56 protein-coding genes and 3 tRNA genes (2 of these 59 cut by a window edge) are annotated in these 54,865 nt (G+C 67.6%); 44 read left to right on the plus strand and 15 right to left on the minus strand.

From position 1 onward, the window contains the following. The 3 genes from AACZ75_RS09970 to AACZ75_RS09980 all read left to right on the plus strand — a co-directional run. On the plus strand, positions 1–309 hold the end of the coding sequence (locus AACZ75_RS09970; protein ID WP_339872702.1) for a hypothetical protein. 450 nt of this gene lie to the left of the window's left edge; only the last 309 of its 759 coding nucleotides appear in the window; its start codon lies off the left edge, out of view; the stop codon is at positions 307–309. Between the two features lie 126 nt (positions 310–435). Beyond that, positions 436–1,551: an efflux RND transporter periplasmic adaptor subunit gene (locus AACZ75_RS09975; protein WP_339872703.1), complete on the plus strand. Its 1,116-nt coding sequence runs from the start codon at positions 436–438 to the stop codon at positions 1,549–1,551. Next, complete coding sequence (locus AACZ75_RS09980; protein WP_339872850.1) at positions 1,551–4,781, plus strand: efflux RND transporter permease subunit; 3,231 nt, start codon at positions 1,551–1,553, stop codon at positions 4,779–4,781. Before AACZ75_RS09975 ends, AACZ75_RS09980 begins: the two co-directional genes overlap by 1 nt. On the opposite strand, the gene AACZ75_RS09985 is transcribed toward AACZ75_RS09980, so the two are convergent. Next, on the minus strand, positions 4,765–5,268 hold the full coding sequence (locus AACZ75_RS09985; protein WP_339872704.1) for a cytochrome c family protein: 504 nt from the start codon (positions 5,266–5,268) through the stop codon (positions 4,765–4,767). The two genes, AACZ75_RS09980 and AACZ75_RS09985, sit on opposite strands and share 17 nt — an antisense overlap. Positions 5,269–5,414: 146 nt before the next feature. Between AACZ75_RS09985 and AACZ75_RS09990 the strand changes: the two genes are divergently transcribed. Further along, positions 5,415–5,690 carry a FeoA family protein gene (locus AACZ75_RS09990; RefSeq protein WP_339872705.1) on the plus strand — a complete coding sequence of 92 codons (276 nt, stop codon included), beginning with the start codon at positions 5,415–5,417 and terminating at the stop codon, positions 5,688–5,690. After that, on the plus strand, positions 5,690–7,561 hold the full coding sequence (locus AACZ75_RS09995; protein ID WP_339872706.1) for a ferrous iron transporter B: 1,872 nt from the start codon (positions 5,690–5,692) through the stop codon (positions 7,559–7,561). The genes AACZ75_RS09990 and AACZ75_RS09995 overlap by 1 nt, the downstream gene beginning before the upstream one ends. 32 nt (positions 7,562–7,593) lie before the next feature. Here AACZ75_RS09995 and AACZ75_RS10000 read toward each other — a convergent pair. Further along, a tRNA-Thr gene (locus AACZ75_RS10000) sits at positions 7,594–7,669 on the minus strand. A gap of 59 nt (positions 7,670–7,728) precedes the next feature. Then, entirely contained in the window at positions 7,729–8,172 is a 444-nt protein-coding gene (locus AACZ75_RS10005) for an HIT family protein (RefSeq protein ID WP_339872707.1), read from the minus strand. Positions 8,173–8,273: 101 nt separating this feature from the next. On the opposite strand from AACZ75_RS10005, the gene AACZ75_RS10010 reads away from it, so the two are divergent. After that, positions 8,274–8,639 (plus strand): phage holin family protein, encoded by a 366-nt coding sequence (locus AACZ75_RS10010; RefSeq protein WP_339872708.1) that lies wholly within the window; start codon positions 8,274–8,276, stop codon positions 8,637–8,639. A 756-nt stretch (positions 8,640–9,395) separates the two neighbouring features. Then, a complete protein-coding gene (locus tag AACZ75_RS10015; RefSeq protein ID WP_339872709.1) occupies positions 9,396–9,959 on the plus strand; it encodes a DUF2239 family protein in 564 nt (187 codons plus the stop codon). Positions 9,960–10,041: 82 nt separating this feature from the next. Here AACZ75_RS10015 and AACZ75_RS10020 read toward each other — a convergent pair whose 3' ends face one another. Beyond that, positions 10,042–10,392: a DUF559 domain-containing protein gene (locus AACZ75_RS10020; protein WP_339872710.1), complete on the minus strand. Its 351-nt coding sequence runs from the start codon at positions 10,390–10,392 to the stop codon at positions 10,042–10,044. 173 nt (positions 10,393–10,565) lie between these two features. On the opposite strand from AACZ75_RS10020, the gene AACZ75_RS10025 reads away from it, so the two are divergent. Next, entirely contained in the window at positions 10,566–10,907 is a 342-nt protein-coding gene (locus AACZ75_RS10025; RefSeq protein ID WP_339872711.1) for a HigA family addiction module antitoxin, read from the plus strand. Further along, positions 10,907–11,359 (plus strand): hypothetical protein, encoded by a 453-nt coding sequence (locus AACZ75_RS10030; protein ID WP_339872712.1) that lies wholly within the window; start codon positions 10,907–10,909, stop codon positions 11,357–11,359. The genes AACZ75_RS10025 and AACZ75_RS10030 overlap by 1 nt, the downstream gene beginning before the upstream one ends. Here AACZ75_RS10030 and cobS read toward each other — a convergent pair. Then, a complete protein-coding gene (cobS, locus tag AACZ75_RS10035) occupies positions 11,356–12,360 on the minus strand; it encodes a cobaltochelatase subunit CobS (protein ID WP_339872713.1) in 1,005 nt (334 codons plus the stop codon). The genes AACZ75_RS10030 and cobS overlap by 4 nt on opposite strands. Before the next feature lie 124 nt (positions 12,361–12,484). Here cobS and AACZ75_RS10040 point away from each other — a divergent pair, with 124 nt between their 5' ends. Genes AACZ75_RS10040 through AACZ75_RS10055 form a run of 4 tightly spaced genes read left to right on the plus strand, consistent with a single transcriptional unit; the run spans position 12,485 to position 16,156 of the window. Next, positions 12,485–13,111, plus strand: coding sequence for a TetR/AcrR family transcriptional regulator (locus tag AACZ75_RS10040; RefSeq protein WP_339872714.1), 627 nt, complete (start codon positions 12,485–12,487; stop codon positions 13,109–13,111). After that, positions 13,108–14,088: an HlyD family efflux transporter periplasmic adaptor subunit gene (locus AACZ75_RS10045; RefSeq protein WP_339872715.1), complete on the plus strand. Its 981-nt coding sequence runs from the start codon at positions 13,108–13,110 to the stop codon at positions 14,086–14,088. Before AACZ75_RS10040 ends, AACZ75_RS10045 begins: the two co-directional genes overlap by 4 nt. Beyond that, positions 14,085–15,032: an ABC transporter ATP-binding protein gene (locus tag AACZ75_RS10050; RefSeq protein WP_339872716.1), complete on the plus strand. Its 948-nt coding sequence runs from the start codon at positions 14,085–14,087 to the stop codon at positions 15,030–15,032. The genes AACZ75_RS10045 and AACZ75_RS10050 overlap by 4 nt, the downstream gene beginning before the upstream one ends. Next, positions 15,032–16,156, plus strand: a complete 1,125-nt coding sequence (locus tag AACZ75_RS10055; RefSeq protein WP_339872717.1) for an ABC transporter permease — start codon at positions 15,032–15,034, stop codon at positions 16,154–16,156. Before AACZ75_RS10050 ends, AACZ75_RS10055 begins: the two co-directional genes overlap by 1 nt. Before the next feature lie 35 nt (positions 16,157–16,191). Here AACZ75_RS10055 and AACZ75_RS10060 read toward each other — a convergent pair whose 3' ends face one another. Then, complete coding sequence (locus AACZ75_RS10060) at positions 16,192–16,857, minus strand: J domain-containing protein (protein ID WP_339872718.1); 666 nt, start codon at positions 16,855–16,857, stop codon at positions 16,192–16,194. 45 nt (positions 16,858–16,902) lie between these two features. On the opposite strand from AACZ75_RS10060, the gene AACZ75_RS10065 reads away from it, so the two are divergent. Together AACZ75_RS10065 and AACZ75_RS10070 are read left to right on the plus strand one after the other, a co-directional pair. Next, positions 16,903–17,226, plus strand: coding sequence for a BolA family protein (locus AACZ75_RS10065; RefSeq protein ID WP_339872719.1), 324 nt, complete (start codon positions 16,903–16,905; stop codon positions 17,224–17,226). Between the two features lie 74 nt (positions 17,227–17,300). Continuing rightward, positions 17,301–19,118, plus strand: a complete 1,818-nt coding sequence (locus tag AACZ75_RS10070; RefSeq protein WP_339872720.1) for a response regulator — start codon at positions 17,301–17,303, stop codon at positions 19,116–19,118. 38 nt (positions 19,119–19,156) lie between these two features. On the opposite strand, the gene AACZ75_RS10075 is transcribed toward AACZ75_RS10070, so the two are convergent. Further along, on the minus strand, positions 19,157–19,780 hold the full coding sequence (locus tag AACZ75_RS10075; protein ID WP_339872721.1) for a hypothetical protein: 624 nt from the start codon (positions 19,778–19,780) through the stop codon (positions 19,157–19,159). 104 nt (positions 19,781–19,884) lie between these two features. Here AACZ75_RS10075 and AACZ75_RS10080 point away from each other — a divergent pair, with 104 nt between their 5' ends. The 3 genes from AACZ75_RS10080 to egtB all read left to right on the plus strand — a co-directional run bounded on the left by AACZ75_RS10080 (position 19,885) and on the right by egtB (position 24,160). Continuing rightward, positions 19,885–20,814 (plus strand): mechanosensitive ion channel domain-containing protein, encoded by a 930-nt coding sequence (locus AACZ75_RS10080; RefSeq protein ID WP_339872722.1) that lies wholly within the window; start codon positions 19,885–19,887, stop codon positions 20,812–20,814. 3 nt (positions 20,815–20,817) lie between these two features. Then, positions 20,818–21,834: a beta-eliminating lyase-related protein gene (locus AACZ75_RS10085; RefSeq protein WP_339872723.1), complete on the plus strand. Its 1,017-nt coding sequence runs from the start codon at positions 20,818–20,820 to the stop codon at positions 21,832–21,834. A gap of 151 nt (positions 21,835–21,985) precedes the next feature. Then, positions 21,986–24,160 (plus strand): ergothioneine biosynthesis protein EgtB, encoded by a 2,175-nt coding sequence (gene egtB / locus AACZ75_RS10090; RefSeq protein WP_339872724.1) that lies wholly within the window; start codon positions 21,986–21,988, stop codon positions 24,158–24,160. A 35-nt stretch (positions 24,161–24,195) separates the two neighbouring features. Here the strand turns inward: egtB and AACZ75_RS10095 are convergent, their stop codons facing one another. The 3 genes from AACZ75_RS10095 to AACZ75_RS10105 form a co-directional block, all read right to left on the minus strand. Further along, entirely contained in the window at positions 24,196–24,411 is a 216-nt protein-coding gene (locus AACZ75_RS10095; protein WP_339872725.1) for a general stress protein, read from the minus strand. Positions 24,412–24,521: 110 nt separating this feature from the next. Then, complete coding sequence (locus AACZ75_RS10100; protein WP_339872726.1) at positions 24,522–24,698, minus strand: hypothetical protein; 177 nt, start codon at positions 24,696–24,698, stop codon at positions 24,522–24,524. A gap of 72 nt (positions 24,699–24,770) precedes the next feature. Then, positions 24,771–25,472 carry an MBL fold metallo-hydrolase gene (locus AACZ75_RS10105; protein WP_339872727.1) on the minus strand — a complete coding sequence of 234 codons (702 nt, stop codon included), beginning with the start codon at positions 25,470–25,472 and terminating at the stop codon, positions 24,771–24,773. Between the two features lie 180 nt (positions 25,473–25,652). Here AACZ75_RS10105 and tig point away from each other — a divergent pair, with 180 nt between their 5' ends. The 3 genes from tig to AACZ75_RS10120 all read left to right on the plus strand — a co-directional run bounded on the left by tig (position 25,653) and on the right by AACZ75_RS10120 (position 28,253). Continuing rightward, entirely contained in the window at positions 25,653–26,996 is a 1,344-nt protein-coding gene (gene tig, locus AACZ75_RS10110; RefSeq protein ID WP_339872728.1) for a trigger factor, read from the plus strand. Between the two features lie 182 nt (positions 26,997–27,178). Beyond that, a complete protein-coding gene (locus AACZ75_RS10115) occupies positions 27,179–27,820 on the plus strand; it encodes an ATP-dependent Clp protease proteolytic subunit (protein WP_339872729.1) in 642 nt (213 codons plus the stop codon). Between the two features lie 112 nt (positions 27,821–27,932). After that, positions 27,933–28,253, plus strand: coding sequence for a hypothetical protein (locus AACZ75_RS10120; protein WP_339872730.1), 321 nt, complete (start codon positions 27,933–27,935; stop codon positions 28,251–28,253). A 49-nt stretch (positions 28,254–28,302) separates the two neighbouring features. On the opposite strand, the gene AACZ75_RS10125 is transcribed toward AACZ75_RS10120, so the two are convergent. Next, complete coding sequence (locus tag AACZ75_RS10125; protein ID WP_339872851.1) at positions 28,303–28,953, minus strand: HAD-IB family hydrolase; 651 nt, start codon at positions 28,951–28,953, stop codon at positions 28,303–28,305. A 201-nt stretch (positions 28,954–29,154) separates the two neighbouring features. On the opposite strand from AACZ75_RS10125, the gene clpX reads away from it, so the two are divergent. The 3 genes from clpX (at position 29,155) to AACZ75_RS10140 (ending at position 33,460) form a co-directional block, all read left to right on the plus strand. Beyond that, positions 29,155–30,417 carry an ATP-dependent Clp protease ATP-binding subunit ClpX gene (gene clpX / locus AACZ75_RS10130; protein WP_339872731.1) on the plus strand — a complete coding sequence of 421 codons (1,263 nt, stop codon included), beginning with the start codon at positions 29,155–29,157 and terminating at the stop codon, positions 30,415–30,417. 429 nt (positions 30,418–30,846) lie between these two features. Beyond that, positions 30,847–33,243, plus strand: coding sequence for an endopeptidase La (gene lon / locus AACZ75_RS10135; RefSeq protein WP_339872732.1), 2,397 nt, complete (start codon positions 30,847–30,849; stop codon positions 33,241–33,243). A 140-nt stretch (positions 33,244–33,383) separates the two neighbouring features. Beyond that, positions 33,384–33,460: transfer RNA gene (locus AACZ75_RS10140), tRNA-Val, on the plus strand. 66 nt (positions 33,461–33,526) lie between these two features. Here AACZ75_RS10140 and AACZ75_RS10145 read toward each other — a convergent pair. Beyond that, positions 33,527–36,706 carry an autotransporter domain-containing protein gene (locus AACZ75_RS10145; protein WP_339872733.1) on the minus strand — a complete coding sequence of 1,060 codons (3,180 nt, stop codon included), beginning with the start codon at positions 36,704–36,706 and terminating at the stop codon, positions 33,527–33,529. 196 nt (positions 36,707–36,902) lie between these two features. Between AACZ75_RS10145 and AACZ75_RS10150 the strand changes: the two genes are divergently transcribed. From AACZ75_RS10150 to AACZ75_RS10165, 4 genes are all read left to right on the plus strand, one after another. Continuing rightward, a complete protein-coding gene (locus AACZ75_RS10150) occupies positions 36,903–37,793 on the plus strand; it encodes an SPFH domain-containing protein (protein ID WP_339872734.1) in 891 nt (296 codons plus the stop codon). Between the two features lies 1 nt (position 37,794). Beyond that, the gene (locus AACZ75_RS10155; protein WP_339872735.1) at positions 37,795–37,977 is read left to right on the plus strand and encodes a hypothetical protein; all 183 of its coding nucleotides are present in this window, start codon (positions 37,795–37,797) and stop codon (positions 37,975–37,977) included. 31 nt (positions 37,978–38,008) lie between these two features. Continuing rightward, on the plus strand, positions 38,009–39,355 hold the full coding sequence (locus tag AACZ75_RS10160; protein ID WP_339872736.1) for a glycosyltransferase: 1,347 nt from the start codon (positions 38,009–38,011) through the stop codon (positions 39,353–39,355). A gap of 62 nt (positions 39,356–39,417) precedes the next feature. After that, positions 39,418–39,930 (plus strand): histidine phosphatase family protein, encoded by a 513-nt coding sequence (locus AACZ75_RS10165; RefSeq protein WP_339872737.1) that lies wholly within the window; start codon positions 39,418–39,420, stop codon positions 39,928–39,930. An 82-nt stretch (positions 39,931–40,012) separates the two neighbouring features. Here the strand turns inward: AACZ75_RS10165 and AACZ75_RS10170 are convergent, their stop codons facing one another. The 3 genes from AACZ75_RS10170 to AACZ75_RS10180 all read right to left on the minus strand — a co-directional run bounded on the left by AACZ75_RS10170 (position 40,013) and on the right by AACZ75_RS10180 (position 42,379). Further along, a complete protein-coding gene (locus AACZ75_RS10170; RefSeq protein WP_339872738.1) occupies positions 40,013–41,773 on the minus strand; it encodes a M56 family metallopeptidase in 1,761 nt (586 codons plus the stop codon). Then, entirely contained in the window at positions 41,770–42,144 is a 375-nt protein-coding gene (locus tag AACZ75_RS10175; protein ID WP_339872739.1) for a BlaI/MecI/CopY family transcriptional regulator, read from the minus strand. The genes AACZ75_RS10170 and AACZ75_RS10175 overlap by 4 nt, the downstream gene beginning before the upstream one ends. Before the next feature lie 158 nt (positions 42,145–42,302). Then, positions 42,303–42,379, minus strand: a tRNA-Asp gene (locus AACZ75_RS10180). A gap of 240 nt (positions 42,380–42,619) precedes the next feature. On the opposite strand from AACZ75_RS10180, the gene AACZ75_RS10185 reads away from it, so the two are divergent. The 16 genes from AACZ75_RS10185 to nuoL all read left to right on the plus strand — a co-directional run. Continuing rightward, positions 42,620–42,997, plus strand: a complete 378-nt coding sequence (locus AACZ75_RS10185; protein ID WP_339872740.1) for an NADH-quinone oxidoreductase subunit A — start codon at positions 42,620–42,622, stop codon at positions 42,995–42,997. Beyond that, positions 42,967–43,596: an NADH-quinone oxidoreductase subunit B family protein gene (locus AACZ75_RS10190; protein ID WP_339872741.1), complete on the plus strand. Its 630-nt coding sequence runs from the start codon at positions 42,967–42,969 to the stop codon at positions 43,594–43,596. The genes AACZ75_RS10185 and AACZ75_RS10190 overlap by 31 nt, the downstream gene beginning before the upstream one ends. A gap of 56 nt (positions 43,597–43,652) precedes the next feature. Then, on the plus strand, positions 43,653–44,213 hold the full coding sequence (locus AACZ75_RS10195) for an NADH-quinone oxidoreductase subunit C (RefSeq protein WP_339872852.1): 561 nt from the start codon (positions 43,653–43,655) through the stop codon (positions 44,211–44,213). A gap of 6 nt (positions 44,214–44,219) precedes the next feature. Next, complete coding sequence (locus AACZ75_RS10200) at positions 44,220–44,624, plus strand: hypothetical protein (protein ID WP_339872742.1); 405 nt, start codon at positions 44,220–44,222, stop codon at positions 44,622–44,624. Continuing rightward, the gene (locus tag AACZ75_RS10205; RefSeq protein ID WP_339872743.1) at positions 44,617–45,900 is read left to right on the plus strand and encodes an NADH-quinone oxidoreductase subunit D; all 1,284 of its coding nucleotides are present in this window, start codon (positions 44,617–44,619) and stop codon (positions 45,898–45,900) included. The genes AACZ75_RS10200 and AACZ75_RS10205 overlap by 8 nt, the downstream gene beginning before the upstream one ends. Beyond that, on the plus strand, positions 45,897–46,559 hold the full coding sequence (nuoE, locus tag AACZ75_RS10210) for an NADH-quinone oxidoreductase subunit NuoE (RefSeq protein WP_339872744.1): 663 nt from the start codon (positions 45,897–45,899) through the stop codon (positions 46,557–46,559). The genes AACZ75_RS10205 and nuoE overlap by 4 nt, the downstream gene beginning before the upstream one ends. Next, entirely contained in the window at positions 46,556–46,822 is a 267-nt protein-coding gene (locus AACZ75_RS10215; RefSeq protein ID WP_339872745.1) for a hypothetical protein, read from the plus strand. Before nuoE ends, AACZ75_RS10215 begins: the two co-directional genes overlap by 4 nt. 3 nt (positions 46,823–46,825) lie before the next feature. After that, positions 46,826–48,139, plus strand: a complete 1,314-nt coding sequence (nuoF, locus tag AACZ75_RS10220) for an NADH-quinone oxidoreductase subunit NuoF (protein ID WP_339872746.1) — start codon at positions 46,826–46,828, stop codon at positions 48,137–48,139. 6 nt (positions 48,140–48,145) lie between these two features. Then, on the plus strand, positions 48,146–48,391 hold the full coding sequence (locus AACZ75_RS10225; protein WP_339872747.1) for a hypothetical protein: 246 nt from the start codon (positions 48,146–48,148) through the stop codon (positions 48,389–48,391). Beyond that, complete coding sequence (gene nuoG / locus AACZ75_RS10230; protein ID WP_339872748.1) at positions 48,391–50,436, plus strand: NADH-quinone oxidoreductase subunit NuoG; 2,046 nt, start codon at positions 48,391–48,393, stop codon at positions 50,434–50,436. The genes AACZ75_RS10225 and nuoG overlap by 1 nt, the downstream gene beginning before the upstream one ends. Before the next feature lie 169 nt (positions 50,437–50,605). After that, positions 50,606–51,676, plus strand: a complete 1,071-nt coding sequence (gene nuoH / locus AACZ75_RS10235) for an NADH-quinone oxidoreductase subunit NuoH (RefSeq protein WP_339872749.1) — start codon at positions 50,606–50,608, stop codon at positions 51,674–51,676. After that, complete coding sequence (locus AACZ75_RS10240; protein WP_339872750.1) at positions 51,673–51,891, plus strand: hypothetical protein; 219 nt, start codon at positions 51,673–51,675, stop codon at positions 51,889–51,891. The genes nuoH and AACZ75_RS10240 overlap by 4 nt, the downstream gene beginning before the upstream one ends. After that, positions 51,891–52,382 carry an NADH-quinone oxidoreductase subunit NuoI gene (nuoI, locus tag AACZ75_RS10245; protein ID WP_339872751.1) on the plus strand — a complete coding sequence of 164 codons (492 nt, stop codon included), beginning with the start codon at positions 51,891–51,893 and terminating at the stop codon, positions 52,380–52,382. Before AACZ75_RS10240 ends, nuoI begins: the two co-directional genes overlap by 1 nt. A 63-nt stretch (positions 52,383–52,445) precedes the next feature. Continuing rightward, positions 52,446–53,072, plus strand: coding sequence for an NADH-quinone oxidoreductase subunit J (locus AACZ75_RS10250; protein ID WP_339872752.1), 627 nt, complete (start codon positions 52,446–52,448; stop codon positions 53,070–53,072). After that, the gene (nuoK, locus tag AACZ75_RS10255; protein WP_339872753.1) at positions 53,072–53,380 is read left to right on the plus strand and encodes an NADH-quinone oxidoreductase subunit NuoK; all 309 of its coding nucleotides are present in this window, start codon (positions 53,072–53,074) and stop codon (positions 53,378–53,380) included. The genes AACZ75_RS10250 and nuoK overlap by 1 nt, the downstream gene beginning before the upstream one ends. Before the next feature lie 7 nt (positions 53,381–53,387). After that, positions 53,388–54,865, plus strand: the 5' portion of a protein-coding gene (nuoL, locus tag AACZ75_RS10260) for an NADH-quinone oxidoreductase subunit L (protein ID WP_339872754.1). Its footprint extends 607 nt past the window's final position; 1,478 of the gene's 2,085 nt are visible here — the first part of the coding sequence; its start codon is at positions 53,388–53,390; the stop codon falls past the right edge of the window.

Below are 54,865 nucleotides of genomic sequence, written 5' to 3' on the forward strand. Positions count from 1 at the left end.
GGACGATCCATGGCCAACGGGCGCGGCTTTGTCGACCTGCAGGCCGCCCGACGGATTCGCGACGGCTTGCCGGACGAGGCGCGTGCCGATGCGACCGTCGGTGTTCATCTGAACAAGGACTGGATGGTTCTGGGTCAAATGTTCGGCGGTGTGGCCGATGACTCGGGACCGCGCTGGCTGAATGTCGAGACCTCGGTCGTCCGTCGGCTCGGCTCTTTGAGTGTGCAGGCGGGGTGGCGTCAGACGGTGGCCGGTCGCGAGACCCCGGCGGCCGGCGGCGTGATTCTGGCGCTGTGGCGGCGCTTTTGACGCTTTTTCCACTGCCGCGACGAATTGAGACGACGGAATCAGGAACTGCGTCCGTTACAGGAACGCCAGTTGCGTCGATCGCGTAAGCGGTTAAGCCAGCGACCGCTGTCAGGAGTCCGTGTCCGCGTGATCAAACGCCATTTCTTCATCGTTGCCGCGGCTGTGCTGCTGGGCCTGATGGTTCTTGCCGTCGTGCTGAAATTCGTGCTGGCCGATGATGGGAGTGGCGGTGGTCCCGAGGGGCGTGGGGGGCGCGGTGGTGGCCAGGTCGTTTCCCAGGCTGTCGTCAGCCAGCGCACCTTCTCCGACGAAATCCGCGTTCTGGGTGCCGCGCGCGGCCGCCGCTCCGTGAATGTCACCTCTTCGACCACAGAGCTGATTACCCGGGTCCTGTTCACTGACGGCCAGAGAGTCGCGGCCGGTACCCCGCTGGTGGAGTTGCAGGCGCGGGAGGAGGACGCCGGGATCATCCAGGCCCGCGCCCAGGTGGTCCAGGCCCAACGGGAATTTGATCGCTTTCAGGCCCTGGCGGAGCGCGGCATCGCGCCGCGCGTGACGGCCGAGCAAGCGCAGACGGTACTGGAGACAGCCCGGGCAAATCTTTCGGCGGCCGAGGCCCGTCGGGGCGACCGGGTCATCCGCGCCCCGTTCGCCGGGGTGCTGGGTCTGTCCAGTGTGACGCCCGGAACCTTGATCAATCCGGGGGCGGTGATCACCACGCTCGACGACACCAGCGTGATCCGTATCGATTTTCCGGTGCCTGAGCGCTACGTCGGAGTGCTGCGCACGGGCACCAGCATTGCGGCATCCGCCGATTCCCTGCCGCAGGAGTCGTTCATCGGGCGCATCGCCCTGGTCGATACGCGCATCAATGAGCAAACCCGTGCCGTCACCGTGCGGGCCGAGATTCCCAATCCGGGTGGCCGGATCCGGCCAGGCATGCTGATGCGGGTGATGGTCAGCCATGGCCAGCGCCAGGGGCCGGCGGTGCCGGAAGCCGCGGTCCAGTACGAGGGCGATGGTGCCTTCGTCTATCGCATCGCGCGTGGTGACCGGGGCCTGAGCGCCCAGCGTGTCGAGGTCGGTACCGGGGCGGTCGAGGGTGGCTTCGTCGAAATCCTGTCAGGTCTGAACCCCGGCGACCGGATCGTGGGCTCGGGCCTGAACCGCATTCAACCCGGTGCCCCCGTCACCGTGGAGGGTGATGCGCCGGCAGCCGCCCGCAAGGGCTCCACGCGATGATGCTCTCCGACGTCGCGGTGCGACGCCCGGTCTTCGCGGCCGTCGCGGCCATCGTCCTGTGCGTGATCGGCATTGCCGCCTTCTTCTTCCTGCCCGTTCGCGAACTGCCTGATGTCGATCCGCCGATCGTCTCGGTCAGCACCACCTATGCCGGGGCGTCGGCCGAGGTGATCGAGAACCGGATCACCGAGCCGATCGAGCAACAGATCGCCGGGATACAGGGTGTCGAGCGGATCAACTCGACCAGTCGCGACGGTCGTTCCAACGTCAGCATCGAGTTCTCGCTGGACCGGGACATCGATAGCGCCGCCAACGATGTGCGCGACCGGATATCGCGCGTGGTCGGCCGGCTGCCCGATCAGGCCAACCCGCCCGAGGTGGCCAAGGCTGACACTGACAGTCAGCCGATCATGATCCTGTTCCTGCGCTCCAGCGCCATGAACCGGCTGGAGCTGACCGACTATGCGGATCGCTATCTGATCGACCGTCTGGCCACGGTGCCCGGCGTCGCCCTGGTGCAGATCTACGGCGAGCAGCGCTATGCGATGCGAATCTGGCTGGACGCGGCGGCGCTGAGCGCCCGCGGTCTGACGGTGACCGATGTCGAGGCGGCCCTGACCAGCCAGAATGTCGAACTGCCGGCCGGGGCGCTCGAGTCCGGGCAGAAAAACTACACCGTCCGCGTCGCCCGCACCTATGCCCGGGCCGAGGATTTCCGCGAGCTGCCGATCGGCACGCGCGGGTCGGCGGTCGCCGGTTCGAGCACCGGATCGGCCACGACCGGGGTTTCGAGCGGCGCCACAGGCGCGCTCCAGGTCCAGACGGGCTATGTCACGCGGCTGGGCGATATCGCCCGGGTCGAGGAGGGGGCGGAAGAGGACCGTCGCCTGTTCCGCGGCAACGGCCTGGATCAGATCGGTCTCGCCGTAACCCGTCAGGCCCAGTCGAATGACCTGGCCATTTCGGACGGTGTCCGCACCTTGCTGGACCAGGTTCAGACCTCCCTGCCTGAGGGCACGGAGCTGGTGGTCGGTTCCGACAATTCGGTCTTCACGTCGCACGCGATCGACGAGGTTTGGATCACCATCGGCATCTCTCTGGTGCTGGTGGCCCTGGTCAATTTCGTCTTCCTCGGCAGTATCCGCGCGGCGTTCATCCCGTCGATCGTGGCCCCGATCTGCCTGCTGTCGACCTTCATCATCCTGGCTCCGCTGGGCTTCTCCCTGAACCTGCTGACGCTGCTGGCCCTGGTCCTGTCGATCGGCCTGGTCGTCGATGACGCCATCGTTGTGACCGAGAATATTCAGCGCCGTCTCGATCTCGGCGAGCCGCCGCTGGTGGCGGCGGAACGCGGGACCCGTCAGGTCTTCTTTGCCGTGGTCGCCACGACCATCGTCCTGCTGTCCGTTTTCGCGCCCCTGCTGTTCCTGCCCGGCTATGTCGGTCGGTTGTTCGTCGAACTGGCGGCGGCCATCGCCGGAGCCGTGGCCTTCTCGGCCTTCCTGGCGCTGAGCCTGTCACCGATGCTGGCCTCGAAAATCCTGAAACCCGCCAGGAATTCGGGCTGGCTGGCCCGCAACGTCGACCGGGCCATGGACGGATTGAAGCGCTCCTATCGCAATTCGCTGGAGGCCATGCTGGGTCGACGGCTTGCCGTAGCGGGCGTCAGTGGCCTGATCCTGCTGGTGGCCCTGGGAGCGGTCGGCATGTTCCTGACCCTGCCGAATGAGTTGGTGCCGCCCGAAGACCGGGGGCGCGTGTCGATCCGCGTCAACGGGCCCGAGGGGGCCGGTTTCGACTATACCCGCCGCATCATGCTGGGGCTGGAACCGATCCTGGCCGAGTACAAGGCGGCCGGTGAGGTCGACAGCTACCTGATTTCGGCTCCGGGATTCGGCGGCGGCAGCTTCAACTCCGGCAACGCGGTGATGATCCTCCGGGACTGGTCGGCTCGCACGCGTTCGGCCGATGAAATCGCCCAGGAACTGAACGGCAAATTGCGGGCCCAGACCGACGCCCAGGTCAATGCCAGTGTCCCGGGGGCCTTCCAGCGTGGCAGCAGCAATTCCAATTCGATCGAGATGGTGGTGACCGGCTCCGAATACGATGAGCTGTACCGCTGGCTGCAGCCGGTTCTGGCCCGGGCCCAGGCCAATCCGGGTTTCTCGCGGCCGCGCATGAACTATGAGCCCAATGCCCCGCGCCTGCTGGTCAATGTCGATCCGCAGAAGGCGGCCGCCCTGGGCGTGTCGTCCCAGCAGATCGGGCGGACACTGGAGACGATGTTCGGCTCGCGCCGGGCCACCACCTATATCCGCGGGGGTCAGGAATATGACGTGATCCTGCAGACGGAACGCGACAACCGCCGCTCGGTCGGGGACCTCGAGGCCCTCTATGTGGCCACGGGTGGCGGACAGCTGGTTCCGCTGGCCTCGGTGGTGACGACGCGAACCTCGGGCGACACGCCGGACCGGCGGCGGCTGGATCGCCAGCGTGCCATTACGCTGAGCGCTGACCTGAATCCGGGCATGACCATCGCCGATGCGATCACCTTCCTCGATGATGTCGCGGCCGAGCAGCCCCAGGGCGTGGCCACCGTTCAGTGGGGCGGGGCCGCGCGGGACCAGCAGGAGGCCGGTGGTGCGGTGGCGGCGGCCTTCGGCCTGGCGCTGTTGCTCGTGTTCCTGGTTCTGGCCGCCCAGTTCGAGAGCTGGATCACCCCGGCGGTGATCATGCTGACCGTGCCGCTGGCGGCCGCCGGGGGGCTGTTCGGTCTGGTCATGGCCGGGTCCAGCCTCAACATCTACAGCCAGATCGGCCTGATCATCCTGATCGGGGTGGCGGCCAAGAACGGCATTCTGATCGTGGAATTCGCCAATCAGCTGCGCGATCAGGGGCGGACCATTCACGAAGCCATCGTCGAATCCGCGACCCTGCGGCTGCGGCCGATCATCATGACCTCGATCGCCACCGCCTTCGGGGCCCTGCCGCTGGTGCTGTGGCAGGGGGCGGGGGCCGGCAGCCGCCAGACCATCGGGGTGGTGATCTTCTCCGGGGCCATGTTCGCGACCCTGCTGACCCTGTTCGTGGTGCCGGTCATCTATGGCGCGCTGGCCCGGTTCACCCGGTCGCCGGAATACACCGCCCGCAAGATCGAGGCATGGGAGGCCCAGGAGGCCCGCAGCGGAACCGACCCCGCGGCGGACGACCCGGTCAGGGCACCGGCGTAGCCGGGGCGGCCGGCACATAGCCGGTCTCGACCTTGAGCCAGGCGATCACGTCCCGGCGGTCGGTGGCGTCCGCGAGTCCGGGGAAGGTCATCTTGTTGCCCGGCAGGAAGCTGCGCGGGTTCTGCAGCCAGTGGTCGAGGCGGTCAGCGTCCCAAGTGAAGCCGGCGGTCTTCAGGGCGGTCGTATAGTTGTAGTCGGCATGGCTGCCGGCGGTGCGGCCGAAAATGCCCCAGAGGTTGGGGCCGGTCATATTGGGGCCGCCTTCGGCAATCGTGTGGCACGACCGGCATCGGGCGAAGGCGCGGCGGCCATTGTCGAGGTCTGCGGTATTGTAGGGCGAGGGCAGGGCGGCGAGCAGGATGGCCTTTTCGGCGGCCGTGGCCTCTGGTCGGGCCGGGGCAGCGGGGGCCGCTTCGCTGGATCCGGATTGGCCGCAGCCTGCGAGCCCCAGTCCCAGCAGGGTGACGAGGATGAGGGGGCGGGTCATGGCTTACTCCTGTTTCCGGGGCCCTGTGATACCGCATACGCGGGATGCGGCAACGGGTGCGACGATGGAAGGCTGGACGGCATACGGTCGCACCTGATAATCAGTGTCAGATGCAAAGGTGCGGAATTGAACCGCCGGTGAGCCCCATGACCGATACCATTCAACTGAACCTCGCCCGGCGCGGCGACCGGGGCGTGATCATCCAGGTCGGCGACCATTGTCACCACGATGAGCACGCGATCGAGCTGGAGCGCCGGCTGCTGGAACTGGGGTTCGTCGAGGGCGCGCGGGTCGAGATGCTGCATGAGGGCCTGTTCGGTCGCGACCCGATCGCCCTGAAGGTCGACGACATGCGGGTGGCCCTGCGCCGCCACGAGGCGGCCAGCCTCAGTCTGCGTCTCGAGAGCGTGATCGCCGCCTGATGGACATGGCCACGCGTCTGACCCGGGTCGCCCTGGTCGGCAATCCCAACAGCGGCAAGACCGCCCTGTTCAATGCCCTGACCGGTGCCCACCAGAAGGTGGCCAACTACGCCGGCGTCACCGTCGAGCGCAAGGAGGGCCATGTCCGCACCGCGACCGGCCGGAGTCTGTCGGTGCTGGACCTGCCGGGCACCTATTCGCTGCGGGCGCGCAGCCCGGACGAGGAAGTCACCCGCGACGCGGTACTGGGAAGACTGGCGGGCGAGACGCCGCCGGATGTGATCGTCTGCGTCGCCGACGCGACCAATCTGCGGCTGGTGCTGCGGCTGGTGCTGGAGCTGAAACAGGTCGGCCGGCCGATGCTGCTGGCGCTGAACATGTACGACATCGCCCAGCGCCAGGGCCTGCGCATCGACCTCGACGCGCTCAGCGCCGAGCTGGGCCTGCCGATCGTGACCACGGTGGCCACGCGCAAGCGCGGCATCGACGATCTGGTCGCGGCCGTCGAGGCGCGGATCGAGGAAGGCCTGCCCCTCGGCGACAATGCCTGGCTGGCCCCGGACGCGGCCGGCCTGCGGACCGCGGCGCGCGAGGCCGAGCGGATCATGAAGGCCTGTGTGAAGCCGCCGCTGCGGCCCGACACCCTGACCGGCCGGATCGACACGGTGCTGCTGCATCCGGTCGGCGGTCTGATCATCCTGTTCGCCCTGTTGTTCGTCATGTTCCAGGCCGTGTTCAGCTGGGCCACCCCGGCCATGGACGCGATCGAGGCCGGGTTCGGCCTGCTGGGGGCCGGCGTCGCCACGGTCATTCCGGACGGCCTGATGCAGAGCCTGCTGATCGACGGCATCATCTCGGGCGTCGGCAGCGTGCTGGTCTTCCTGCCGCAGATCGTGATCCTGTTCGCCTTCATCATCATGCTGGAGGACTTCGGCTACATGGCCCGGGCCGCCTTCCTGATGGACCGGATCATGGGTGGGGCCGGGCTGCACGGGCGGGCCTTCATCCCCCTGCTGTCCAGCTTCGCCTGTGCGATTCCCGGCATCATGGCGACCCGGACCATCGACAGCCGTCGCGACCGGCTGACGACCATCCTGGTCGCGCCGCTGATGACCTGTTCGGCGCGGATCCCGGTCTACACCCTGATCATCGCCGCCTTCATTCCGCAGCAGCTGGTCTGGGGCTTCGCCAATCTGCAGGGGCTGGTGATGTTCGGCCTCTATGCCGCGGGCATCATCAGCGCCCTGGCCGTGTCGTTCGTGATCCGGCGCGTCTTCTGGCGCGGCGCGGTCGAACCCTTCATGATGGAGCTGCCGTCCTACAAGCTGCCGGACCTCAAGTCGGTGCTGATGAACCTGTGGATCCGGGCCCGGATCTTCCTGGAGCGGGCCGGGCGGATCATCCTGCCGCTGATGGTGGTGATCTGGGTGCTGTCGACCTTCCCCTACCCGCCCGAGGGCGCGACCGGACCGGCCATCGACTACAGTTTCGCGGGGATCCTCGGTCACTGGCTGGAGCCGATCTTCCGGCCGATCGGCTTCAACTGGGAGATGGTCATCGCCCTGGTGCCCGGCATGGCGGCGCGCGAGGTGGCGGTGGCCGCCCTGGGCACCGTCTATGCCATCGCCGACGCCGAGAGCAACACCGGGGCCCTGTCCACGGTGCTGGCCGCCCACTGGTCGCTGGCCACGGGCCTGTCCTTCCTGGCCTGGTATGTGTTCGCGCCGCAGTGCGTGGCCACCCTGGGCGTGGTCAAGCGCGAGACCAACAGCTGGAAATGGATGTGGATCATGGTCGCCTATATGACGGCCCTGGCCTATCTGGCGTCGCTGGTGACCTATCAGGTGGCGGTGGCCCTGGGCGCGGGCTGACCTGAACACCGGTCCCGTCCGGGGCCGGGACATGGTGCCGGTTGCAGGATTCGAACCCGCGACATCCAGTTTACAAAACTGGCGCTCTACCAACTGAGCTAAACCGGCCCGATGCGCCCGGACGGCGGTCCTTATGCTGAAGCACGGACCGCGATGCAAGATGCCCGTCAGTCGGGATCGAGGGCGGCGGCGATGCGGTCGGCCAGCGGGCGCAGGGCGGCGGGGCCGGCCATCGGGCCGTCGCCGTGACCCTTCAGGGCCCGGTCGGTCCAGCGCGGGATGATGTGGAAATGCAGATGGAAGATGGTCTGGCCCCCGGCCTCGCCGTTGAACTGCTTGATGCTGATCCCGTCGGGCGACAGCGCACGGTCCACGGCGCGGGCGGTGCGCTGCACGGCCGCCGTCAACCGGGCCAGCACCTCGGGCTCGACCTCGAGCAGGTTGCGGGCCTGCGAGGTCTTGGAGATCACCAGCACATGGCCCTCGGACTGGGGAAACACGTCCATGAAGACGAGGACGTGATCGTCTTCCCAGACGGTCACGGCGGGAACCTCGCCGCGCAGGATTCTGGCGAAGATGTTGTCGGGATTGTAGGGGCCGGTCAGACTCATGGGATCTCCTCGTCGGGGACAGGCTATCAAAGCGGAGCGGACAGGGGGAGCCCGAAGGCGCACCCTGCGTTATCGTGGCGCGGCCATCGACAGGAGACGACATGCTGAGATTCCTCGTACAGGCCGTGGTCACCGCCCTGGGGCTGTGGCTGGCGGCGCGTCTGATCCCGGGGGTCGATTTCGCCTCGACCGGGTCGCTGATCGCCGCGGCCCTGCTGCTGGGCATCGTCAATGCCGTGGTGCGGCCGGTCCTGGTGTTCCTGACCTTGCCCATCACCCTGGTGACCTTCGGCCTGTTCCTGCTGGTGGTGAATGCGGCGACGATCGGCATCGTCGCCTGGCTGCTGGGCGGCTTCACCGTGGCGGGGCTGTGGCCGGGCATCGGCACCGCCGTGGTCACCGGTCTGGTCAGCTGGATCGCCGGTTCGATGATCGGCGATGACCGGAGCTATGGCCGGCGCGACTGAGGGCAGGCTGAAACCCCGCACGCCGGTTCGGCGACGGTGAGGGGGCATGGGCGGAGCGCCGGGCGTCCGCCCGGAGACCGTAGGGGTTAGTGTTTCGGCGAACGTCAGACGCTCCGCGCGGACGGGTTTCCACATGCCCGGACCGTGGGCCTCGCTGTTGACGAGGGGTCCTTCTGCACACGGCGGGCAGGGATGGCAGCGACCATCTCCTGGACCGGTGCGGGTCTCCGCCCCGCCCCCTCGGCCGTCCGGCTTTTCACCCGGCTCGACCTCGCATCCCCGCGGCCAGCGACCCCGACAGGGGATCCGGCTCCGGGTTGCGCCCGCTCCATCCGCTCCCGCCGCCGCTGCGGATCGCCGGCCGAGCGAGCCCCCCGGGCGACGGGACCGGGGTATTATCGGCGCGGCTGGAGATGAGGCGGGAAGATTGGCGGAGGAAAAGGCCAGGGGATTGATCGGGCTGGGGTTTGGGCAGCGCCGATAGGAGGATTTTTGGCAAACACCTCGCATCCCCGCTGTCGTCATCCTCCGGCGAGGCGTAGCCGAGACCGGGGGACCCAGCGGCGCCGCAGCGCAGCGAAGGCGAAGGGCCCCGTGCCGACCGTGCCTGAACAGGTCGCGCTCCGCGCGCCGCTGGGTCCCGGGGTCTGCGCGGCTGCGCCGCTTGCCCCGGGATGACGAAAGCATTGGGGGTGAATGAAGTTGTTTCACCCGGGTAATATTGACGCGCCGGATTTACCCGGGTAAATCCGCGTCATGACCCAGGCCCCTGACCTTACCTGTACCGCCTTCGCCGGCCATCGCCTGATCGGACGGGGGACGCCGCAAGACGTTGTGGCGGCGGTCATGGCGGCGGCTGAGGCGGGCGAGGCGGCAGTGCTGGTGTTCGATGACGCCGACGCCCGGCCGCTGGAGTTCGACCTGCGTGGCGACCTGGCGGTGGTGCGGGCGCGGCTGGCCCCGGCGGCGGCTGTGCCCGAGAAGCGCGGACCGGGGCGGCCGAAACTGGGGGTGACGGCGCGCGAGATCACCCTGTTGCCGCGCCACTGGGACTGGTTGGCGACCCAGCCGGGCGGGGCCTCGGTCGCCCTGCGCAAACTGGTCGAGGCGGCGGCGCGGGCGTCTGAGGGGCCGGACCGGGTGCGCAAGGGGCGCGAGGCCGCCTATCGTTTCATGACCGCCGTGGCCGGGGATCTGCCGGGCTATGAGGATGCGACGCGGGCGGTGTTCGCGGGGGATGCGGACGGGTTCGCGGCGGCGACGGCGGGCTGGCCGGAGGCGGTGCGGGACTATGCGGCGGGGTTTGTGGCGGGGGTGTAGGGGCGGACTACCCTTCTCCCCTTGCGGGAGAAGGTGGCCGAGCGGAGCGAGGTCGGATGAGGGGTCGCATCAGCGGCACCGATCAATCCCGGATCAGCCTCGCCTCCGACGCCGCGAGGATCGCCCCGATGACCTCATGCCCCCGGTTCTCAATTTGCGCGTTGGGAAATCTCAGCACCCGGAAACCTTGCCCGGTCAGCCATTCATCCCGCGCGACGTCCTCGGCACGATCTTCATGCTGCGGCCCGTCAGCCTCAACGATCAGCCGGTGTCTGAAGCAGAGAAAATCGACGATGTATCGCCCGATAACCACTTGGCGACGGAATTTCAGCCCGGCTAGTTTCCGATCTCGCAGCAGCTTCCATAACCGGCGTTCGTACAGCACCGGATCATGCCGCATTTCTTTCGCACGTTGTTTCAGCCACGCGTCCATAGATTGCATTCTGGCCAGTCAGAGGGCGGCTGTCGAGAGGCCGGCGCGACCCCTCATCCGACCTCGCTCCGCTCGGCCACCTTCTCCCGCAAGGGGAGAAGGGCGCGGTGGGGCCAGTGGTGTTATGTTGAGCCCCTGGATCTGCTTCCGCTGGCGTGAAGGAGGATGCGAGGATGTCGAAATCTGCGATTACCACTGACCGTTTCGCCAGCATCGGCCATCCCGACGACTGGCTGAAGAACCCGACCCCGGGCGATGTCCTGCTGGAGGACTTTCTCAAACCCCTGGGTATGAGCCAGACCGCCCTGGCCAAGGCCATCGGCGTGCCGCCGCGCCGGATCAACGAGATCGTGCTGGGCAAGCGCGCGGCGACCGCCGACACGGACCTGCGCCTGACCCGCTACTGGGGGCTGAGTGCGGGGTTCTTCCTCGGACTACAGATCGACCACGACCTGCTGGAGCAGCGGCGGAAGATGGGGGCGGCGTTGGAGATGATCACGCCGAGGGCGGCTTAGTGCCGTCAGACGTCGATATCGCGCACGAGATCGCTCAAATCTTCGCCGCGCTGGAAAGCCTCCACGAGAAAGGCCTGCCGGGAGCACGCGCAAACAAGGTGCGGCGGGAGGTCATCCACTTTCTTTGGGAGATTCGCGCAGAAGCGAAATTTTCGCAAAGTCGTCCACATTCACTGCTGGCGCGCGCTTATCGCGAGTCCGGCGCGAAGGACGAATTGACCTACGAGCATTCCATCCCGCTTGCCACGATCATGCCGCGCCTACGTAGTGCGGCCGGAGATGGAGCCGCTATGCTCGATCTGCTGAAGCGATACGTTCAGCCAGTCATTGTTCTCAAGAGCGAAAGCAAATTGTTGGCCAGCGCGGGACTGAACGCGAGTTTGCCGCTGGATGCACTCGATGACGATCGCCGCTCGCGATACCTTGCCTGCGGAATAGCGATCGAAACCTAACCCACCTTCACCCTTGTTGCCGCCTCCGGCAGGTCCTCCCCGAACGCGCGCTGGTAGAATTCGGCGATCGTCGGCCGTTCCAGCTCATCGCACTTGTTCAGGAAGGTCAGGCGGAAGGCGAGGCCGACGTCGCCTTCGAAGATGATGGCGTTCTGGGCCCAGGTGATGACGGTGCGGGGGCTCATGACGGTGGAGATGTCGCCGTTCATGAAGGCGTTGCGGGTCATGTCGGCGACGCGGACCATGGCGGCGATGCGGCGTCGGCCCTCGGCGTCATTCCACTCGGGCACCTTGGCGGCGACGATCTCGCCCTCGACGTCATGGTCGAGGTAGTTGAGCGTAGTGACGATACTCCAGCGGTCCATCTGGCCCTGATTGATCTGCTGGGTGCCGTGGTACAGGCCCGAGGTGTCGCCCAGGCCGATGGTGTTGGTGGTGCTGAACAGGCGGAACCATTTGTTCGGGCGGATGACGCGGTTCTGGTCCAGCAGGGTCAGACGGCCCTGGGCCTCGAGCACGCGCTGGATCACGAACATCACATCGGGGCGGCCGGCGTCATATTCGTCGAACACCAGGGCGACCGGGCGCTGGATGGCCCAGGGCAGCATGCCCTCGCGGAATTCGGTGATCTGCTTGCCGTCCTTGAGGACGATGGCGTCCTTGCCGACCAGGTCGATGCGGCTGACGTGGGCGTCCAGATTGACGCGGACCATCGGCCAGTTCAGCCGGGCCGCGACCTGCTCGATATGGGTCGACTTGCCGGTGCCGTGATAGCCCTGGACCATCACCCGACGGTCGAAGGCGAAGCCGGCGCAGATGGCCAGGGTGGTCTGCGGGTCGAAGCGATAGGCGTCGTCGACGTCGGGCACATGGCTGTCGCGCGTCTCGAACATCGGCACGATCATGTCGGAATCGACCCCGAAGGCCTCGCGGACCGTCACCCTGCGGTGCGGTTCCAGCGTCAGCAGGGGATCGGGCGTGGCGTCGAGGGGAGAGGTCATGGACAGACACTTATGAAACCGCAGGGGCGGGGTCCAGCGTCGCGGGCGCGGAATTCGCCGGGACCCTTTACGAAACGCGGCCGCAGGATTAATAACTGACTGGTCAGTTATTAAAAGGACGCCCATGCTGCCGCCCGGCGAACCGAAATTCCGCCGTCGTCCCGCCGAGCGGCCGGCCGAGATCCTGGCGGCGGCGCTGGAGGTGTTCGCGGCGCGGGGCTATGCGGCGACCCGGCTCGAGGACGTGGCGCGGCGGGCCGGCGTGTCCAAGGGCGCGCTGTATCTGTATTTCGAGACCAAGGAAGACCTGTTCCGGGCCGTGGTCGAAACCGCCGTCGGCGGCAATCTGGCGCACCTGAAGGACCTGGCCGGAACCGGGGTGGCGTTCGAGACGGCGGTGCGGGCCGGGGTGGGTCTGCTGGCGCAGACCGTGGCGAGCGACCGGCGGGTGTCGGGCGTGGTGCGGCTGGTCATCGTCGAGGGGCGCAACCTGCCGGAACTGGCGACCATCTGGCACGAGACGGTGGTCGTGCCGGCCCTGGGCGTGATCACCGGCCTGATCCGCGCGGGCCAGGCCCGGGGCGAGGTCCGTTGCGGCGATCCGCGTCTGTTCGCCATGGGCCTCATGGGGCCGATGCTGCTGGGCGTGCTGTGGCGCGAGACCTTCGAGCCGATCGGGGCCGAGCCGGTGGATATCGAGGCGCTGGCGGCGCAACATCTGGACACGGTGCTGGGAGGCATGCGGCCATGAGGCGGATTCGACCGGTTGCGGGGATCGTCGCGGTGCTGGCGCTGGCGGCGCTGCTGGTCTGGGGCCTGGTCCTGCGCGGCGGCGAGCCACGCACCCTGTCGGGCTATGTCGAGGGCGATCTGATCTATCTGGCGGCCCCGGTCCCGGGCGCGGTCGAGGCCCTGTATGTGCGCGAGGGCGAGCGGGTCGCGGCGGGCGGCCGCACCTTCCTGATCGATCCGCAGGTGTCGCAGGCCCAGGCCGAGTCGGCGGCGGCGGCCCTGGCGGCGGCCGAGGCCCGTGCCGAGGACCTGCGCAAGGGCCAGAGGGCCCAGGAACAGGCGGTCTATGACGCCCAGCTGGCGGCGGCCGAGGCACAGCTGCGACAGGCGGAGGCCAGCTACAACCGTATCGCCCCGCTGGTGGCGCGCGGCATTTACGCCCCGGCGCGGCTGGATCAGGAGCGGGCGGCGCGCGACACGGCCCGGGCCCAGGTCGAGACGGTGCGCCGCCAGCGCGCGGTCGGGGCGCTGAGCGCCCGCGCCGACGCCATCCGGGCCGCCGACCAGCAGGCGGCCCAGGCGCGGGGCGGACTGAGCGGGGCCGAGGCGGTGCTGCGGACCCTGTCGCCGCGGGCACCGACCGGGGCGCGGGTGCAGCAGGTCTTCTTCCGCCAGGGCGAATGGGCCCAGGCCAACCAGCCGGTGCTGGCCCTGCTGCCCGACAGCCGCATCAAGCTGCGCTTCTTCGTACCGGAGCGGACGGTCAACCTGTACCGGCCGGGCGGCACGGTACGGTTCGGCTGTGACGGCTGTTCCGGCCTGCGCACGGCACGGATTTCGTGGGTCAGCGCCACCGCCGAGTTCACGCCGCCGGTGCTGTACAGCCGCGGCAGCCGCGACCGGCTGGTGTTCATGGTCGCGGCCACGCCCGAGGACCCGACCTCGCTGAACCCCGGCCTGCCGGTCGATGTCGTGCCGCTGGACGACGCGCGGTGAATGAAACCCCGCCAGTCCCCGGAGAGGGCCCCGCCATCGACGTGCGCGGGCTGAACAAGGCGTTCGGGGCCCTGCAGGCGGTGCGCGACTTCGGCATCACCGTGGAAAAGGGCCGGATCTGCGGCTTTCTGGGCCCCAATGGCGCGGGCAAGACCACGACCCTGCGCATGCTGTGCGGCCTGCTGAAGCCCGACAGCGGCGAAGGCACGGTGCTGGGGCTTGATGTGCTGGCCCAGGCGCGGGCGATCAAGCGGCGGGTCGGCTATATGACGCAGAAATTCTCGCTCTACGAGGACCTGTCGATCGAGCAGAACCTGGTGTTCATGGCCCGGGTCCATGAGCTGGACCGGCGTCAGCAACGGGTCGAGGCGGCGCTGGTGAAACTGGGCCTGATCGACCGGCGGGCGCAGCTGGCCGGGACCCTGTCCGGCGGCTGGAAGCAGCGGCTGGCACTGGCGGCGGCGACGTTGCACGAACCGGACCTGCTGCTGCTGGACGAGCCGACGGCGGGGGTCGACCCCGAGGCGCGGCGCACCTTCTGGGACGAGATCCACGCCCTGTCGGCGGACGGGATGACGGTGCTGGTCTCGACCCACTACATGGACGAGGCCGAGCGCTGTCACGAGATCGTCTATATCGCCGCCGGCCGGATCCTGGCGCGGGGCACGGCCGACGCGATCATCGACGGGGCGGGGCTGGTGACCTTCCTGGCCGAGGGGCCGGGGGCCGACCGGCTGGCCCCGCAGCTGCGCGGGCAGCCCGGGGTCGAGATGGCCACGGCCTTCGGTACCACCCTGCATGTGTCCGGCCAGGACCGGGCGGCGCTGGAACAGGCCATCGCCCCGCTGCGCCAGCCGCCGCTGACCTGGACCGAGACGCGGCCGACGCTGGAGGACGTGTTCATCCATCTGATCGCCGGTCTGAGGCAGGAGGAGGCGGCCTGATGGTGTCGCTCAGCCGCACCTGGGCCGTGATGTCCAAGGAGTTCATCCAGCTGACCCGCGACCGGCTGACCTATGCGATGATCCTGATCATGCCGATCGTGCAGCTGCTGCTGTTCGGCTATGCCATCAACAACGATCCGAGGCAGCTGCCGACGGCGGTGCTGGTGCAGGACCGGGGGGTGATGGCGCGGCCGGTGCTGAACGCCCTGACCAACACCGGCTATTTCCGCATCACCGTCGCCGCCAACAGCCAGGCCGAGCTGGACCGGGCGCTGGCGCGCGGTGACGTACAGTTCGCCGTGGTGATCCCGGCCGATTTCAGTCGCAAGGTGGTGCGCGGGCAGAAGGCGTCGATCCTGGTCGAGGCCGACGCGGCGGATCCCTCGGCCGTCGGCGGGGCCGTGTCGGCGCTGGCGGGCCTGCCTGCCCAGGCGCTGGCCCGCGAGCTGACCGGACCGCTGGCCCGCTCCGGCGGTGCCCCGCCGTTCGAGGTGGTGGTCCACCGTCGCTACAATCCCGAGAACATCACCGCCTTCAATGTGGTGCCCGGGCTGCTGGGCATCATCCTGTCGATGACGCTGGTGATGATGACGGCCCTGGGCATGGCGCGCGAACGCGAGCGCGGCACGATGGAGGCGCTGCTGGCCACGCCGGTGCGGCCGATGGAGGTGATGATCGGCAAGCTGACGCCCTATGTCCTCGTCGGGGTGATCCAGGCGGCGCTGATCCTGGTGCTGGCGCGGCTGCTGTTCGCGGTGCCGATGAGCGGCGGCTGGCTGGCGCTGAGCCTCGGGTTGCTGCTGTTCATCGTCGGGTCGCTGGCGCTGGGCTTTTTGATCTCGACCGTGTCGCGGACCCAGCTGCAGGCGATGCAGATGTCGTTCTTCTACATGATGCCGTCGATCCTGCTGTCGGGCTTCATGTTCCCGTTCCGCGGCATGCCGGAGTGGGCCCAGGTGATCGGCTCGATCATTCCGGTGACCCATGTGCTGCGCGTGGCCCGCGGCTCGCTGCTGAAGGGCAGCGGGGTGATGGACTCCTGGCCCAGCCTGGCGGCGTTGGCCGCCTTCCTGCTGGCGGTCGGGACCCTGGCGATGATTCGCTATCGCACGACCCTGGACTGAGCGGCACGGCCGCCCGGTTCAGGGGCAGGGACGGATCAGGCCAGGCCGGCCTTCTTCAGGATTTTCCAGGCGCGGATCACGCTCTGCAGCTTGGCCTCGGCCCCGCGGTCGCCGCCGTTGGTGTCGGGGTGAAACCGCTTCAGCATCTCGTGGTAGCGGGCCTTGATGTCCGACTTTTCGGCCCCCGGCTCGAGGCCGAGATCGGACATGGCCGCGCGTTCCAGCTTGCCGACGCGATGGTCATCGGCCGGATTGACCTGTTCCCGGGTGCGGCGCTCGAACAGGCCGAAACTGTCGTTCCACGAGCCGGCGGCCCCGGTGTGGGCCTTGCCCAGCTTGGCGGCATTGCCCGCCGCCTCGCGCGAATTCTTGCTGGCCTTCATGTCCCAGGTCGGGCGGCCACCGGTCATGGCCTCGTTCTCCTGGGCGGCGCGGACCTGGCCCTCGCTCATGCCGGCGTAGAAATTCCAGTTCTTGTTGTAGGCCCCGGCGTGGGACTGACAGAAGTCATAGAAGTCGTTCAGCCGCTCGCGCGACTTGGGGGCGCGGGCGGTGGCGGCCTTGCTGCAGTCCGGCCAGTCGCACGCCTTCTCGCCCGGCTTGAGGTGCAGGACGTCCTTCTCCGCCGCCTCTTCCTCGGCGCGTTGCGGCTTGATCCGCATATCCTTGAATCGGGGCGTGTATTGAAAAGAGGCGGTCATGGCCGCAAGTGTAGGGGGGAATTGGTCATCATCAAGGAACTACCGATGCCGGAAGGCCCGATCGCGACAATTATCCGCGAAAAACTGACATCTGCGCTGAATCCGGAACGGCTGGACATCGAGGATGACAGCGGGCGGCACGCCGGACACCATCATGACGGCGGCATGGACGGTACAGCGGGCGGCGAAAGCCATTTCAATCTGACGGTGGTGGCCAGCGCGTTCGAGGGCCTGGGGCGGCTGGCGCGTCAGCGTAGCGTAACGGCAGCCCTGCGCACGGAATTGGCCGGACCGGTTCACGCCCTGTCAATCCGGACCCTGACCCCGGCCGAAGCCGGCGACGACAGGCCGTCTACGTCCAATCCCTAGGTAGAATCACGTTCACCTCATCTTAGCGGGTTGGGTCTTAGCGTCACGCCGGGTTGTTATCCGTGGGGCGGCAAATGGTTGAATCCGATGCGATAGACAAGGGTCTGGCCGGTGATCAGCGTCCCGGAGAGGCCGCGCAGGCCCTGCGGGCGATTCTGCAGACCCAATATCTCCGCTATCTGATTATCTTCAGCTGGGCCCTCGGCCTGCTGGGCACCATCGGCGTCGGTCTGGCGGCCATCTGGCTGGTCAGCACCCTGGCCGCCGGCACGATTCGCGGAGCCGTCGAAAAGCGCATCAGCGACCGGGTCGGCACCGGATGGGGCCTGGTCTTCCCGGCCGTGGCGACCATCACGACCGCCGTCTGGGCGACCGCGCCGCTGCTGGCCTGGTTCTCCGACGCGCCGTTCGGCCGCGCCCTGGCCATGACCCTGCTGGTCTGCGGTTATGTGCTCGTCTTCTCGCAGCTTCGAAGCTCTCCGCGTCAGGCCCTGGTGATTTCGTCGCCCTACGGCCTGGCCGCCCTGATCATTCTCGGGAGCCTGTGGGGCACGCCGATGTTCTGGTCCTTCCTCGGGGTGGTGCCGTTCACGGCCGCCGGCCTGTTCGTCCTGGTGATGATGACGATGCTGCGGGAAGAGCGGATTCGCGCCTTTCAGGAGCATCAGGCCCATCTGATCGAGGAGCTGGAGACAGCGCGGGACCGCGCCAACGCCGCCAGCGACGCGAAATCCAACTTCCTGGGAGTCATCTCCCACGAGCTGCGCACGCCGATGAACGGCGTCCTGGGCGCGGCCCAGCTGCTGAGCGCCACGCGACTGGAAGAGACCCAGCGTGAATACCTGTCGATCATCCGCAACTCGGGCGACAACCTTCTGTCACTGCTGAACGACATTCTCGACATGACCAAGATCGAGGCCGGCAAGATGACCTTTGATGTCGTCGATGTCGTGGTCGAGGACCTGCACAAGCGGGTGGTGGGGCCGTTCCAGGCCCAGGCCGAGGCCAAGGGTCTGGACTTCCGGATGGTGTTCGAGGGCGAAAGCCCGGCGGTGGTCCGGAGCGATCCGCTGCGGGTCTGTCAGGTGATCCAGAACCTGCTGGCGAATGCGGTGAAATTCACCGACACCGGGGCCGTCACCTATACGGTCCGTGGCGAGCGTCTGTCGGACAAGGTCGTGCGGTTCGACTATGAGGTGCGGGATACCGGAGCCGGTATCGCGACCGCGGATCTGGAACGCCTGTTCCAGCCGTTCACCCAGGTCGACGGCTCCTCGACCCGCCGGTTCGGGGGCACCGGGCTGGGCCTGACGATTTCCCGGCGCATGGCCAATATCATGGGCGGCGACATCTCGGTGACCTCCACCTATGGCGAGGGCTCGACCTTCACCTTCAGCGTCGAGGCCGAAGTTGTCGAATGGGCCCGGATCGCCCCGGCCGAGGCGATCGAGGCCGAGGTCGGCGACGGACGGCATCTGACGGTGCTGGTGGTCGAGGACCATCCGGTCAATCGCATGATCCTCGAGGCCTGGATGGGATCCGCCGGCCACGTCTCGGCGACAGCGGAGAACGGCCAGATCGCCGTGGACATGGCCCAGAGCCAGGCGTTCGATCTGATCATCATGGACGTCAACATGCCCGTTATGGACGGGCTCACGGCGACGCGGGCGATCCGAGACAGCGCCGGGCCGAACGCCGAAACCCCGATCGTGGTCCTGTCCGCCTCGGCGCGGAATGAGGACCACGAGGCGGGTCTTGCCGCCGGGGCCGACGCCTATCTGAACAAGCCGATCGACTTTACGGCCCTGGCCCGGGTGATGAACCAGGTCGGGTCCGGGCGTGACGCCCTGCGGGCGCTGACGGCCGAAGGCGGCCAGGTCGCCGCCGCCTGACCTGAAGCCGGACGGTCGCCGCGCGGGGGCTGAGCGGTTCAGACGGTTGTCTGGCCTGACACCCGGCCGACCTGCCAGGCGGGGTCACGGTCCCCGGTCAGGCCGACCAGCTGCAGAAAGCCGACGACGGCGATGGCCCGTGCCGGTTCGGCCCGGGCCAGGAACATCTGTGGCGGGGCCTCGGCCCGAACCAGCAGCGGCAAGACCAGCCAGCGTTCACTGAAGCGACGGACATCGATGTTCGGGTCGGTCTTCAGATGGGGGCAGTATTTCAGCGACCGGTCGACACAGGCCCGATGCAGCGGGGCGATCGCGCCCGCATCGATCCGGACCTGATCGTCGGCGACGGCGGCGGGCAGCCCCTCGATCAGACGGCCGTTTCTCAGGCTTCCGGCACTGACCGGGTGGGCGACCTGGGTCCAGCGATCATCGGCCGGGGTCGGCCGGCCGCACATCGGGCACAGCATGCGACCGATTGTCAGGCGCTGGCGGACCGCGTGGTTCTGTGAATACAGCGGCCTGCCGACGCCGGGGCTGTCCTGCTGGACGATGGCCAGGGCCCCGCCGACGGTGGGGCAGGGACGGACGCCGAGAACCGGCTCCGCGGTCCAGCGGGTAACCCAGGGGACATCGATGCCGACCCTGAGCGAGGATTTCTGCACGGTGTGCTCCGGTCGGCCATCTGCGGGGGACATCCTTTCCCCCGCCTGTAATGAATTGCGGGCCCCGGGGTTCACATCCGGGCACAGGACGTTAGACCCGGACCATGACCAACCTCGAAGCTCCCCTGATTGATGCGGTGGCCGCCGGCCAGAAGGCGATCACGATCGATGCCGCCGTCCTGGTCAAGCTGACCGACATGGCCGGCAATCTGGCCATCAACCTGACCATCGCCCTGCTGATCCTGACCGCCACGGTGTTCGTGTCGCGCTGGGCCTCGAAGGTCACGCGACGGGCCCTGTCGCGGGTTCGCGGCTTCCAGGACGACCAGACGGTGCTGACCTTCGCGGCCCAGGTGGTGCGGGTGGTGGTCTATGTGATCGGTCTGATTGCGGTGCTGCAGCGGCTGGGCGTGCAGACGACCTCGATCATCGCGGTCCTCGGTGCCGCCTCCCTGGCGGTCGGTCTGGCCCTGCAGGGGACCCTGGCCAACGTGGCCGCGGGCGTGGTGCTGCTGGTCCTGCGTCCCTACAAGGTCGGGGACCTGATCGATATCGCCGGCGCGAGCGGCACGGTGCAGCGGCTCGACCTGTTCACCACCCAGATGGCCAATGCCAGCAACCACAAGATCGTCGTCCCGAACGGCAAGGTGCTGGGCGAGGTGATCATGAACCTGTCGGGCCAGAAGACCCGGCGCATCGAGATCGATTTCACCGTCGGCTATGGCGAGGATCTGGCCCAGACCCGGGCGGTGCTGGCGACCATGGCCGGGGCCCATGCCAAGGTCCTGAAGGATCCGGCCCCGTGGACCGGCGTGACCGGTCTGCTGGACAGCGCCGTGCAGGTGACCCTGCACGCCTGGGTCAAGTCGGGTGACTTCTGGCAGAGTCAGGCGGACCTGATGCAGGCCGGCAAGGAGGCGCTGGACGCCGCCGGTATCGAAATCCCGTTCCCGCACCAGGTCGAGGTCCCGGCCAAGGGCGCGTCCTTCGCCCGTATCCTCGCCGAGCCGGCTGACGAACCAAGGGGAGACTGACCGGTGCGTTACGACTTCGGGTCCGACAACACGGCCGGCATGGCCCCGGCGGCGCTGGCGGCGATCGTCGCGGCCAATGACGGTTTTGCCCGCGCCTACGGAGCGGACGACGTCACCGCCCGCGCCGCCGACCAGATCCGCGGCCGGCTGGACGCCGATGCCGAGATCCGCTTCGTGTTCAGCGGCACGGCGGCCAATGCCATCGCCCTGTCGATGCTGGCCTTTCCACACGAGGCGGTACTGGCGCACCACGCCGCCCACATCTGCACCGACGAGACCGGGGCCCCCGGTTTCTTCGGCCAGGGCGTCGGCCTGATCGGCCTGCCGGGCTTTTCGGGCAAGATCGAGCCGGCCGCCCTCAATGCGGCCCTGGCCGAACCCGAGGTCGGTCACCGTCAGCCGGCAGCCGCCCTGTCGCTGACCCAGTCCACCGAATACGGCACGATCTATAGCGAAGAGGAACTGCGCCACCTGATCGAGCCGGTGAAGCTGAAGGGCTACGGCGTGCACATGGACGGAGCGCGGCTGGCCAATGCGGCGGCGGCGGGCTTCGACCTGACCCTGATCCCGCGGCTGGGTGTGGATGTGCTGGTGTTCGGCGGGGCCAAGGCCGGGGCCAATTGCGCCGAAGCCCTGGTCATCTTCGACAAGTCGCTGGCGCGGCGGATCGACAACCGGCTGAAACAGGCGGGGCAGACGGCGTCCAAGGCGCGCTTCCTGGCGGCCCCCTTCCTGGGGCTGCTGGAGTCGGGGGCCTGGGAGGACGGGGCCGCCCACGCCAATCTGATGGCCCAGCGGCTGGCGGCGGGCATCGCCACCCGTTCGCCCTTCACCCTGGCCCATCCGGTCGAGGCCAATGCCGTGTTCGTGCGCATGCCGGAGGCCGCCCATGCGCGTCTGAACGCCCTCGGCTGGGCCTGCTACCGGTTCGATGACGGCTCGGTGCGCTTCGTCTGTTCCTGGGCCACCCGGGTCGAGGCGGTCGACGAAATCCTGGAGGCCATCGCCGGTCTCGGCTGACGCTTCGGGGGCCGATGGGTCGAAACGGGGTGATCCCGCGCCGATCTACGGCTAGGCTTGCCGGCCTGACGAGGAACCCGGGCCCCACAGGGGCATTGGGTGGAACGGGAGCGTCGACGGTGACGACAGGCAACAGCGGACGTCATTGCGGATGAATGCACCGGCCGGGATCGAGACGATCGGAGCGCGCGACATCGCCGCCTACCGGCGCGTGCGGGCGGTGATGCCGGCGCTCGCCGCGGGGCTGTCGCCCGAGGACCTGCAGGCCCAGTCGATGCCCGACTGCAGCCCGGGCAAATGGCATCTGGCCCACAGCAGCTGGTTCTTCGAGGCGATGATCCTGGCGGCGCAGCCGGACTATGTGCCCGTCGACGCCCGGTTCCAGACGCTGTTCAACTCCTATTACGAGGCGCTGGGGTCGCGGGTGGCGCGGGCCGAACGCGGCCTGATGACCCGGCCGTCGCTGGCGACGGTGCTGGACTACCGCAACGAGATCGACCGGCGGATGGTGGCCCGGCTGAACGCCGGCGGGCTGGACGCGTCGCAGCGCTATCTGCTGACCCTGGGCCTGCATCACGAGCAGCAGCACCAGGAGCTGTTCCTGATGGACCTGCTGCACCTGATGTCGCGATCGCCGCTGGATCCGGCGGCCTATGCGACCGAGCCGCGCACCGCCCCGCCGCAGCCGCCGCGCGGCGGGCAGACGCGGTTCGCCGGCGGACGCGTCGAGATCGGGACCGCGGCCGGGGCCTGGGCAGGGGGCTTCGCCTTCGACAACGAGAGCCCGGCCCATCCGGTCTGGTTGCAGCCGTTTGCCCTGGACCATGACCTGGTCAGCAACGGTGACTGGCTCCGCTTCATCGCTGACGACGGCTACGGTCGCGCCGACCTCTGGCTGGCCGACGGCTGGGCCGTGGTGCAGGCCGAGGGTTGGGACGCGCCCCTGTACTGGCGGCGGGACGGCGGCGACTGGACGGTGCTGGGCCTGGCCGGGCGACATCCGGTCGATCCGGGCGCCCCGGTGCGTCACGTCAGCTTCTACGAGGCCGACGCCTATGCCCGCTGGGCCGGGGCGCGCCTGCCGACCGAGGCCGAGTGGGAGCATGCGGCGACCACGGCCGGTCCGGCCTTCGCCAATCTGTCGAACGAGGTCTGGCAGTGGACATCGAGCGCCTACGCCCCATATCCGGGGTTCAGGCCGACCGAAGGCACCGCGTCCGAGTACAACGGCAAATTCATGGCCAACCAGATGGTGCTGCGGGGCGGGGCGTTCGCCACGCCGCCGGGACATGCCCGGGTCAGCTACCGCAATTTCTACTATCCGCAGCAAAGGTGGGCCTTCATGGGACTTCGACTGGCACGGGACATCGAACCGGCGACAGGCAGCACGGAAACCCCGGCGGCGGAGGACGCCGGTTTCCGCGCGGCGCTGGTCGCAGGCCTGAGCCAGCCGCAGAAGGCCGTTTCGCCGAAATGGTTCTATGACGCCGAGGGGTCGCGCCTGTTCGAGGACATCACCCGGTTGCCGGAATACTATCCGACGCGACAGGAGGCAGCCCTGCTGCGCGAGGTCGCGCCGGACTGGGCCGCCGAATTCGGTCCCGGCTCGGTTCTGGTCGAGTTCGGGTCGGGGGCCAGCGAGAAGACGCGCATCCTGCTGGATGCCGGACGGGACCTGGCCGCCTATGTGCCGATCGACATCAGCCCGGAGGCGCTGGCGGAGGCCGCCGCGCGGATCGACGCGGCCTATCCGCATCTGACCGTCGCGCCGCTGGTCAGCGACTTCCTGCACCTCGAGGCCCTGCCGGTCGCCGCGGGAACGGGGCGGCGGATCGGCTTCTTCCCCGGCTCGACCATCGGTAATCTGGAACCCGCCGAGGCCGTGGCCTTTCTCAAGGCGGCGCGGGCGCTGCTGGGCGACGACGCCCTGTTCATTCTCGGCGTCGATCTGGTCAAGGACCCCGCCACCCTGATCGCGGCCTATGACGACAGTCAGGGCGTGACGGCGGCCTTCAACCTGAACCTGCTGGATCGCGCCAACCGCGAACTGGACGCTGATTTCGACCTGGACGCCTTCCGGCATCAGGCGGTGTGGAACGAAGCCGACTCGCGCATGGAGATGCATCTGGCGGCGACGCGCGACATGGCCGTCGACCTGGGCGACCGGCGCATCGCCTTTGCCGAGGGCGAGACGGTGCATACGGAAAGTTCGCGGAAATTCACCGAGGCGTCGCTGAAGCGCATGGTCGAGGCGGCGGGCTGGACGATGGCGCGCTTCCGGGCCGGCCCCGCACCCTCGGTCGCCCTGGCCCTGCTGCAGGGCTGAGACCCGGCGGTGGGGCCGCCGGGTCGATCGGGTCGCTAGTCGGTTTGCGGCTCCTTGCGGGCCCCGTGCGAGGCCTCGCCGCCCTTGCGGCCGGCCTGGGCGGCCAGGCTGCGATCCTGGGAAAAGCTGCGCTTTTCGCTGGGCACGCTGGCCCCGCCCTTGCGGGCAATCTCACGCTGACGCTCGGGGTCCATCGAGGCGAAACCTCGTCTCGAAACACCGGATGTCCGGGTGGGTTGACCTTCGGCCATGGTGCGGTCCTTTCCAGAAGACGATAACGGTTGTCATCTGAACCCGGGGGCTGGCCGGAGGTTCCGGGGTGCGACCAATCGGGCTGACGGCGGCGGCGATGCGGGTGCGGTCAGCGCCCCCCGGACGGCGGGGGCGGGATCTCGACGCCCGGATCGGGTTGGGGGCCGGGATCGAAGTCCGGCAGGTCGTCGGGTGAGCCGCCGGGGTCAATGTCGGGCCCGGGCGTGTCGGGCGGCAGGATCTCGGGCGGGGGCGCGTCGGGCCATGCGGGGGCGGGATCGGTCATGCGGTGTCCTTTCCCTCCTGTAACGCCACGCCCGCCCGGATGTTCAGTCGCTGTCCCGGTCGGGCTGCGGCGTCAGGATGGACCGCTTGCCGGACGGGCGATCGGCGCGCGCTGCATGGCGGCATCGGAGACGTAGGGGTTGTCGCGCCGCTCGGCCCCGAAGGTGGAATGGCTGCCGTGCCCGGGCACGAAGGTCACATCGTCGCCCAGCGGCCACAGACGGGTGGTGATGGCCGTGAGCAGATCGGTGTGGTTGCCGCGCGGAAAGTCGGTCCGGCCGATCGAGCCGCGGAACAGCACGTCGCCGACCTGGGCGAACCTGGCCGCGCGATTGAAGAACACGACATGGCCGGGCGTGTGGCCGGGGCAGTGCAGCACCTCCCACTCGGTCTCGCCGAGGGTCAGGGTGTCGCCGTGGGCCAGCCAGCGGTCGGGCGAGAAGCTGCGGGCGGTCGGCAGGCCGTAGGTGCGGCCCTGTTCGGGAATGCCGTCGATCCAGAATTGATCGTCGGGATGGGGGCCGATGATGCTGACGCCCGATTTTTCCTGCATCTCGGCGGCACCGCCGGCATGGTCGAGGTGGCCGTGGGTGATCCAGATGGCGTCGAGGGTCAGGCCGCGCCGGGTGATTTCCGCCAGAATCCGGTCGATCTCGGCCCCGGGGTCGATGACCGCGGCCTTGCCGGTCTTCACGCACCAGACGGTGGTGCAGTTCTGCTGCAGCGGGGTCACCGGGGTGACGAAGACGCCGATGGGGGACACGGACTGGTTCATGTCCATCACATAGGCGAGACCGACGGCCGGCGAAACCGTCGCCTGCGTTGACCTTTTCGGCCCTTCTCGACATAAGGGCGGGCTTCGAGCGCCGCTCCCCCCGGGGCGGCCTTTCTGCTTTATTCAATCCCCGCGCGCGCCAGACATTCCGGCGCTGCCCCAGAGCGTCAGATTCTGTCCATGCAAGTCGTCGAAAAGTCGAACGAAGGCCTCAGCCGCGTCATCGCGGTGACCATCCCCGTGACCGAGCTGAACGCCAAGCTCGACGCCAAGCTGAAGGAGGTCGCCCCGCAGATGAAGCTGAAGGGCTTCCGTCCCGGCAAGGTGCCGGCGGCGCACGTGCGCAAGACCTTCGGTCGCGAGATGATGGGTGAGATCATCAACACCGCCCTGAACGAGTCGAGCCAGAAGGCCCTCGAGGACGCCAAGGTGCGTCCGGCCGCCCCGGCCGACATGAAGCTGACCTCGGACATGGACAAGGTCATGGCCGGCCAGGAAGATCTCGTCTTCGAGATGGCCCTGGAAGTCATGCCCGAGTTCACGCCGGTCGATCCGACGACGCTGAAGCTGTCGCGCCCGGTCTATGAGGCCACGGACGCCGATCTCGACGAGGCGCTCAAGGAACTGGCCGGCCAGGCCAAGTCCTACGAGGACAAGAAGGGCAAGACCGTGAAGGCCGCCGACGGCGACGAGGTCACCATCGACTTCCTGGGCAAGCTGGACGGCGAACCCTTCGAGGGCGGTGCCGCCGAGGACGCCCAGCTGGTGATCGGCTCCAACCGCTTCATCCCGGGCTTCGAGGAGCAGCTCAAGGGGGCCAAGGTTGGCGAGGAGAAGGTCCTGAACGTGACCTTCCCCGAGGACTACCAGGCCAAGCACCTGGCCGGTAAGGCCGTGACCTTCGACGTCACCGTCAAGGCCATCAAGGCCGAGGCCGAAGCCAAGGTCGACGAGGAATTCGCCAAGCGCATCGGTCTGGAGTCGCTGGACAAGCTCAAGGAGCTGATGCGCGACAACCTGAACCAGCAGTACAAGGGGGCCGCCCGCTTCAAGCTGAAGCGCGCTCTGCTGGACGCCCTGGACAAGGCCCACACCTTCGCCCTGCCGCCCAAGATGGTCGATGCCGAGTTCGAGGGCATCTGGCAACAGGTGCAGGCCGACAAGGAAGCCGGCAACCTGCCGGCCGAGGACGCCAAGAAGTCCGAGAAGAAGCTCAAGGAAGAGTACCTCAAGATCGCCGAGCGTCGCGTGCGCCTGGGTCTGGTCCTCGCCGAGATCGGCCGCGCCAATGACGTCGGCGTCACCGACCAGGAACTGAACAACGCGATCATGGCCGAGGCCCGCAACTATCCGGGCCAGGAGCAGCAGGTGCTGGAATTCTATCGCCAGAACCAGAACGCCGCCGCCTCGATGCGCGCGCCGATCTATGAGGAGAAGGTCTGCGACCTGATCTTCGACAAGGCCAAGGTCAAGGACACGCCGATCACCAAGGAAGAGCTTCTGAAGGAAGACGACGAGGAATAGGCCGTCCCGACCGCTTTTTGACGACAGTGATCCCCGTTCCGGTCCCCGGAGCGGGGATTTGCTTTTTCCGCTGATGCCTTGCGTCAACGACTTGGCAACGCGATATCCTGTTCAACAGGGCAGCGGCCGGTGAGTCGCGCCAGACGCCCGTCCACGGGCAGCATCTCCGAGAAGGCCATCGAATGCGCGATCCGATCGATTTCATCCAGAGCAACCTCGTGCCGATGGTGGTGGAGCAATCCAGCCGCGGCGAACGCTCGTTCGACATCTTCTCCCGCCTGCTGCGCGAGCGGATCATCTTCCTGACGGGGCCGTTCGAGGACACGATGGCCTCGCTGATCTGCGCCCAGCTGCTGTTCCTCGAGTCGGAAAACCCGAAGAAGGAAATCAGCATGTACATCAACAGCCCCGGTGGTCAGGTGACCTCGGCGCTCGCGATCTACGACACCATGCAATACATCAAGAGCCCGGTTTCGACCGTGTGCATGGGCATGGCGGCCTCGGCCGGTTCGCTGATCCTGACAGCCGGGGAGCCGGGCCAGCGCATCGCCCTGCCGAACGCCCGCGTCATGGTTCACCAGCCTTCGGGCGGCTTCCGTGGCCAGGCCTCGGACATCGTGCGCCACGCCGAGGACATCGTCGAAACCAAGAAGCGACTCAACGAGATCTACGTCCATCACACCGGCCGGACCTATGAGGAGGTCGAGAAGACGCTCGACCGCGACCATTTCATGGATGCCAAACAGGCCAAGGACTGGGGCATCATCGACCACGTCTACGAGAAGCGCGAAGAGGCCGACAGCGACGGCATCAAGACCGTCTGATCCGGCCGGAATCACCGGATTCCAAGGGCGGGCGGGCCGGTGACGGCGCGCCCGCCCTTTTTGTGCGTTCAGGATGCGGTCGTCCGGGGCGGGATCGTGCTATGAGCAGCGCATGCAGTACGGACGTGACACCCGCGGCGTGGTCGAGATCGACGGCGACCTCTATGACTGGGAGGTGCGCCGGCAGCCCCAGCCGCAGGCTGACGGCACCTGGGACGGCATGGCCATCGCCCTGCGGCTGAAGGATTTCAAGCGCGAGGCGATCGTCCAGTTCCCGATGCCGACGCGTCCCAATGGACGTCCGGACCTGGAGAAGCAGCGCGTCAATATCGACGCCGTGCGCAATTCCGTCACGGCCGCCATCGAGGCCGGCTGGAATCCCACCTCACGCGGCAAGCCGGTGGTCTTCGACGTGGATGCGAACGGCCTCTAGGGTCGGTCGACGTCTGATCGAGCCCGCCCGGCACCGGAGCCGGCCCCCCTCAGGGCCGGGCCGTGAAGACCCGGAAACCCGCCTCGGCGGCGAAGGCCAGCATTTCGGTGTCGCCGCTGGTGTCGCCATAGGCGGCGGCCAGTTTCACATCGGCACCATAGGCGGCGCGCAGGCGGCGGACCTTCTCCTCGCCCCGGCAGTTGGGGCCGGTGAAGGCCCCGGTGACGCGACCGTCGCCGTCGAACGTCATATGGGTGCCCAGCAGGGCCTCGGCCCCGAGGCGGCGCGCGAACGGGGCCACGGTGATCTCGGGCGAGGCGGTCACGATCACGCGATGGGCCCCCTTGCGGCCCCAGTCCTGCCAGCAGGCGAGGGCGTCGGGCCGGATGAAGCGCGGCCAGATGTATTCCGCGAACCGTTCGGCCTCGGCCTCCAGCGTCGCGCGATCCACGCCACCGAGGAATTCGCGCACCGAAGCCGCCTTGATGCGCCCGCGGTCGCGGTCGCGGGCATAGTGGACCACGGCCGGGGCCAGGCGCGCCAGGCCGAGGGCCCAGCGTACGGGGCCGGCGCGCCAGCGCAGGAAGGCAGTGAAGCTGTCGCGAATCGTCAGGGTGCCGTCGAAATCGAAGGCGACAATCGGCACGCCCGGCGCGGGGGCGGGGTCAAGGGTCTGGCGAATCACCGGTTCGGTGCCCATGTCACGCATTCGCCGTGATCCCCATCGACTGTGAACATGGTCCGTTCTTCCTGGCTTGCCGGTCCCCGGTGGGCTTGTAGCCGCGGCCATGATGGGTGATTGTCAATTTTTGAAGACCTTCGCGCCTAGAGTTCAGGAATCAACGCGTTGGATACGCGCTCGGCCGCATACCGGGGCCGTTCGTCGGAGTGAGAAGGGTCTATGACCAAAGCAGCCAGCGGCGACGCTAAGAGCACTCTGTACTGCTCGTTCTGCGGGAAGAGCCAGCACGAAGTGCGCAAGCTCATCGCCGGTCCGACCGTATTCATCTGCGATGAATGCGTCGAACTGTGCATGGATATCATCCGCGAAGAGCACAAGATTGCCTTCAAGACGACCAAGGACGGCGTGCCCACGCCGAAGGAGATCCGGGACGTCCTTGACGACTATGTGATCGGGCAGAAGCACGCCAAGAAGGTGCTGAGCGTAGCGGTGCACAACCACTACAAGCGCCTGAATCACGCGGCCAAGAACAATGACGTCGAGCTGGCCAAGTCCAACATCATGCTGATCGGGCCGACCGGTTCGGGCAAGACGCTGCTGGCCCAGACCCTGGCCCGCATCATCGACGTGCCCTTCACCATGGCCGACGCCACCACCCTGACCGAGGCCGGTTATGTGGGCGAGGACGTCGAGAACATTATCCTGAAGCTGCTGCAGTCCAGCGACTACAACGTCGAGCGGGCCCAGCGCGGCATCGTCTACATCGACGAGATCGACAAGATTTCGCGCAAGTCGGACAATCCCTCGATCACCCGGGACGTGTCGGGTGAGGGCGTGCAGCAGGCCCTGCTGAAGATCATGGAGGGCACCGTCGCCTCCGTGCCCCCGCAGGGCGGCCGCAAGCACCCGCAGCAGGAGTTCCTGCAGGTCGACACCGCCAACATCCTGTTCATCGTCGGCGGGGCCTTCGCCGGCCTCGAGAAGGTGATCGCGGCGCGCGGTGCCGGGGCCTCGATCGGCTTCGGGGCCAAGGTCAAGGAGGTCGACGAGCGTCGCACCGGCGACATCCTCAAGGGGGTCGAGCCTGACGATTTGATGCGCTTCGGCCTGATTCCGGAATTTATCGGCCGCCTGCCGGTGCTGGCGACTCTGGAGGACCTCGACGAGGAGGCCCTGGTGATGATCCTGACCGAGCCGAAGAACGCCCTGGTCAAGCAGTACAAGCGGCTGTTCGAGATGGAGAATGTCGAACTGTCCTTTACCGACGACGCGCTCAATGCCGTCGCCAAGAAGGCCATCACCCGCAAGACCGGGGCCCGCGGCCTGCGTTCGATCCTGGAAGGCATCCTGCTGGAGACCATGTTCGAGCTGCCGACGTTCGAAGGGGTCGAGGAGGTCGTGGTCAATGCCGAGGTGATCGAGGGCAATGCCCAGCCCCTGCTGATCTATGCCGAGAAGAAGAAGGCCGACGGGGCGGCCTGACCGCCGTCGACATCCTGATACCGAGACCAGGCCCCGGGCACCGCGTCCGGGGCCTTTTTCGTGTCCAAGGCCCGGGCACCGACGCCGGTCGGGGTGGTTGCCTGGGGATGAAGCCCGGTATTGCCGCCGGGCACGGTGGACGATGCGGTCGTTCCGGGCCCCGGATCGTCCGCGGAATCCGCTCCTGAAGTCCCGCTGCGCATGAACCGTTCCGGATCAGTGGCGTCCGGCACCAGATCGTGCCGGGCCGTCAATACCGGCCCGATGGCGCGGCGATTTGTCGTTACGCTTGAACCGGGCGGCCCGCGACCCACATACTCCTGTGAACACCGTCGGAATCGACGGGTCGCCCTGACGGGGTCCGGCATCGCGCCGGGGGCCGCGGGGTGACGGGCCGGAGATCACCAATGGCCCGGGAAAGTGTGCATCATGACCGAGACCAAAACCCTGCCCGTCCTGCCACTGCGCGACATTGTCGTGTTCCCGCACATGGTCGTGCCGCTGTTCGTCGGGCGCGAGAAGTCCGTGCGGGCGCTGGACGAGATCATGCAGGGCGACAAGCAGATCCTGCTGGCGACCCAGAAGAACTCCGTCGATGACGATCCGGCCTCCGACGCCATCTATCCGGTCGGCGTGCTGGCCACCGTGCTGCAGCTGCTCAAGCTGCCGGACGGCACCGTCAAGGTGCTGGTCGAGGGCAAGAGCCGTGCGCGGCTGGTGAAATTCACCGAACGGACCGAATTCTTCGAGGCCGAGGCGGTCGAGATCCCCGAGGAGGCCGGTGACCCGTCGCAGTCGGAGGCCCTGCTGCGCGCCGTGGTCGAGCAGTTCGAGAACTATGTGAAGCTGAACAAGAAGGTGCCGCCCGAGGCCCTGAGTTCGATTCCGCAGATCGTCGAGCCGTCCAAGCTGGCCGATTCTGTCGCCGCCCATCTGTCGATCAAGATCGCCGACAAGCAGGCGCTGCTGGAGACCACGGACGTGCCCAAGCGTCTGGAGCGGGTCTATGGCCTGATGGAAGGCGAGATTTCGGTGCTGCAGGTCGAGAAGAAGATCCGTTCGCGCGTGAAGCGCCAGATGGAGAAGACCCAGCGCGAATATTATCTCAACGAGCAGATGAAGGCGATCCAGCGCGAGCTGGGCGAGACCGACGATCAGCGCGACGAGATCATGGAGCTGGAGAAGCGCATTCGCCGCACCCGGCTGTCCAAGGAGGCGCGCGTCAAGGCCGACGCCGAGGTCAAGAAGCTGCGCAACATGAGCCCGATGTCGGCGGAATCGACGGTGGTGCGCAACTACCTCGACTGGCTGCTGTCGATCCCGTGGGGCAAGGCCAAGTCGAAGCCGATCGACCTGCAGAAGGCCGAGGACATCCTCGAAGAGGACCACTACGGCCTCGAGAAGGTCAAGGAACGGATCATCGAGTATCTGGCCGTCCAGGCGCGCACCGGTGCGCTGAAGGGCCCGATCCTGTGCCTGGTCGGCCCTCCGGGCGTCGGCAAGACCTCGCTGGCAAGGTCGATCGCCAAGGCGACGGGCCGGGAATATGTGCGGATGTCGCTGGGCGGCATGCGCGACGAGGCCGAGATCCGCGGGCACCGCCGCACCTATATCGGCTCGATGCCCGGCAAGATCATCCAGTCGATGAAGAAGGCCAAGACCACCAACGCCTTCATCCTGCTGGACGAGATCGACAAGCTGGGCTCGGACTGGCGCGGGGATCCGTCCTCGGCCCTGCTCGAGGTGCTGGACCCGGCCCAGAACGCCAATTTCGGCGACCACTATCTGGAGGTCGACTACGACCTGTCCAACGTCATGTTCGTGACCACGGCCAACAGCCTGAACATGCCCCAGCCCCTGATGGACCGGATGGAGATCATCCGGGTCAGCGGCTACACCGAGGACGAGAAGGTCGAGATCGCCAAGCGTCACGTCCTGCCCAAGCTGCTGACCGATCACGGCCTGACGGCCGACGAACTGATCGTGCCGGACGACGCCATCCGCACCCTGATCCGCTACTACACCCGCGAAGCCGGTGTGCGGTCGCTGGAGCGGGCCCTGGGCAGCGTCGCCCGCAAGGCCGTGCGCGAGATGGCCAAGACCGGGGCGACCAGCATCACGGTCGACGAGGCCAAGCTGGCCGAATACGCCGGGGTCAAGAAATACCGCTATGGCGAGATGGACGAGGAGGACCAGGTCGGCATCGTCACCGGCCTGGCCTGGACCGAGTTCGGCGGCGACATCCTGACCATCGAGGCGATCAAGATGCCGGGCCGCGGGCGCATGACCGTGACCGGCAACCTCAAGGACGTGATGAAGGAGTCGATCTCGGCCGCCGCCTCCTATGTGCGGGCCCGGGCCCTGACCTTCGGGGTCAAGCCGCCGGTGTTCGAGAAGACCGACATCCACGTGCACGTGCCCGACGGCGCGACGCCCAAGGACGGCCCCTCGGCCGGTGTGGCCATGACGGTGGCCATGGTTTCGGTCCTGACCGGCATCCCGATCCGCAAGGATATCGCCATGACCGGCGAGATCACCCTGCGGGGCCGGGTCACGGCCATCGGTGGCCTGAAGGAGAAGCTGCTCGCGGCCCTGCGGTCCGGGGTCAAGACGGTGCTGATCCCGCAGGAGAACGAGAAGGACCTGGCCGAGGTGCCCGACAATGTGAAGTCGGGGCTGGAGATCATTCCGATCTCGACCGCGGACGAGGCCCTGAAATGGGCCCTGACCGGCACCCTGACGCCGACGGAGTGGGACGAGGTGGCCGATCCGCTGCCGATGCCGACCGCGCCCCTGTCCAGTGGCTCGGTGTCCGTCAGCCACTGATCCGGCGGCCGGCGAACGACAAGGACGCGGTCCGGGACAGCCCGGGCCGCGTTTTCGTTTGATCACCGGAACGGGGCGGCGGCCGAAAGCGTCTTGAACGGCCGGCTGCGGACGGGCATGACAGGCGGGCGTCTCTGGACGGGCGGCTAGCTCAGCTGGTCAGAGCATCTCGTTTACACCGAGAGGGTCGGCGGTTCGAACCCGTCGCCGCCTACCAGAACGTTCCACGAAAAAGGCCGCCGGAGCGATCCGGCGGCCTTTTGTGTTCCGGTCCGTGTCCGGCCTAGAAGCGGAAGCTGGCCCGCAGCAGCAGCATGTAGCGCACATAGTCCTCGATCAGCTCCGCGTCGGCGGTGATCGAGAGCATGCCCAGCTCGTTGCCGACGTTGAAGCGGAAGCCGACGATCGGACCGCCGCCCTTGATGGTGTCCGGCGTCAGGCGGAAGTCGGGGCCGCCGCTGGTGAAGCGGCCGATGGTCTCGCCCGGATCGACCGAGAGATTCTGGCGCCAGCCGACCCGGATCTCGGGGCGCAGCCAGCTGTTTTCGCCCATGCCCATGCCGATGTTGACGGCGGCCACGGTGGAGAACATGTGGCCGTCGCGCGCATCGATGTCGAGGTCGAAGCCGGCCCCGCCGCCGGTCTCGCTGCGGGCGTCCTCGCTGAGCGAGAAATATTCGGCATAGAGTTCGGGGCGGATGCTGAAGCGGCCGAAGCTGCGCTCGTAGGAGGCTCCGCCGGCCGCGGCCAGGGTGTAGCCGTTCCAGCTGGATTCGTTGCTGAGGTTGAGACCGCCGCCCACGAACTGGCGCTTGGCGTCGAAGGTGGCATAGCCAGCCGCCGCGCGGGCCCAGGTGGTCCAGTGCTGGCCCTGGGCGCGCCAGTAGAGGCCCAACTCCAGCAGGCTGGCCGACAGGATTTCCTCGGCTTCGGCCTCGGGGTCCTCAAGGTCCGACGAGGTGAAGGCCACCGTGACGCCGATCGCCCCCAGCTCGCCACCGCGCTCGACGCCGCCGGCGACGCCGAAGCCTTCGGAGCGGAAGCCGTAGGTGTCGGTCCGGTCCTTGTCGGCATAGAAATTGATCTCCTGCACCCAGGCGCTGACCTCGCCGGGCGCAGCCGAGGCATTACGTCCGGTCAGGGCCCGTGTGACGGCGTCAACGCCGCTGGCCAGCGACAGCAGCGGCCCGCCCGAGTGGTCGGGCAGGATCTGCTCGTACATGTCGATGAAGCCCGGACGGGCCGTCTGCGACAGGAAGGTCTCGCGCAGGGACGGGTCGGCGGTGCCCAGCGCTCCGTAGAAGGCGTCGAACATCGACGCTTCGACCGTGACAAGACCGGCCTCGGCCGCGGTCCGTCGGCGGGCGTCGACGTAGACTTCACGGGCCGCAAGGTCGGCCCCGGCGTCGATGATGAACAGATAGGGCGAGTTGTCGGTCACCGACGACAGGTCGATGGCCCCGTAGTTCAGCGTCGCCGCCTGGATGATGGTGAAGCGTTGCGGGGCACCGATCAGCGAGTTGAACTGGATGCCCAGACCCGCGCCGTCGGCCAGGGTGGCGGTGCCCGAGACGACGAACCCGGAGTGGGTCCCGTTGGCCGGGTCCAGCGTCACGAACAGATTGCCATCGGTGCCGATGTTGAGGCTGCTGATATTCGTCGGGGTCAGCTGGCGGGCGTCGAGCGTGCCGTTGCTGACGTTGATGTCGAGGTTCCCGCCCGAGTCGGAGATGGCACCGCGTACGACGGCCCCGCCGGACACGAGCAACTGGTCGACGCCGCTTCCAAACGCGATGTTGCCCCGGACGTCACCATTGCGGATGTCGACGACGTTGTTGCCGTTGCCGAGGAGGATATTGCCGGTGATCACGGGCTCGAGAAGATCGGGCACGCCGTCGTTGTCGGTATCCAGAATGAGGCCCGTGCCCGTGGTGACAACGCCTGTCTGCAGGATGGTCACGCCGGTGGTGTTGGCGCGGACGTCGATCGCCGTGGCCGTTCCGGTGATCGGGTCCCCCGCGGCGTTGGCCGTCAGGTTCGCCTGGATCATCCGGGTGTTGTTGATCGTGCCCAGGGTGCCGCTGGAGTCGCGGATCGCCGTGGTGCTCACCGTCGACCCGACGGCCGTGGCCAGGATCACCCCGTTGTTGGTCAGGACGGGAACCGAGGCCCCGGCGTCGATCTGCAGGGCGGTGGACTGGGTTGCCGCATCGGACGTGCCCCCGACCGAAATATTGCCGGCGTTGACGATCCGGGGCGTGGTGGCCCCCGCCGCCAGGCGAAGGCCGGTCGCATTGGCCTGGGCGGACAGGCCGGAGATCGTACCCTCGTTGCGGATGCCGCCGTCCACGGTGACGGTCTGGCCGCCGGCGACGCCGAAGACGACGCCGTTGCCCTGAATGCCGTCGTACACACCCTGGCCGGAAATGGTGCCGCGGTTGATGAAGCCGTAGGCCGAATCGCCGGTACCGGCGACGCCGAGGGTGACGGACCGGGTGGCCGAGCCGACGGTGACGGCTGGAGCCGCGCCGAAGCTGGTGACAAAGGCGGTCGTTTCGGTGGCATCCGGCACGCCGTCGCCGTCTTCATCCGCGTTGGCCGCGTCGGCGTCGACCGGGGGCAGGTCCAGCACCACGCCGCCGCTGACATTGCCGGCGATGATGACCGCCGAGCGGTTCTGCAGCAGGTCGTCCGGGTCGAGATGGGAGATGAAGGTCGCGGGCGGGCGGGTGGTGTAGCGATAGCCGGTCGACATCAGGTCGCCCTGGATAACGACACGGCCGGCCACATCACCCTCGAGCACCACGGCCGAGGTATTGGCCCCGAAGGTGGCCATGGTGCCGCTGAGCATCAGGTTGCCGGTGATGGTCCCGGTCGAGCGCACGCCGGTGGCATTGTCCCCGACGACGCGAATGCCGCCGAGGGTGGTCAGATTGCCGGTCAGGCCGGATTCAATCGAGATGCCGACGGCGTTGTTGCCGTCGACCAGCAGGGCGCTGGCATTGTTCAGCAGGATGTTGCCGGTGAGGGGCGTCGCGCCGACGAGGCGGATGCCGTAGCGACCGCTACCGGTGGCCCAGGGGCCGTCGGTGTCGCCGTCCTTGTCGTCGTCCGGATAGGCGTCGATATCGTCGCCGACAGTGATGCCGCCGCTGATCGTGATCGAGCCGGTATTGCCGCCGTTGACGAGGATACCCGTCGTGCCGTCGGCCGTTTTCGTCCCGCCGATCGAGCCGCCGGTGTCGACCGTGATGTTGTGGCTGGAGTCCAGCGTCACGAGATTGCCGGTCAGCACATTGAGTGCGCCGCCGCTGGCGATCCGGATGGAATCGGCCCCGGTCCCGGTGGCGTTCGACGTCTGGATCGGTGTCGTCCGGGTCGTCGAGATCACGATCTCGGCGTGAGCACCCGAGGCGATCATCAGGGGGGCGATCGCCACTGCGGTCGCGAGCAGTTTACGCATTCGAAAAAAACCCCTGGTGGACAGACGCGCAAGGACGCAGGTCACCTCTAACAGGGACTGCGCGTGCATGCCTCAAGTTTCGCGAATTTGAGGCGAATGCAAGGCCTAAGGACGTTTCGATGGCGAAACCCTGGCCGCCGCCCCTGTCAAAGTTGCTATCAAAGTGATATCATTTTTGCCGAAACAGGAGGGTGCAATGGGCAACGAACATTTCAAATCGGGCGAGCGTCCGGCACGGGTCATGGGCGGGATCGGCATGTTGCTGGCCGGTCTGGCGATTATCGTCGCCGGTCCCGTGATCATCGGCATGAACCTCGACGACAAGGTCGCCGTGCTCGGCGGGGTGGCGACCTCGGTGGCGGGATTGCTGTTCCTGACCGGCCTCTATTCGCTGCAACCCAATGAGGCGATGGCGATCATGCTGTTCGGGGCCTATCGCGGCACCGACCGGACCCCCGGCCTGCGCTGGGTCCTGCCCTGGTACAGTCGCAAGAAGGTGTCGGTGCGGGTCCGCAACCTGACCAGTGACAAGCTGAAGGTGAACGACAGGCGGGGCAATCCGATCGAGATCGCCGCCAATGTGGTGTGGCGGGTGGAGGACTCGGCCCAGGCCCTGTTCGACGTCGATGACTACCAGACCTTCGTCAACATCCAGGTCGATACGGCGCTGCGCGATATCGCGTCCCACTATGCCTATGACCATGGGGAGGAGGACGCGGAGCCGGAGATGACCCTGCGCGCCGACGCCGAGGATGTGGCCCGGCGCCTGCGCGACGAGCTGGTCGGCCGGGTCCGCGTCGCGGGCGTGGCCATCGACGAGGCCCGCCTGGCCCATCTGGCCTATGCGCCGGAGATCGCCGGGGCCATGTTGCGCCGCCAGCAGGCCGAGGCGGTGCTGGCCGCCCGGCGCCTGATCGTTCGCGGCGCGGTGGGCATGGTCGAGACCGCCCTGGCGGATCTGGGCCAACGCGGCGTGGTCGAGCTGGACGAGGACCGCAAGGCGGCGATGGTCTCGAATCTGCTGGTCGTGCTGTGTGCGGATCGCGACGCCCAGCCGATCGTCAATACAGGCACGCTGTACAGCTGACATGACGCGGACCCGTAAGCCTTTTCTGATGCGGGCCACGCCGGGCGTGATGGCGGCGGTCGAGCGATTGGCCGCCGCCGAGCTGCGTTCGGTCAATGCCCAGGTCGAGACCCTGCTGCGCGAAGCCCTGTCCCGACGGGGGATCCGGGTGACGGATAGTCCGCCGCCGACCGAGGACACTTGAGCTCGGCCGGTTCCGGGGCTACGGCGGCGATATGGTGAAGTCCAGACTGGCTACCGTCCGCCGCGTTCGTCGCATCCAGAAGCGCTCCATTCGCACGGGAAGCCGGCCGCCGACCGAGAGCGAGCTGCTGAGCATGGTCGGGGTCCAGGTCGAGGAGAGCGAACTCCGCCTGATTCCCGGACTGGACGAGGAGGTTTCGGAAACCCTGCGGCGGCTGCGGGCGTCGACGGTGGATGCCCGTCCCCGGCTGGTCGACACCACCATGCTGTATGCGCCCCGCTCGGGCGGGGTGAAGCGCTATCTGCTGTCGAAAAAGGCCTGGCTCGAGAGCCACCGGCCGGGCGTGGCCCACAGTCTGGTCGTGCCGGGGCCCCGCCACGAGGCCGGCGACGACGGCGTGATCAAATTGCACGCGACCAAGCTGCCGTTCGGGGACGGCTACCGTTGGCCGTCGTCGGTACGGCGCTGGGGGGCCTGGCTGGCGGCGCTCGAACCCTCGGTGATCGAGGCCGGCGATCCCTATACACCGGGGCAGGGCGCGCTGGAGGCGGGCCAGAGGGCCGGTTGCCCGGTGGTCGGTTTCTGCCATTCCGACCCGGCCGGCCTGGCGGCCCTGCATTTCGGCGAATGGGCCAAGAAGCCGGTCGAGAAGCGCTGGGCCCAGCTGTTCTCGCAGTTTGACCGGGTGGTCTCGCCCAGCCGGTTTATCGCCCGGCGTCTGGAGGAGGCCGGGGTGCGTGACATCGTCATCCGGCCGCTGGGGGTCGAGATCGACACCTTCCACCCCGATCGCCGCGATCGTGCCTGGCTACTGAAGAAGCTGGACCTGCCCGATTCGGCGCGGTTGCTGTGTTTCGCCGGTCGACCGGCGCGCGAGAAGAACATCGGCGTGCTGATCGAGGCGGTGCAGAGGCTGGGCGCGCCCTACCATCTGGTGCTGGTCGGGGCCGGGGCCGGCATGCCGGCCGAGGAGCGGGTCATCTCCCTGCCGTATGAGGCCAATCCCAGGGTGGTGGCGAAGATCATCGCCAGCTGTGACGCCTTCGTGCACGCCAATGACAAGGAGCCGTTCGGCCTGATCGTGCTGGAGGCGATGGCCTGTGGCCGGCCGGTGGTCGGGGTCAATGCCGGCGGCGTGGCCGAGACGGTCGACGAGACCGTGGGCCAGCTGGCGCGCAGCGCCGATCCCGGTGACTATGCCGAGGCGGTCGAGGCCCTGTTCCGGCGCGACATCGAGGCCATCGGCCAGGCGGCCCGGGCCCGGACCGTCGACCGCTTCGCCTGGAACCGCGTGTTCGAGGACCTGTGCACCGTCTATGCCGACGTCAGCGGCAAGGCGGCCTTCGCCGCCCCGGCCGGGATCCGGATCCTGCCCTAGAACAGGCGCTGGACAGCCCCCCTGTCGGCGGGTCAGGGTCGGGGCAGCGAGAGGATACCCTGATGAAGAGACTGCTTCTGGCCGCGGCCCTGACCGTGACCCTGGCGGCCCCGGCAGCCGCCCAGACCGTGATCGTCGTGCGCCATGCCGAGAAGGCCGAACCGAGTGCCGACCCGGTGCTGTCCGGCCCGGGCGAGGCCCGCGCGGCCGCCCTGGCGGCGACGCTGGCGGGGGCGGGTGTGACCCATGTGTTCGTGACCCCGCTGCAGCGCACCGGCCTGACCGCCGGTCCCAGTGCCGTGGCGGCCGGCTCCGAACCGGTCGCGGTATCGCTGGACGGCGGGGCGGCCGCCCATGTGGCGCGACTGGTGGGCGCGGTGCGGCAGCTGTCGCCCGAGGCGGTGGTGCTGGTGGTCGGCCACAGCAATACGGTGCCCGACATCGCCCGGGGCCTCGGCGCGACCGGGGCGGCGGCGATGGATGACTGCGAATACGACCGGCTGACGGTGCTGACCCTGACCCCGGGCGGGGCCCATGCGGTGACCGGACGCTACGGGGCGGTCAGTCCCTGCTGAGAACAGGCCGCAGCGGTCGACGTGACACCTCCCCCCGGGGTCATCCGGAGGAAGGCGACCGTCAGCGGCGTCGGACGTCGGTCTAGCGGTCTGACCCGGACTCACTGCGCTGGCGCAGCTGTCGGGCCTTGGCGGCAGTGGTTTCGGCGACGGTCGCGAAGCGGGCGATGCCGGCTTGGAGCTCGCTGTCGGTTACCGTTCGACCCTCGGTCCTGGCCTCCGCAATGAGCTGGGCGCGGTAGGCCGGATTCTGCAGATTTATCGACATTTCACGCATGGCCCGAACTCCGCTCTCCAGTCCGTCGGCACTGGCGCGAAGGGCGTCTGCCCGGGCAGCGTGGGCATCCGCGGCGGCGGCGCGGGCGTCGGCGCGGGCCTGGTCCCGGTCGTGGCGCGCGGCAGCCCGGTCGGCCTCGGCCCGGGCACGATCGGAATCGGCCTGAGCGTGACCGTGCGCGAGTCTGACCGCCGTCACGCCGTCGACCGGGGCCCGGTGGATCACCCGCCTCGGCGGGGCCGGCGGGGCGGGAGGTGCAGGCGGGGCCGGGTAAGCCGAAGGGCTCGGCGGCGCGGGCGGAGCCGGCGGTGCCGGGGGCGCGGGCGGCGGGGGCGGCAACGGGGCCAGCGGTGCCGGACCGTCGCCGGAATAGCTGTAGGTGTAGGTCTGGCGGGATGCGCGGCTGTCGGCCTGGGGGGCCGCCGGTGCAGACGGCTCAGTGCTGGCATAACTCACGCTGTAGGGACCCGAACGGTCTGCGACCGGCGCGACCGATCCGACCGGGGCGACCGGCGCAACGGCCGCGGTCGGGGCCACGGCCGCCGTCGCGGCGACGCCGGCCACCGCCGGAGCCTGGGCCGGGGTATCGTCGGCGGTGCGGGACGACAATTCCACGGCGGCGAGGGGCGTCGCGACGGCGACCAGGGCCCCGACCGCCACGGTCAGGGCGATGGAACGGGCATGGGGTTTGCGCGGAGCGTTCATGATGGCGTCGATCCTTTGGCTGAGGGTGCGGGCGGGACCGGCCATGCCGGTCGCGGCCACGGGGGTGGTGCGGGCGGCCAGACTGACCAGGGTGTGGGCGTAGTGGCGGGGGTCGACGCGGGCGATGGCCAGGGCGTCGGCGGCCTCCTCGGACCGGTCGATTAGGGCGCGGTGCAGACGCCACATCAGCGGATTGAACCAGAACAGGGCCAGGGCCAGGCGTGACAGGGCCAGGAAGGGCCAGTCGAGGCGGCGGATATGGGCGATCTCATGGGCCAGCACGGCGTCGGCGTCGGCCGGACGGGCCAGGCTGTCGGGATGGATCAGCACCGTGCCCGGGGGCAGGCCCCAGCTGAGCGGTCCGTCGACGCGGGACGCGGCCAGCAGGCGCGGGCGGCGGCTGCGGCCGTCGCACTGACGGTCGAGCGCCGCGGTCCAGGCCGGGTCATGGACCGGGCGGCCGCTGCGGCTCCAGCGCGACAGGGTCCAGACCCCGAACAGAAAGCGGCCCAGCACCAGGGCAGCCCCCACGGTCCAGGCCACGGCCAGCAGGGCCCAGGCCGGCGGGGGGGCGACCGAGCCGCTGACCGAGACCCCGGCGACCGGCCCGACCTCACCGGCCCAGGCCAGGCTGTCCGGGACGATCGGGACGGGCGCGGCCGCGACGGCAGGCAGGACGGCGAGCGCCAGGTCGGGTCCGGTCAGGGCGATGACCGGCAGGGCCAGCATCAGGCCCACAGTGGCGCGCAGCAGGTCCGCGCGCTCGGCCGCGGGGCGTTTCGCGAACAGTTCGGCCAGCAACAGGCCGCCGGCGGCGACGAGGCCGGACTTGAGGGCGAGGCCGATCAGCAGGGCGATCATGACCGCCGCGCCCCGGCGTCGTCGATGGCCCGGCGCAGGGCCGCCAGTTCTTCCGGGTCCAGCGGCGAGGCCAGACCCAGCAGGGCGGTGGCGGCGCTGGCGGGGGAGCCGTTGAAGAAGGTGTTGACCAGTCGGCGCAGGGCTCCGTCGGCGACGGCCTCGGGCCGCGGCACCGGCGCATAGACATAGGCCTGGTTCTCGGTGCGGTGGGCGATCAGTCCCTTGGCCTTCAGCCGCGACAGCAGGGTGCGGACCGCCGAATCGCTGGGGGCACCGGTCATGGCATTGCGGACGGCCCCGGCGGTGGCCTCCTCGAGCCGACACAGAATCTCGAACACCTCGCGTTCGCGTCTGGGCAGGGATTCGATCATCGGGGCCTCCGCTACATTTGTAGCCTGTTACATATGTAGCAGAATAAGGCGCGATTGGGGCGGGTTGATGAAATCGCCGACAGGTTTGATGGAAGGGAGGGGGGTATCGACCGAGTCAGGGGCGGGGCGCGCCATTCCCTCGAACAATCGAGAGGGAATGGCGCGAGTGACGGGACTCGAACCCGCGACCTCCGGCGTGACAGGCCGGCACTCTAACCAACTGAGCTACACCCGCGTATTCCCGACGCGGCGCTGGTTGCGTCGCGGCGAGGGGCGTCGTTTAGGCGGGTGGGACTGACGCTGTCAAGCGCGCTGTCGGCGATTTCTCGAGGCTGTCCGGGCCAAACATCGGGGGGTGGCGGGCCTGCGAACCATTCTCAACAAAATCCTTTGTCGCCATGGGTTTGAACCCCGGCGGGGTTGGGGCTAGAAAGCGCCGAATCCGCCGCCTCCCTGGCGGCCGAGGTCTTCTCGAATGAACGCATTTCTTCTGGAATATCTGCCGATCGTTATCTTTCTCGGGATAGCGACGGCGCTGGGCCTCGGCTTCATGCTGGCGGCCTGGGTGCTCGCGCCCCGGAATCCCGACTCCGAAAAGCTGTCGGCCTATGAGTGCGGCTTCAACGCCTTCGATGACGCGCGCATGAAATTCGACGTCCGCTTCTACCTGGTGTCGATCCTCTTCATCATCTTCGATCTGGAGATCGCCTTCCTGTTCCCCTGGGCCGTGTCGATGTTCGACCTGTCCAAGGGCGGCATGGTGTTCGCCTTCTGGTCGATGATGGTCTTCCTCGGCGTGCTGACGGTCGGCTTCATCTACGAATGGAAGAAGGGGGCGCTGGAATGGGAATAGTGACCAACACCACGCCGCTGATCGGGGTCGGCAACCAGGGCGCGTCGCCGGTCGGCTTCGGCCAGGGCGCGCGCGCCACGGTCGAGGGCTATGACCCGAAGCTGCACGACAAATTCTTCGAGCAGGTGAACACCCAGCTCGGCGAGCAGGGTTTCCTGACCACCTCGCTGGACGACGTCATCACCTGGGCCCGGACCGGCAGCCTGATGTGGATGACGTTCGGCCTGGCCTGCTGCGCCGTGGAGATGATGCAGGCCTCGATGCCGCGCTTCGACATGGAGCGGTTCGGCATGGCCCCGCGCGCCAGCCCGCGCCAGTCCGACCTGATGATCGTGGCCGGCACCCTGACCAACAAGATGGCCCCGGCCCTGCGCAAGGTCTACGACCAGATGCCGGACCCGCGCTATGTGCTGTCGATGGGGTCGTGCGCCAACGGCGGCGGGTACTACCACTACAGCTACAGCGTTGTGCGCGGCTGCGACCGGGTCGTTCCGGTGGATGTCTATGTGCCCGGGTGCCCGCCGACGGCGGAAGCCTTGCTGTACGGCCTGCTGCAGCTGCAGAAGAAGATCCGCCGCACGGGGACCATCGACCGATGACCACCGAAGCCCATATCGCGGTCCGTGAGGCCGTGCTGACCCCGCTGGGGGCCGAGATGGTCGGGGAACTGGGCGTCGACGCCCAGGTGGCGTTCGGCGAGCTGAACCTGGTCGCGCACCGCGACCGTATCGTCGCGGTGCTGACCGCCCTGCGTGACCGCTTCGGCTTCCAGCAGCTGCTGGACGTGTGCGGGGCCGACTATCCCGACCGGGTCGAGCGGTTCGAGATCGTCTATCACCTGCTGTCGATGACCCGGAACGTGCGGGTCCGGGTCAAGGTGGCGACCGACGAACAGGCCCCCGTGCCCAGTGTCATCACCGTCTATCCGTCGGCGGGCTGGTTCGAGCGCGAGGCGTTCGACATGTATGGCGTGCTGTTCTCGGGCCATCCGGACATGCGCCGGCTGCTGACCGACTATGGCTTCCAAGGGTATCCGCTCCGCAAGGACTTCCCGATGACCGGCTATGTCGAAGTGCGTTACGACGAGGAGCAGAAGCGGGTTGTGTACGAGCCCGTCAAACTGACTCAAGAGTTCCGGAACTTTGATTTCCTGTCGCCATGGGAGGGAGCCGACTATCCGCTGCCCGTCCTGCCCGGTGACGAGAAGGCGGGATGATCGATCATGAACACGGCAGCCATACGCTCGGCCTCTTCCTTCTTTCTGGTGACCTTCTCGACCGCCTTCCTGTTCACCCTGGGGGCGCGGATGACCGGCTGGTTCACGCGCGCGCCGGTGATTCCGGCCGAGCAGACCCAGTCGCTGGGGATCGCCATCATGATCGCCGTCGTCTGTCTGGCGGTCGGGGCCGGTATCCGGCGACTGTCGGCCGGCGAGCTGCAGAGCGCGCTGCTGGGGGCCTCTGCCATCCTGCTGTCGACGCCGCTGGCCATCGCCGTGCTGACCGGCGACTGGCAGCTGTCGACGGCGGCTGTATCAAGCATGGGTCTGCTGACGCTGGTGCTGGGCTGGGTCGTGGCCCTGGCCCGTGGTGCCAAGGGTCTGGACGAGGAACTGTCTGATGGCTGACGGCCACCCCACCCCCAAGGCTCCGCCGCTCGGCGCCGAACTGGCGACCGACGTGTTCGACGCGCCGCATGACGGCCGCACGGCCGAGGCGAAGGCGCTGGACGATCGCAAATTCACGATCAATTTCGGCCCGCAACACCCGGCCGCGCACGGCGTGCTGCGTCTGGTGCTGGAGCTGGACGGCGAGGTGGTCCAACGCGTCGATCCGCACATCGGCCTGCTGCATCGCGGCACCGAGAAGCTGATGGAGGCGCGCACCTATCTGCAGAACGTGCCGTATCTGGACCGGCTCGACTATGTCGCGCCGATGAACCAGGAGCACGCCTTCTGTCTGGCCATCGAGCGGCTGCTGGGCATCGAGGTGCCGTACCGGGCCCAGCTGATCCGCGTGCTGTACTCGGAAATCGGCCGCATCCTGTCGCACCTGCTGAACGTGACCACCCAGGCCATGGACGTCGGGGCCCTGACCCCGCCGCTGTGGGGCTTCGAGGAACGCGAGAAGCTGATGGTGTTCTACGAGCGCGCCTCGGGCGCGCGCCTGCACGCCAACTATTTCCGGCCCGGGGGCGTCCATCAGGACCTGCCGATGGCCCTGATCGACGACATCGGCCGCTGGTGCCATGAATTCCCGGCGGCGCTGAAGGACATCGAGTCCCTCGTCACCGAGAACCGCATCTTCAAACAGCGCAACGTCGACATCGGCGTGGTGTCGAAGCAGCAGGCGCTGGACTGGGGCTTCACCGGCGTGATGCTGCGCGGCTCGGACATCGCCTGGGACCTGCGCAAGTCGCAGCCCTACGAATGCTATGCCGATCTGGAGTTCGACATCGTCGTCGGCAAGAACGGCGACTGCTGGGACCGCTACCTGTGCCGCATCGAGGAGATGAAGCAGTCGGTGCGGATCATGGAGCAGTGCATCCACGAGCTGCGCAACCGTCCCGGCGAGCCGGTGATGGTCGAGGACAACAAGATCGTCCCGCCCAAGCGCGGTGAGATGAAGCGCTCGATGGAGGCGCTGATCCACCACTTCAAACTCTATACCGAGGGCTTCCACACGCCCGAGGGCGAGGTCTATGCCTCGGTCGAGGCCCCCAAGGGCGAGTTCGGCATCTATCTGGTCAGCGACGGCAGCAACAAGCCGTACCGGGTCAAGATCTCGGCCCCGGGCTTCCGCCACCTGCAGGCCATGGACTGGATGAACCGCGGCCACATGCTGGCCGACGTCTCCGCCATCCTGGGCTCGCTCGATATCGTTTTCGGAGAAGTGGACCGATGAGCGTTCGTCGCCTCGCCAAGAACCAGCCGGCCAGCTTCGCCTTCTCCAGGGCGACCAAGGCCAAGGCCGACTGGTGGATCGCCAAATATCCGGCCGACCGCAAACAGTCGGCGGTGATCCCGATCCTGTGGCTGGTGCAGAAGCAGGAGGGCTGGTGCCCCGAGCCGGCGCTGCGCGCCATCGCCGAGCTGCTGGAGATGCCCTATATCCGGGTGCTGGAGGTCGTGACCTTCTACACCATGTTCATGCTGGAGCCGGTCGGTTCGGCGGCCCTGATCCAGGTGTGCGGCACCACGCCGTGCGCCCTGCGCGGGGCCAATGACCTGATGAAGGTCTGCAAGGACAAGATCGGGCCGAAACAGGTGCTCAGCGCCGACGGCCGCTTCACCTGGGAAGAGGTCGAATGCCTCGGGGCCTGCGCCAATGCGCCGATGGCCATGATCAACGACTATTATTTCGAGGACCTGACGCCCGAGACCATGGCCCAGATCATCGACGATTTCGCCGCCGGCAAGACACCCGAGCCCGGCTCGCGCGTCGGTCGCCGGAGCTCCGAGCCCGAGGGCCCGGCCCTGACCCTGACCGACAAGAAGCTCTATGACGGCTCGGCCGCCAAGCCGATCAAGTCCCTGCCCAACAGCAAGCCGGTGCCGGCATGAGCCGCCCCGACCTCAGCTCCGATCCGGCGATCGCCGCCTACAAGGCCGAGATGCGCGCCGTGGGTCGCAAGCAGCGCTTCGCCGGCCTGATCTGCGTCGTGCTGGGGGCCATCCTGGTCTGGTCGGTCGGTTCGGCCGGCGCGGCCGGTCCCGTCGTTCTCTGGGTGGGCTATGCCCTGCTGGCGGTCGGCTGGGTGCTGATGCTCGCGGCCATCTTCATGCGTACCCGTTATCATCGCCGCCGCATGGCGGAACTGGACTGAACCATGGTCGGAATCCTCGAAGACAAGGACCGCATCTTCACCAATCTGTACGGCTTCCATGACTGGACGCTGGACGGGGCGAAGACCCGCGGCTGCTGGAACGCCACGAAGGACATGCTCGATCTCGGGCGCGACTGGGTCATCACCAACGTGAAGAACTCAGGCCTGCGCGGACGCGGCGGGGCCGGCTTCCCGACGGGTCTGAAATGGTCCTTCATGCCCAAGGAGCTGAAGGACCGGCCGCACTATCTGGTGGTCAACGCCGATGAGTCCGAACCCGGCACCTGCAAGGACCGGGAGATCATGCGCCATGATCCCCACCTGCTGATCGAGGGCTGTCTGATCGCCAGCTTCGCGATGCAGGCACACGCCTGCTACATCTATCTGCGCGGCGAATATGTGCTGGAACGCGAGCGCATGGAGGCTGCGGTCAAGCAGGCCTATGACGCGAAGCTGATCGGCAAGAACAACGTCCACGGCTGGGATTTCGACGTCTATATCCACCACGGGGCCGGGGCCTACATCTGCGGTGAGGAAACCGCCCTGCTGGAGAGCCTGGAGGGCAAGAAGGGCCAGCCGCGGCTGAAGCCGCCGTTCCCGGCCGGGGCCGGCCTGTACGGCTGCCCGACCACGGTCAACAATGTCGAGTCGATCGCGGTGGTCGGCACCATCCTGCGTCGCGGGGCCGAGTGGTTCGCCGGCTTCGGCCGCGCCAACAACACCGGCACCAAGATCATGTCGATCAGCGGCCATGTGAACCGGCCGTGCAATGTCGAGGAGGCGATGTCGATCCCGCTGCGGCAGCTGCTGGAAGAGCATTGCGGCGGCATTCGTGGCGGCTGGGGCAATCTGAAGGCCGTGATCCCGGGCGGATCGTCGGTGCCGCTGATCACCCGCGACATGGCCGAGACGGCGCTGATGGATTTCGACAGCCTGCGCGAGATGCAGTCGGGTCTGGGCACGGCGGCGGTCATCGTCATGGACGAGTCCACCGATCTGGTGAAGGCGATCGCCCGCATCAGCTATTTCTACAAGCATGAGAGCTGCGGCCAGTGCACCCCGTGCCGCGAGGGTACCGGCTGGATGTGGCGGGTGCTGGAGCGGATGTCGGTGGGCGAGGCCGATCCGTCCGAGATCGACCTGCTGCTCGACGTCAGCAAACAGGTCGAGGGTCACACCATCTGCGCCCTGGGCGACGCGGCCGCCTGGCCGGTCCAGGGTCTGATCCGCCATTTCCGTCACGAGATCGAGGATCGCATCTCGACGTACCGCAGCCGCCGCGCCAATTTCGCCGGCCATGCGATCGCGGCGGAGTAGGGCGCCATGGCTGAGGAACCCGACAACCTGATGCTGCAGATCCTTCGTCGCATCGAGACGCGCGTCAACGCGGTCGAGACCAAGGTCGACCGCATCGGCGAGGACCTTCACGGCCTGAAAGTTCGCACGACCCATGTCGAAGAAGGGCTGGCGGGGGTAAACCGCCGGCTCGACAGAATTGATGAACGTGTCGAACGGATCGAGAAGCGTCTCGATCTGGTCGATCATCCCTTTGGCGGAGTCCGCGAATAATGCCCGTAGCCAAGGTCAACGGCGTAGAGGTCGAGTTCGAGGCCGGCATGACCGTGCTTCAGGTCGCCGAGCGCGCGGGCGAGGAGATTCCGCGCTTCTGTTATCACGAGCGGCTGTCGATCGCCGGCAACTGCCGCATGTGCCTGGTCGAGGTGAAGCCCGGACCGCCGAAGCCGCAGGCCTCGTGCGCCCTGCCGGCCGCCGAGGGCCAGGAGATCTTCACCGACACGCCGATGGTCAGGAAGGCGCGCGAAGGGGTGATGGAGTTCCTGCTCATCAACCACCCGCTGGACTGCCCGATCTGCGACCAGGGCGGCGAGTGCGACCTGCAGGACCAGGCCATGGGCTATGGCCGCGACGGTTCGCGCTATGCCGAGAACAAGCGCGCCGTCGAAGAGAAGGCGATGGGTCCGACCATCAAGACCTTCATGACCCGCTGCATCCAGTGCACCCGCTGCGTCCGCTTCATCACCGAGGTCGCCGGCGTGCCGGACATCGGCATGATCAGCCGCGGCGAGGACGCCGAGATCACCACCTATCTCGAGAAGTCGGTCGACAGCGAACTGTCGGGCAACGTCAATGACCTGTGCCCGGTCGGGGCCCTGACCCACCGCCCGTGGCAGTATCACTACCGCCCGTGGGAGCTGAAGAAGACCGAGACCATCGACGTGATGGACGCCCTCGGCTCGAACATCCGCGCCGACTCGCGCGGGGCCGAGGTCATGCGCGTGCTGCCGCGCGTGCATGAGGGCATCAATGAGGAATGGCTGTCGGACAAGAGCCGCTATGTCGTCGACGGCCTGATCGCCCGGCGTCTGGACAAGCCGTTCGTGCGCGACAACGGCCGACTGCGGGCCGCGTCGTGGGAGGAGGCCCTCGGGGTCGTCGCGACCCGGCTGAAGGCCGCCAAACCCGGCAAGATCGGCGTCATCGCCGGTGACTTGCAGGATGCGGAATCGATGAAGGCGGCGCTGGACCTGTTCCGCGCCCTCGGCTCGGCCAACACCGACTGCCGCCAGGACGGTTCGACCCTGGGTACCGGCCCACGCGAGGGCTGGCTGTTCAACTCCGGCCTGGCCGGGATCGAGACGGCCGACGCCGTGCTGCTGGTCGGGGTCAATCCCCGCACCGAGGCCCCGCTGCTGAACACCCGGCTGCGCAAGAGCTGGCTGGCCGGCAAGACCGAGATCATGCTGATCGGCGAACAGGCCGACCTGACCTATGACTACGACTGGCTGGGCGCGGGGTCGAAGACCCTGTCGAAACTGCCCAAGGCGGCGCTGGACCGGCTCAACAAGGCCGAGCGGCCGGCGATCATCGTCGGCGGCGGTGCCCTGGCGGGTGAGGGCGGGGCGGCCGTGCTCCATGCCCTCGGCGCGCTGGCCAAAAAGACCGGCGTCGTCACCGACGGCTGGAACGGCTTCAACGTCCTGCATCACGCGGCGGCGCGGGTCGGCGGCCTCGACCTGGGCTTCGTGCCCGGCGAGGGCGGCCTGACCGCGACGCAGATGGCGGACAAGGGCGGGCTGGACCTGCTGTTCCTGCTGGGGGCCGACGAGATCGATACCTCCAGGTCCAGGGCCTTCAAGGTCTATCTGGGCAGCCACGGCGACGCGGGGGCGCACAACGCCGACGTGATCCTGCCGGGCGCGGCCTATACGGAAAAGGGTGGCCTGTACGTCAATACCGAGGGCCGGGTGCAGATGGCCGAACGGGTTGTCTTCCCCAAGGGCCAGGCCAAGGAAGACTGGGCCGTGCTGCGCGCCCTGTCGGAGCGGGTCGGCCACACCCTGCCGTACGACACCCTGGACCAGCTGCGCACCGTGCTGATGCGTGACCATCCGACCTTCGGCCGCATCGACTATCTGGCACCGTCGGCGTCGTTCGATGTCGCGGGTCTGGGCACCAAGGGCGACATGGGCGACGTGGCCTTCGGCTCGATCGTCACCGACCCCTATCTCAACAATCCGATCGCGCGGGCCAGCGCGACCATGGCCGAGCTGTCCGCCCTGCGGATCGCCCCGGTCGCGATGGCGGCTGAATGATGCGCGTTTCTCTTTCCGCTCATCCCGGCGAAAGCCGGGACCCAGTTCTTTCGCAGGGCACCGGTGTGTGGGACGACCGTGGGTGCGCGCTGACCGCCACCGTTCGCCCAAAGCACTGGGTCCCGGCTTTCGCCGGGATGAGCGGAGTTAAAATGGCCGAGGCCCAAGTATGACCGAAAGTTTCTGGACCACACCGCTCGGCTGGACCCTGATCACCGCGGGCGGCATCCTGCTGGTCACCGTCGGTATCCTGATCAGCCTCGCCTTCCTGCTGCTGGCCGACCGCAAGATCTGGGCGGCCGTGCAGATGCGCAAGGGACCGAATGTGGTCGGGCCGTTCGGCCTGCTGCAGTCGTTCGCCGACTTCTTCAAATTCGTGCTGAAGGAAATCGTCGTCCCGGCCGGGTCCGACAAGGTGGTGTTCTTGCTGGCCCCGCTGATCAGCTTCGTGCTGGCCTTCATCGCCTGGGCGGCCATTCCGTTCGCCCCGGGCTGGGTCATCTCGGACCTGAATGTCGGCATCCTCTACATCCTGGCGATCAGTTCGCTGGGTGTGTACGGCATCATCATGGGGGGCTGGGCCTCCAATTCGAAATATCCGTTCCTCGGCGCGATGCGGTCGGCGGCGCAGATGGTGTCGTACGAGGTCTCGATCGGCCTGGTGATCATCAACGTCATCCTGCTGGCCGGAACGATGAACCTGTCCGACATCGTCATCCAGCAGGAGGGCTGGTTCTGGAACTGGTTCGCCTTCGGTGGCGGTCTGGCCACCTGGCCGACGATCTTCGCCATGTTCCCGATGGCCATCATCTTCTTCGTCTCGGCCCTGGCCGAGACCAACCGCCCGCCGTTCGATCTGCCCGAGGCCGAGTCCGAACTGGTGGCCGGCTACCAGGTCGAATATTCCTCGACCCCCTATCTGCTGTTCATGATCGGCGAATACGCCAACATCGTCTTCATGTGCGCGATGATCAGCCTGCTGTTCTTCGGCGGCTGGAACCCGGGCTTCCCGATCGACTTCACCGCCGGCTGGCCGCCCTTCCTCGTCAACTTCCTGCTGTTCCTGGTGTTCTTCGCCAAGATCGTCTTCTGGTTCTTCATGATCGCCCTGGTGAAGGCGTTTGTGCCCCGCTACCGCTATGATCAGCTGATGCGCCTGGGCTGGAAGGTGTTCCTGCCGACGGCGGTGGTCGCCGTGGTCGTGGTCGCCGCGTGGCGGGTATTCGGAGTCGGCTCATGATCCGCGCCGTTTTGCTTGTATCGCTCGTGCTCGGCAGCGCCGCCTGCACCCTGCCGGCCTATGAGCCCGAGCCGGTCACGCCGCAGCAGTGGCAGGAGCGCCAGGACCGCATTGCCCGCCAGCAGGCCGAACGCGACCGGCTGTGCGCCCTCACCAAGGCGGACGATCCCCGTCGCGACCAGTTTTGCTACAGCACCCCCCGGGACAGACCCTGATGTTCAAACGCATTGTCCAGGCCACCAAGGGGGCGCTGCTGCTTGACCTCGTCGGCGCGGTCGGCCTGTCGCTGAAATACATGGCGCGGCCCAAGGCCACGGTGAACTATCCGTTCGAGCGCAATCCGCAGTCGCCGCGCTTCCGGGGCGAGCACGTGCTGCGCCGCTACGCCAACGGCGAGGAACGCTGCATCGCCTGCAAGCTGTGCGAGGCGATCTGCCCGGCCCAGGCCATCACCATCGAGTCCGAGCCGCGCGCGGACGGCAGCCGCCGCACGACCCGCTACGACATCGACATGGTCAAATGCATCTATTGCGGCCTGTGCCAGGAAGCCTGCCCGGTTGACGCCATCGTCGAGGGGCCGAACTCCGAATTCACCACCGAGACGCGCGAGGAGTTGCTCTACGACAAGGAGCGTCTGCTCGCGAACGGCGACCGCTGGGAACGGCAGATCGCGAAGAATCTGGAACTCGACGCACCATACCGATAAACGGAGCGCGCGATTCCGGACGGGATCGCGGCTCAAGACTGTGAAGGGGGCTCGGTCCCACCCATGCTGCAAGGCATAGCGTTCTATATCCTGGCGACCGTGGCCGTGGTTTCGGCCCTGCTGGTCGTGACCGCCCGCAATCCGGTGCATTCCGTGCTGTGGCTGATCCTCGCCTTCTTCTCGTCGGCGGGCCTGTTCGTGCTGCTGGGGGCCGAGTTCCTGGCGATGCTGCTGGTCGTCGTCTACGTCGGCGCGGTGGCGGTGCTGTTCCTGTTCGTCGTGATGATGCTGGACGTCGACTTCGTCCGCCTGCGCGAGGGTTATGCCCGCTATCTGCCGCTGGCCGCGATCGTGGCCGGGGTGCTGCTGGCCGAGATGGTGATGATCGCCCTGGTGACGGTCAACGGCGGGGCCGCCGCGGACGCGACCGGTCCGGCCGTGGCCACGGCCGGGATGTCCAATGTCGAGGCCATCGGCCGCGTGCTCTACACCGACTATGTCTACATCTTCCAGGCCGCCGGCATCGTGCTGCTGATCGCCATGGTCGGGGCCATCGTCCTGACCCTGCGCCACAAGCCGGGCGTGCGTCGCCAGGACATCCACACCCAGGTCGGGCGGGATCGCAAGACCGCCATGGAGGTCAAGAGCGTCGAGACCGGCGCGGGCGTGACCCCCGAGGAGCTTCTCTGATGGACGTGACCCTGCAGCACTATCTGGCCGTCGGGGCCATGCTGTTCACCATCGGTGTGTTCGGCATCTTCGTGAACCGCAAGAACGTGATCATCATCCTGATGTCGATCGAGCTGATCCTGCTGGCCGTGAACATCAATTTCGTCGCCTTCTCGGCCTATCTGCATGACATCTCCGGGCAGATCATGGCCATGTTCGTGCTGACCGTCGCCGCGGCCGAGGCCGCCATCGGCCTGGCCATCCTGGTGACCTTCTTCCGCAACCGCGGCGACATCGCCGTGGACGACGCCTCCGTGATGAAGGGTTGAGCCGACCGTGACCCTTCAGCTCCTCGTCACCCTCGGCGTATTCGCCCCCCTGCTGGGCGCGGCCATCGTCGGCTTCTTCGGCCGCCGTCTCGGCGACGTCTTGTCCCAGACCGTGACCACCGGCCTGCTGTTCTTCTCCTGCGCCGTGGCCTGGACCGTGTTCTCGGCCCACACCTGGGGCGGGCTGGAGGCCTTCACCCTCAAGCTGTTCCCCTTCATCAACGTCGGGGACTTCCAGTCGGCCTGGTCGATCCGCATCGACGCCCTGTCGGCGGTGATGCTGGTGGTGGTGACCACGGTGTCGTCACTCGTGCACCTGTATTCGTGGGGCTATATGGCCGCGGATCCGGACAAGCCGCGCTTCTTCGCCTATCTGTCGCTGTTCACCTTCGCCATGCTGGCGCTGGTGACCGCCGCCGACTTCATGCAGCTGTTCTTCGGCTGGGAAGGGGTGGGTCTGGCCTCCTATCTGCTGATCGGATTCTGGTACAAGAAGGCCACCGCCAGCGCCGCCGCCATCAAGGCCTTCGTGGTCAACCGTGTCGGTGACTTCGGCTTCGCGCTGGGCATCGTCACCGTGTTCTGGATGTTCGGCACGATCGAGTTCGCCGAACTGTTCCCGATGATCGCCGGCAAGGCCGGCACCGGCTGGGAATTCCTGGGCTACACCTGGTCGGCGCTCGACCTGGCCGGCCTGCTGCTGTTCATCGGCGCGATGGGCAAGTCGGCCCAGTTCTTCCTGCACACCTGGCTGCCGGACGCGATGGAGGGCCCGACCCCGGTCTCGGCCCTGATCCACGCGGCGACCATGGTCACCGCCGGCGTCTACATGGTCTGCCTGCTGTCGCCGATCTACGAATATGCGCCGGTCGCGGCCGGGGTCATCGCCATCACCGGCGCGATCACGGCCCTGTTCGCCGCCACGGTCGGTCTGGCCCAGAACGACATCAAGCGGGTCATCGCCTATTCGACCTGTTCGCAGCTGGGCTACATGTTCTTCGCCGCCGGCGTCGGGGCCTACCAGGCCGCCATGTTCCACCTGTTCACCCACGCCTTCTTCAAGGCCCTGCTGTTCCTCGGGGCCGGCTCGGTCATCAACGGCATGCACCACGAGCAGGACATGCGGAAGATGGGCGGGCTGTGGAAGCTGCTGCCGGTCACCTATGCCGTGATGATGATCGGCACCGTGGCCATCACCGGACTGGGCATCCCCGGCATCGGCGGCTTCGCCGGCTTCTATTCCAAGGATTCGATCATCGAGAGCGCCTTCGCGGCGTTCACGACCGGTCATTCGGCCATGGGGCTGTTCGCCTTCTTCGTCGGCATCCTCGCCGCCGGTCTGACGGCCTATTACTCGTGGCGTCTGGTGTTCATGACCTTCCACAACAAGCCCGCCTGGAAGGACGAGGCGCACGCGGATCATGGTCATGACGACCATGCCTCGCACGCCCAGCTGGAAACCCATTCCGAGCCGCTGGACGACGA

The sequence above is a fragment of the uncultured Brevundimonas sp. genome (assembly GCF_963975535.1).
Classification (GTDB): domain Bacteria; phylum Pseudomonadota; class Alphaproteobacteria; order Caulobacterales; family Caulobacteraceae; genus Brevundimonas.

Coding starts and splice junctions, on each gene's coding strand:
- AACZ75_RS09980 (WP_339872850.1), top strand. CDS start 1,551: ATGCTCTCCGACGTCGCGGTGCGACGCCCGGTCTTCGCGGCCGTCGCG.
- AACZ75_RS09985 (WP_339872704.1), bottom strand. CDS start 5,268: ATGACCCGCCCCCTCATCCTCGTCACCCTGCTGGGACTGGGGCTCGCA.
- AACZ75_RS09990 (WP_339872705.1), top strand. CDS start 5,415: ATGACCGATACCATTCAACTGAACCTCGCCCGGCGCGGCGACCGGGGC.
- AACZ75_RS09995 (WP_339872706.1), top strand. CDS start 5,690: ATGGACATGGCCACGCGTCTGACCCGGGTCGCCCTGGTCGGCAATCCC.
- AACZ75_RS10005 (WP_339872707.1), bottom strand. CDS start 8,172: ATGAGTCTGACCGGCCCCTACAATCCCGACAACATCTTCGCCAGAATC.
- AACZ75_RS10010 (WP_339872708.1), top strand. CDS start 8,274: ATGCTGAGATTCCTCGTACAGGCCGTGGTCACCGCCCTGGGGCTGTGG.
- AACZ75_RS10015 (WP_339872709.1), top strand. CDS start 9,396: ATGACCCAGGCCCCTGACCTTACCTGTACCGCCTTCGCCGGCCATCGC.
- AACZ75_RS10020 (WP_339872710.1), bottom strand. CDS start 10,392: ATGGACGCGTGGCTGAAACAACGTGCGAAAGAAATGCGGCATGATCCG.
- AACZ75_RS10025 (WP_339872711.1), top strand. CDS start 10,566: ATGTCGAAATCTGCGATTACCACTGACCGTTTCGCCAGCATCGGCCAT.
- cobS (WP_339872713.1), bottom strand. CDS start 12,360: ATGACCTCTCCCCTCGACGCCACGCCCGATCCCCTGCTGACGCTGGAA.
- AACZ75_RS10040 (WP_339872714.1), top strand. CDS start 12,485: ATGCTGCCGCCCGGCGAACCGAAATTCCGCCGTCGTCCCGCCGAGCGG.
- AACZ75_RS10045 (WP_339872715.1), top strand. CDS start 13,108: ATGAGGCGGATTCGACCGGTTGCGGGGATCGTCGCGGTGCTGGCGCTG.
- AACZ75_RS10055 (WP_339872717.1), top strand. CDS start 15,032: ATGGTGTCGCTCAGCCGCACCTGGGCCGTGATGTCCAAGGAGTTCATC.
- AACZ75_RS10060 (WP_339872718.1), bottom strand. CDS start 16,857: ATGACCGCCTCTTTTCAATACACGCCCCGATTCAAGGATATGCGGATC.
- AACZ75_RS10065 (WP_339872719.1), top strand. CDS start 16,903: ATGCCGGAAGGCCCGATCGCGACAATTATCCGCGAAAAACTGACATCT.
- AACZ75_RS10070 (WP_339872720.1), top strand. CDS start 17,301: ATGGTTGAATCCGATGCGATAGACAAGGGTCTGGCCGGTGATCAGCGT.
- AACZ75_RS10080 (WP_339872722.1), top strand. CDS start 19,885: ATGACCAACCTCGAAGCTCCCCTGATTGATGCGGTGGCCGCCGGCCAG.
- egtB (WP_339872724.1), top strand. CDS start 21,986: ATGAATGCACCGGCCGGGATCGAGACGATCGGAGCGCGCGACATCGCC.
- AACZ75_RS10095 (WP_339872725.1), bottom strand. CDS start 24,411: ATGGCCGAAGGTCAACCCACCCGGACATCCGGTGTTTCGAGACGAGGT.
- AACZ75_RS10100 (WP_339872726.1), bottom strand. CDS start 24,698: ATGACCGATCCCGCCCCCGCATGGCCCGACGCGCCCCCGCCCGAGATC.
- AACZ75_RS10105 (WP_339872727.1), bottom strand. CDS start 25,472: ATGAACCAGTCCGTGTCCCCCATCGGCGTCTTCGTCACCCCGGTGACC.
- tig (WP_339872728.1), top strand. CDS start 25,653: ATGCAAGTCGTCGAAAAGTCGAACGAAGGCCTCAGCCGCGTCATCGCG.
- AACZ75_RS10115 (WP_339872729.1), top strand. CDS start 27,179: ATGCGCGATCCGATCGATTTCATCCAGAGCAACCTCGTGCCGATGGTG.
- AACZ75_RS10120 (WP_339872730.1), top strand. CDS start 27,933: ATGCAGTACGGACGTGACACCCGCGGCGTGGTCGAGATCGACGGCGAC.
- AACZ75_RS10125 (WP_339872851.1), bottom strand. CDS start 28,953: ATGGGCACCGAACCGGTGATTCGCCAGACCCTTGACCCCGCCCCCGCG.
- clpX (WP_339872731.1), top strand. CDS start 29,155: ATGACCAAAGCAGCCAGCGGCGACGCTAAGAGCACTCTGTACTGCTCG.
- lon (WP_339872732.1), top strand. CDS start 30,847: ATGACCGAGACCAAAACCCTGCCCGTCCTGCCACTGCGCGACATTGTC.
- AACZ75_RS10145 (WP_339872733.1), bottom strand. CDS start 36,706: ATGCGTAAACTGCTCGCGACCGCAGTGGCGATCGCCCCCCTGATGATC.
- AACZ75_RS10150 (WP_339872734.1), top strand. CDS start 36,903: ATGGGCAACGAACATTTCAAATCGGGCGAGCGTCCGGCACGGGTCATG.
- AACZ75_RS10155 (WP_339872735.1), top strand. CDS start 37,795: ATGACGCGGACCCGTAAGCCTTTTCTGATGCGGGCCACGCCGGGCGTG.
- AACZ75_RS10160 (WP_339872736.1), top strand. CDS start 38,009: ATGGTGAAGTCCAGACTGGCTACCGTCCGCCGCGTTCGTCGCATCCAG.
- AACZ75_RS10165 (WP_339872737.1), top strand. CDS start 39,418: ATGAAGAGACTGCTTCTGGCCGCGGCCCTGACCGTGACCCTGGCGGCC.
- AACZ75_RS10170 (WP_339872738.1), bottom strand. CDS start 41,773: ATGATCGCCCTGCTGATCGGCCTCGCCCTCAAGTCCGGCCTCGTCGCC.
- AACZ75_RS10175 (WP_339872739.1), bottom strand. CDS start 42,144: ATGATCGAATCCCTGCCCAGACGCGAACGCGAGGTGTTCGAGATTCTG.
- AACZ75_RS10185 (WP_339872740.1), top strand. CDS start 42,620: ATGAACGCATTTCTTCTGGAATATCTGCCGATCGTTATCTTTCTCGGG.
- AACZ75_RS10190 (WP_339872741.1), top strand. CDS start 42,967: ATGGAAGAAGGGGGCGCTGGAATGGGAATAGTGACCAACACCACGCCG.
- AACZ75_RS10195 (WP_339872852.1), top strand. CDS start 43,653: ATGGTCGGGGAACTGGGCGTCGACGCCCAGGTGGCGTTCGGCGAGCTG.
- AACZ75_RS10200 (WP_339872742.1), top strand. CDS start 44,220: ATGAACACGGCAGCCATACGCTCGGCCTCTTCCTTCTTTCTGGTGACC.
- AACZ75_RS10205 (WP_339872743.1), top strand. CDS start 44,617: ATGGCTGACGGCCACCCCACCCCCAAGGCTCCGCCGCTCGGCGCCGAA.
- nuoE (WP_339872744.1), top strand. CDS start 45,897: ATGAGCGTTCGTCGCCTCGCCAAGAACCAGCCGGCCAGCTTCGCCTTC.
- AACZ75_RS10215 (WP_339872745.1), top strand. CDS start 46,556: ATGAGCCGCCCCGACCTCAGCTCCGATCCGGCGATCGCCGCCTACAAG.
- nuoF (WP_339872746.1), top strand. CDS start 46,826: ATGGTCGGAATCCTCGAAGACAAGGACCGCATCTTCACCAATCTGTAC.
- AACZ75_RS10225 (WP_339872747.1), top strand. CDS start 48,146: ATGGCTGAGGAACCCGACAACCTGATGCTGCAGATCCTTCGTCGCATC.
- nuoG (WP_339872748.1), top strand. CDS start 48,391: ATGCCCGTAGCCAAGGTCAACGGCGTAGAGGTCGAGTTCGAGGCCGGC.
- nuoH (WP_339872749.1), top strand. CDS start 50,606: ATGACCGAAAGTTTCTGGACCACACCGCTCGGCTGGACCCTGATCACC.
- AACZ75_RS10240 (WP_339872750.1), top strand. CDS start 51,673: ATGATCCGCGCCGTTTTGCTTGTATCGCTCGTGCTCGGCAGCGCCGCC.
- nuoI (WP_339872751.1), top strand. CDS start 51,891: ATGTTCAAACGCATTGTCCAGGCCACCAAGGGGGCGCTGCTGCTTGAC.
- AACZ75_RS10250 (WP_339872752.1), top strand. CDS start 52,446: ATGCTGCAAGGCATAGCGTTCTATATCCTGGCGACCGTGGCCGTGGTT.
- nuoK (WP_339872753.1), top strand. CDS start 53,072: ATGGACGTGACCCTGCAGCACTATCTGGCCGTCGGGGCCATGCTGTTC.